We start from the raw sequence: 57,671 nt of genomic DNA, 5'->3' as shown, positions 1-57,671 counted from the left end.
TTTCTGCTGTGATTGACTGGTGATCTGCAGTTTCTGAGGAAGGCAATGATTGATTATCTTGATTTTTTGCCCACTGGATCATCAATGCCACAGGAAATGGAGCCATCAACACTAAACCTAAACCAATACAGCTGGCCACAATTAACATGCCTTGCGCTCGCTGACTGGTATCGGTAAAAAGATGCAAATAACAACCCAACATTAATAGCATAGAACCGAGATAATGAAGTAATTTTAACGCTTTGATCATACTGGTTTCTCACACATAGAAGGACGACGGGTTATCACTTTGCCACAGTATCAAGTAGAATAGCGTCAATTTGAATATTCTAGGCAATAAATAAGCAAACATGATAAAGCATTTTTTAGGCGCAGCTGCAGTTATTTTCTCTTTAAGTGCATGTCAAAGTCATTCGGTCATCGATAATTCAACCTCATTAATTGGCACGTGGCACATTGAATCAGTATTGTCTGCACCAACCATAGATTACAGTCCGGCAAAACTCATCTTTACTGAAAATGGCCAACTCAGTGGCAACACCAGTTGCAATCCATTTATGGGGCATTACACATTCGAAGATAATATCCTCACACTCTCACCTGCGGGGTCGACACGTAAAGCCTGTATTGAAGCGCTAATGACTCAGGAGCAAAAGGTCATGAAAGCCATGCCATTAATCAAATCTGCGTCCATTAACCAAGGAAAGTTGCGCTTAGTAGATCAAAATAATCAAACCATTATGGTATTGAGCAAGTTAACCAAGTAAACCATTTTTGATATCATCAAAACGATTTAAATTGAATTTTTATTCATAAAAAGTGGGTTTTTCTTGACAAAAAAACCACTAGTATTCAAAATAAAGCGTTTTTCTGAATAACAACTATAAGATGAAAATACTATATGCCAACCACTAAAAATCAGGATGATCTGGTCAAAACCTTCAAAGCTATCTTAAAAGAAGAGCGTTTTGGCAGTCAAAGTGAAATTGTTAATGCACTTCAATCCGAAGGATTCGGTAACATTAACCAATCAAAAGTGTCAAGAATGCTAAGTAAGTTTGGTGCGGTCCGAACCCGTAACGCCAAACAAGAAATGGTATACTGTTTACCCGCTGAATTAGGCGTGCCAACGGCAGGCAGCCCGCTTAAAAATCTCGTACTTGATGTTGACCATAACCAAGCAATGATTGTGGTCAGAACCAGTCCTGGTGCAGCGCAATTAATTGCACGTCTATTAGATTCAATAGGTAAACCTGAAGGTATTTTGGGTACAATTGCCGGTGATGATACAATTTTCATCTGCCCATCAAGCATCAAGACCATTGATGATACCCTTGAAACGGTCAAATCATTGTTTAATTTTAGCGAGTAATCGCTGCGGCAATGCTGGTAAAACTGACAATAAAAAAGCAATGCATAGGCATTGCTTTTTTATTTATGAACCACACTCTAACTACCATTAAACATTAATAATCATAAAGCTGATTCATCTATCTGAGTAAAACGCATAGTTACGCTTCATCCCACTGCAGTAAAAAATCTAATGAAGGAGCAAAAAATGATGACCCAGTTAGCGCCTTCGTAAACTGCATTAAATGATCATGATTACCATGCCCGTCACCATAAATCATACTGCGTAGCATTTGCTCAAAATTGTCTGGCGTCTTACAGCTAGAGATAAACATTAATCCCTGCTCTTTTACTGAGCCATAGGGCATACTCTGACGCAAAATTTCCATGGATGCGCCGTTAGCATCTTTTAAATTAACCCGCTTGATATGGCTGGTTAATGGCTTGTCTTCAGATTCATATTCAATATCATCTTGCTTAGTTCTGCCGATGATATCTTCTTGATTTTTAACTGGTAAACGGTGCCACTTACTTAAATTATGCGCATATTTTTGTACATGAACATAACTACCTGACTTAAACTCTGGGTCTTCATCTGCAACCAAAGCCACTTGTTGACGATGGCGCCCTTTAGGGTTTTCTGTGCCGTCAACAAAACCGGTTAAATCACGGTTATCCATAAAACGGAAGCCACGTTCTTCTTCAACGAGTTCAACCAAGTCTTCGAACATTTGATTAATTTCATTGGCCACTAAATGCAAAATATCAAAACGATCACAACGAATATGCACAAACAAATCGTACTCAATGGCTGGAGCATCACGATTGCCTTCACTCATTGAAGGAAAAGGTTTTAACAAGGCTGGACGGGCTTCGGGATAATAGGTATCCCAAAAGTTTGCGCCAATAGCAACAAAACCATTAAAAGCACTGTCAGCATACTGATCGGTGAGTTCATAGATATATTGCGCGACACTGGCAATTGAAGGGCGCAATTGATCTTCAACACCATCATTGGCATTAAACATCAAGTAAATACTGTGTAAATTACCTTCGGCACAAATCCCTAATTGCTCGCGCGGCATAACCTGATTATCCATATTGAAACAAACCACCTACATTGTTATCGGTTTAAAAAATGAAAACTAAACAAACAAGTCCAGTTACCGCTCAGTTGAATATTCTAAACCCATCATAATTTAACTTTTTGATCTGACACAATCAAAAAATAACCAAGGGGTGAGCAGGCGCAAATAAGTTGACCTTTTGACCCGGTGACAATTGTAATAGCTGACTTCTCACTTCTAAACAATGCTCTTCAACTTTTACCCAATAGTGGCATACCGTTCCTAAAAAGCGTCGTTCAACAATCACAGCAAGCCCTTGTTCATCAGCAACCAATTCAACTTGTTGAGGCCTGAGTAATAACTGCCCTTGATAATCAACAGGATAGTTTATAGACGCACTACTTTGCAACACGCCAATTGGCGATGACACCTCCATGCAACTATTGACAGTGACGGGTAAGTAATTTCCCGCACCCAAAAACTCAGCCACATATCTATCGGTGGGTTGAGCGTATAACTCTTCAGCTAAACCATGCTGAATAATGCAACCCTCTTTAAACAATGCCAATTTATCAGCAAAGACAAAAGCCTCATCTTTACTGTGGGTCACAAACACCGCGCTGACATTGCGTTGTTTGAGAATACTGCGGATCTCAAGCATCATTTCATTACGTACTTGTGCATCGATATTTGAAAATGGCTCATCAAGTAACAGTAATTGCGGCTGATAAGCTAACGCACGGGCTATCGACACTCGTTGCTGCTGCCCGCCTGACAACTCATGGGGGTAACGTTGACTTAATCCCGTTAATTTAACCAATTCAAGCATTTCATCTAAACGAGATTGTCGCTCAGCTTTATTTAACCCTTTGACACCAAAAAGGATATTATCTGCGACAGTCAGGTGTGGAAATAAGGCATAATCTTGAAAGATCATCCCAACACCACGTTGCTCACTGGGAATAAACACGTTATCACTGCTTAATACATCGCCATTAATTTTAATCGAACCCTGACTAATAGGCTGTAAACCTGCTATGGCACGTAATAAAGTGGTTTTTCCGCAGCCACTAGGACCAAGTAAGGCAACAATCTCACCTTGCTGTAACGTTAAATCGAGTCCGTTTAAAATCACCTGTCCTTGGTAATCACTGAAAACATTTTCAATCGTAAGAGTCGACATATTAGCTAGTGTGCTCCAATGAACGGTTGAGATAAATTAACGGGATTAGTCCAACAAAAACAATCACAATTGCCGCTAACGCGCCATGTTCTAGTTTCTCATCTGAGACAAACTGAAACACATAAGTGGCTAAGTTTTCAAAACCTATTGGACGCAATAATAATGCTGCAGGTAGCTCTTTCATACTTTCGATGAAAACAAGTAACGCGCCTGCTAATAATCCTTTGCGCAGTAAAGGTAAATGCACACGCATTAGTAATTGTTTAGGGGTTTGCCCCATAGTGATACTTGCCATATCTAATGAAGGTGAAATCCGTTTGTAACTGTTTTCAAGGCTGCCAATGGCAATGGCTAAAAATCTCACAGTGAATGCAAACACGATGGCGATTGCACTTCCGGTAAACACTAAACCCGGACCTCTCGCGCCAAACCAATCATAAACATCGTTAATCGCAAAATCTAGATAGGTAAGCGGAACTAATACGCCAATGGCTAACACTGTACCAGGTAACGCATAACCTGTACTGCTTAAGCGTGATGGCAGTGAATCTGTTGTACGTGGGCTAACACGGCGAACAAACATTAAAATCAGTGCCAATAGTAAACAAATCCCACTGACCACTACCGCAATATACAGACTATTCCAACTGTATTGCCAAAAGCGCTCATCCCAGCTTTGCTCGAAATATTCAATGGCATAACCCGTCAGCACAATAAATGGCAATAAAAAGGCGAGAAATAATAAGGTAGAACAATAAAACCAGGCTCCCAAGGCTTTAAAGCCAATAAGACAATATCGATCAGAGTCATTAAGTGCACTTTGTTTTTGAAATAATTCCTGTTTACGTCGAGCAAATCGCTCGAAACCCACTAAGGTAAAAATCACTAACAACATGATTGCCGATAACTTAGCCGCGGCCGTTAAACTGCCATAACCTAGCCAGGTATCGTACACGGCTGTGGTTAAGGTGGGTACAGCAAAATAACTCACCGTAGCATAGTCGGCAGCGGTTTCCATCGCAACCAACGCCACGCCGACAGCCAATGCTGGACGGGACATAGGTAACGCTAAACGCCAAAAACTGCGCCAAGGGCTGCATCCCATAATACGTGAGGCATGAAGTAAACTAGAAGATTGCTCCATAAATGCTGTACGAGCAAGTAGATAGATATACGGAAATAACACCAATGACAGCATAATTGCTGCACCACCCAAGCTACGTATTGCGGGGAAGTAATAATCATGCGGAGAGCTCCATTGAAACGCAGCCCTTAATGCTCGTTGAACTGGGCCGGCATAATCGAGCATGTCAGTATAAACATAAGCGACAATGTAAGCTGGCATTGCAAGTGGCAATAACAGGAGCCATTGAAAATAGCGCCGACCGGGAAATTCACATCTTGCGACAAACCACGCAGCGGGCACAGCAATGAGCAATGAACCCATTGCGACCAACAGCATCAATAATAGGCTGTTGGCAATATATGTGGGGAGTACCGTATCAAACAGGTGACTAAAAACTGCTTCATCGGGAAATGCGGCTTGCACAATTAATGCAATAAGCGGCAGTATGATGACTGCCGCAATTGAGTAACCAGCAAGCGACCAGCTTCTGGTTAGACCTAAAATCATAACTACAATCCAGTTAAATCAATACGGCATTATCCTGAACACCGTATTGAATGACAATGCAAAACTGGCTTTATATCAATAATGATATTAAAGATCGAACTTAACTTCATCTAACAGCTTCACTGCCGCTTGGTGATTTTCAGCCAATTTATAAATAGGGAGTGAATCAGCTTTGAATTCGCCCCATGATGCCACAAGTTTTGATGGCTTAACATCCGCTTTTACCGGATATTCCATATTAACATCCGCATAAGCTTGTTGAGCAACATTTGAAGTTAAAAACTCCATAAGCTTGATTGCATTATCTTTATTAGGTGAGAATTTAGCCAGTGCCATTCCTGATACGTTGATATGTGCACCGCGGTTATCCTGGTTAGGGAAGTTGATGTAAACTGCTTCAGCCCAACTTTTTTGGTTCTCATCCATCATCATATTGCCGTAATAATAGCTATTACCGATGGCAAAATCACACATTCCCTCTTTTACCGCTAATACTTGATCACGGTCATTACCTTGAGGTTTACGTGCTAAGTTAGCCTTTACGCCTTCTAACCACGTTTTAGTGTCTGCTTCACCATGGTGAGCAATCATAGATGCCACTAAAGCCACATTGTAAGGATGCTTACCGCTGCGAGTACAAATTTTACCTTTGTATTCTGGCTTAGCCAAATCCTCATAATTGATATCTACTTTACCGGTACGGTCTTTTGACGAATACACATTACGCACACGCATGGTAAGTGCGTACCATTCATTTTTAGGTGAACGATAGACTTCAGGAATATTGCTATTGATGACTTCGTTATTAACTGGAGAGACCAAGTCTTTTTCAACGAGTTCGATTAAACGAGAAAAATCAGAAGTTAATACAACATCGGCAGGAGATAAACGGCCTTCACGGGCAATACGTTCAGCAATACCATCTTTAGCAAAGACAACATTTACCTTGATCCCCGTATCTTGAGTAAATTGCTCTAAGATAGGTTCAACTAAAAATGCTTGTCGATATGAATACACAGTTAACGCATCATCCGCCATTGCTGAGTTGGCTAAACATGCTAAACCTAAAACTGCAGCGCTTTTTACCATTTTCATTTCCACATTCTCCCTTGTTGTTAAGAACTGTTGAAAGCAATTAACATTAGCAATGATAATAATTATCAATCGCGCAAAGAGTAAATGATCAGCACTAAAGGAGCAAGTGCCTTTTCGGAAATTTGTATTGATATTGATTTAGATCACGCGATTTATAAAATCTTAATCATGAGTGGACGGTTTACCAATATTTTTCAACGGTAATTTGCCCTGGAGCTCGCCTTAAATTTTTAATCAGCCCCAATTCTAACAACACATTTTGTGCATCACTGATCATCCCAGGATTGCCACAAATCATCACTTGCGAGTTTTCAGGATTAATTTCTAATGCCGCTTTTTGTTGTAACATACCGCTCTGAATGGCTTCGGGGATCCGACAGGTTAATGCATCGTCAAATGGCTCTCGGGTAACCATAGGGACAAATACAAACTGTTGCGGATATTTGGCTTGTAGCTGTTTTATTAAGTCTAAATAAGCCAGATCTTTAACTAGGCGAACGCCATAAACAAGGACCACTTTTTCAAACCTTTGCCAAGGTTCTTCTGTTAACAGCATTGATAAAAATGGGCCGACTGCGGTGCCTGTTGACAGCAACCAAAGATGTTTGCCTTGCAACACCCCTTGCGGGATTTCATCAAGGGTCATAAAACCAGTGGCTTTGGGAGTCACTTCAATGTTATCTCCTGGGTTAAGAGATTGTAGGTCCGGTGACAATAATCCATCTTCAACGGCAACCGCTAATATTTCAACATAGTCACTGCCTGGTGGGTTAACCACAGAATAAGCTCTTGCTATCCGCTTATCATCACGGAGCTGGCTCAATTTGATAAATTGACCTGCTACATAAGGTTCTATTGCGGCTTTAATTTTTAATGAAAACAATTTTTCATTCCAATCAATTCGTTCCAGCACCTCACCTGTTACCCACATAGTCAATCCTTATTCTTTTAGGTCATTGCTTGAAGGTAGCATGTCTGACTTAAATTTGGCTAATCCAGTTTGAATCAATTCATAAGTGCTCTCAACACCGGCGGCAATATCTCCTTGCAACACCTTTAAACCTGACAAGATCTCTTTGGCTTGACCAAAACCGTCATCTATCGCTTTGGTAATTTTGTCCATAAAGCTATTTAACTGCTGCTCATAATCACTTTGTGGATTTTGTTGTTGATGTAATGCAAAGAAGCCTGTCGCAAATTGTAAAATTCGATCTGCTGTTGCAGCAGGCGAATAATCAATCTCAGCTCCGGCCATCGGCTTAGCTGGGGTATTTTCACCCAATACCAAATCTAACTCGGCATCAATGGCATCAATCGCACTGCGATATAATAACGCCATTGATTGATCGCCAGAGGCTAATGTAACTTTTTCCTGCGCGGCTAATATTTGACCATTCATTAACCGCTTAGTAATTTGGTTTACAGACATATTGTTTTTTTTATCAACTTCCTGTGAAGCCTGTGTTTGTTCAGGCTCAGAAGCTTTGTGTTTATTTTTTTCAGCCTGGCTGGACACGGATGCATATTGCGCGATATTTCGGGTTGATTTGATTTCCATGACGTCCACCTTTTGCTAAGTTAATATATCTTTATCGACGTATAAAAATTAACCTATAGTGCTAATTGCAAAAATACAGCAGATATAGCCAACAATTTCAATGAATCAAAAAAGTTAACGGCAAATTTTGCTGTAAAAGTAAATGACCTCAACTCGGGTTAAAGATCAATAAAGGTGATTGAAAATATTTATTTAATCACTTTAAACAACAATTAAACTTTGCGCTGAAAACAAGGCGAATTTACGTGTAAATAGCGGGTCTGAGTTTGGCTTACAACCTCGCTCTGCCCCGCCATCTTTGGTGCATTTTGCAAAGCAATACAACACCGGTGTCAGTACAACGTTAAGCTTGATATTCAGTCAAATAAACCTAAGCCATTTCGCCTTACCAGCCACTACATTAAGGATAATACATGCAGCTTCAACCGTGGATTTTATGGGGTATTGATCTTTTTTCTGGACTGTTTCTTATTCTATTTTGGGTAATATTAATCAGCGTTGTCTATATGTACATTGCTGATAAATTACAAACAAAACAGGCCATTAGACATAATTACCCCGTTATTGGACGCTTTCGCTATTTGTTCGAAAAACAAGGAGAATTTTTTAGACAATATTTTTTCTCCCATGACCGTGAAGAACTGCCATTTAATCGAGCGGAACGAAGTTGGGTGTATCGCGCAGCCAAAAATGTCGATCGAACTATCGCATTTGGTTCTACACAGCCGCTTGACAAGCAAGGCAGTATTTTGTTTCTTAACTCTGCATTTCCAATTAGTGATCATGTACAGCAACCCCCTATCGCGGTAACCGTAGGGGAGTTTTGCCCTTCACCTTATACCACTGACAAAATTTGCCATATTTCAGCCATGAGTTTTGGTGCTTTATCACGACCGGCGGTTACAGCCCTGTCCCACGGTGCGGCTCAGGCTGGTTGTTGGTTAAATACCGGAGAAGGCGGTTTAAGCCCGCATCATCTAAAAGGCAACTGCGATTTAGTCTTTCAAATTGGTACCGCCAAATATGGTGTACGCAATCAGCAAGGACAGCTTGATAATGACAAACTCGCGCAAATTGCTGCCCATCCACAAGTAAAAATGTTTGAATTAAAACTCAGTCAAGGCGCCAAACCCGGTAAAGGCGGCATTCTACCCGGATTAAAAGTCACAGAGGAAATTGCCCATATTCGTGGTATCCCTATTGGCGAAGACTCAATTAGCCCCAATGGTCATCCAGAAATCACTTGTGTGGCAGATATTTTAGATATGGTTGCCCAAATTAGGCATGCAACGGGAAAACCAACTGGTATTAAGGCTGTTATTGGCGATATCAGCTGGATTGAAGAGATGTGTGACGAGATCTTGCGCCGAGGAATTGAACACGCGCCCGATTTCTTCACCCTTGACAGTTCGGATGGCGGCACTGGCGCGGCACCGCAAGCCTTAATGGATAATGTAGGATTACCGCTGCGAGAAAGTTTACCTAGGTTAGTTGACCTGTTAATTCAAAAAGGATTACGTCAACGCATCAAAATTATTGCGACAGGAAAACTAGTAATGCCTTCCTATGTTGCATGGGCGCTGGCGACCGGTGCCGACTTTATTGCTTCAGCTAGAGGAAATATGTTTGCGTTAGGGTGCATTCAATCTCTGCAATGCAACAAAGATACCTGTCCAACAGGGATCACCACTCACAATAAACGCTTGCAACAGGGATTAGATCCAAAAGACAAATCCACACGTGTGGCTAGCTATAATCATTACTTACATTATGATTTGGCCATGATAGCGCACTCTTGTGGGGTGCATGATCCTCGATTACTTACCCGAAAACATGCTCATATTGTGATATCCAGTGGGGTGTCCATTTCTTTAGATCAGCATTATAGGCATATGGCAACATAAGTGAGTGTTAATATACTCCCAAAGTATTACTTTTAAGCTAGCGTGTTATCGGCTAAACTACAGTATGGTACTTCTGTCACACTACACAGGTAAAGTGATGGGTATGTCACTCAATTGCTATAGATCGGTAACACGCTTTAAAGGATACAAACTTGGATAGGAAGACCCCAAAAACGATGCCTGATAACAAAACTGCCAGCTATAGCTGTCAAAATTGTGGTCGTCTCACTGAAATTGAAGGCGAAATGGTATGTTTTGATCAAGGAAAAATAACGCGTCTCATTCCACTAGAAAAACCTGACACACTAATCAAATTAGTCTGTATTGGTTGGCAAAAAAAATAAGCACAATTACCACTATATTTTGACAGTACCCCTCCATGCTAACATCTGATTCATCATTAAATGATCATTACTGGTTTTGCCACGTAGTTATATCAGTATGTCCTTATTTTCAGATTGCTTAATGATCTTATCGTTTAAATCATCTGCTGATAGCTTAGATAAAGTCAGCCCACGAGTTGTCACTCTTAAACCCGCGCAAAGTTCATTATAAACATTGTTAATGTCATCTTCTGACAACTCACGTGTTTTTAACATAGCCATAATAGCGAACCAGTCGGTACTCACTTTATGCTGAGTGCCTTCTAATGCGGCTATTAAAGGAATATTTTGCATCTGCCTTCTCCATATGCCATTGGCACTTAACAATATTTTACTTTAACTGAAAATTGTTCATTGCTGGATAAGTCAATTGAAAGGCTTGAGAAATTTTGCTTTAGCCTTAAAAAATTGATTTATCAATCACAATTAACCACCGTTTTGGGTGGGTAAAAATTGCCTCCCAAAATCAACCACTATCTAGGGCGTGTTTGGCAATTAATTATACTCACACCCGATAAACAAACACAATTTTTAACAATTCATCAGATGCATTTTTATAGAGCCTAAGATGCTTGCTCATTTTGAATACGCCATAAATGGGCATACAAGCCCTGCGCATTGATTAAATCAGTATGATTACCTACTTCAACCACCCGTCCTTTGCTCAGCACCACAATAATATCTGCATCAATAATGGTCGATAATCGATGAGCAACAACCAAACTGGTATGCCCTTTGGCGGCATCGCGCAGCGCAGTTAGAATGGCTTTTTCTGAGCGACTGTCTAAGGACGATGTGGCCTCATCAAATACCAGGAATGGCGCCGACTTTAATATGGCCCGGGCAATGGAAACCCTTTGTTTTTCGCCACCCGATAATTTCAGTCCTCTTTCACCTACCTTGGTTTGCCATTGCTTAGGTAATGAGGCAATAAAATCACTCAAATGGGCCATTTGCGCGGCTTGTTCAATCTCAGCTTGTGTGGCACTTGGTCTGCCATATCGAATATTTTCATATAGGCTATCGTTAAACAGCACTGTGTCTTGTGGAACTATGGCTATGGCTTGACGTAATGCTTGCTGAGAAAAGTGACGAATATCTGTGCCATTAATAGATATGCTGCCTTTATCTACATCATAAAATCGAAACAATAACTTGATTAAAGTTGACTTGCCTGCGCCACTATCTCCAACCACAGCAACCTTCTTACCCAGAGGCACTTCAAAACTCACATCATGTAAAATTTGTCTTTCATCGTATTGAAAACTGACATTGTCGAATTTAATTGTCCCTAAGGCAGGTGATTGTTGAATGGCATCATCCATATCAACGACTTTAGGTTGCTTGTCTAAAATATCAAACATACGTTCAATGTTAGCTAGGGCACCTCTAATTTCACGATAAACAAACCCTAAAAAATTCAGCGGAATAAATAACTGCATCATAAAAGCATTAATTAGCACAAAGTCACCAATAGTCATGGTGTTTTGTGAAACTTCATAGGCGGCTAGACCCATCATAGACGTCATCGCGATAGCAATAATAAGCGCTTGTCCTGCGTTCAAAGCAAATAGTGATAAACGGTTTTTTCTTTTAGCCACTTCCCACTGACTTAATGCTGAGTCATAACGGTCAGACTCATGGGATTCGTTATTAAAATATTTAACGGTTTCATAATTTAACAAACTGTCAATTGCACGTGTATTTGATAATGAATCAGCCTTTGCTGCCTCGCGAACATACTCTGTACGCCACTCTGTCGCCATCACAGAATAACCAACATAAGCCATCACTGATGCCAGAGTGATCAGCGCAAAGCTGATACCATACTGAAACAAAAAAATGCCAATAACTAAGGTGATTTCAAGTAAAGTAGGCACAATATTAAACACCATAAAGCGCATTAAAAAACTCACGCCACTTGTGCCACGTTCAATATCTCTAGATAAGCCGCCTGTGCGACGGTCAAGATGAAAATCTAAATCAAGGCGATGTAAATGATTGAATACCCCAAGACCTAAACGCCGAATAGCACGTTCAGTGACACGGCCAAAAAGAGTATCTCGCACCTCTCCAATGACCACATTAAGGAACCTAATTGCACCGTAAGCAAGCACTAACCCGATCGGTGCAGCAACAATCGCTGAAGCCAATGAAGCATTTTGGCTTAAGGTATCGACCATCTCCTTTAGAATAAATGGCAAACCAACACTGGCCAATTTAGCCACAACCAAGCACGCCATCGCGAGAATAATTCGACCTTTAAACTCAATAAGGTAAGGCCATAACATGCTTAATACTTGCCAGTTTAATTTACCTACTGGTCCTTCAAAATAGGCGGATGGCCGCATATTTAACTCCAAATAATGTGTAAAAAATCAAATTCACTGCGGGGCGGTATTGATGAAGCCTGATCATACCATTTTCTAAATAAATAACTTTGTTAACACGTTCGAAAATTCGTCATCGAAAAAGGTGGCAATTATCGTTTTAATACACAAAATGTAGCACTTTAGACTTACATATATTTTAAAAATATATCCATATGTACTATTATTTAATAAAAAGAAGTCGAATTTATGTCTTTTTAGCCGAATTAGAGTTATTTCTATATTCAGAATTTGTTACCCTTTAGCTTGAATCGGTCACTTAGTCAGGTTGTTTGTTACCGTTTATCGAGCACCAACGATTTTTAGGAAGCGTTATCTTGGAAAGTAAGAATGTAAAATATCCCCCATTACAGTTAATTCAAACATGGGTGTGGATGATGATTGAATCCGGTAATCCAGAGTTACAGGATAAAGGTCGTAATAATCTTATTTCAGCATTTGGTACACTAGCAAAAGCTAATCAATATTTAACTGAAAACGCGAAGTAATTTTATTTTACCATTTTACTTCACTTAGCAAGATTCAGCCTTCTTCATTAAAGGGGGCAAAATATTTTTTGCACCCATTTTTAAGCTATGTTGAATAAGTAGCTCAATCCCCGTATTTTTACTCATTTAGCCTGAAGTTAATCAATCTTTAATCGGACAAGCAAAAAGGTCTATATTATTGCCCTCTTCGCCCTACCTTATCTAGCCTCTAGCGTCTAAAAACCAAAGCACAAGCCCGCTATTGACGCGTAAATTCGCCTTGTAACAGCACAAAGTTCAAATTTGATGGTAACGATTTGAATATCAATATTTTAAATCTGTTTATTCACCTCTTAACCAAAGTTGAGGTTACCGGTAAAAACTATCGTGTGCTTTACGTATTTATATAGTAAGGTAAAGGATAAACTCTTTATTTAACCTCTTGTTATGCTATCAACACGGAGCTTGGTAATTAATGAATTCGGTTCCCCTTCTAGTGATTGAAGTCAGTTTAGATGCCAAAATCACCTCGGCTTCTGTTGCACAGTGGTGGCAACGTATTAACTCATTACTTCTAGACAACCCGAATGCTGCCATTCGAGTCGACGCTAAAGACCTGACCTATATTGATACGACGGGCATCGCATTCCTGTACGATTTACAAAATCGTCAACGCCCAACTCATGCTGAAATCATTATCGAAAATCTTGCTCCAAACCTGGCCGCATTAATTCCCACATCAAAACAACAAACTGTGGTTGAAAATGAGCAGAAAAGTGAAAGCAAGTCACTGATAACAACGATAGGCAAAGCAACCCAATCACAAATCGCTTATGTCAGTACTATGTACCTTTTTTTAAAAGAGTGTGCGATGGCGATGAAAGAGACGTTATTGGGTAAACAAAAAGTGCGTTGGGCTGAAGTATTTACCATTGCAACGCAAGCAGGCGCAAATGCAGTCCCTATCGTCTTGCTCATTGGCTTTTTAATGGGGGTCATTATGGCCTTTGAAATCGGCCTCGTTGCGCAAAAATTTGGCGCGGTGCTATTTGTCGCTGATGGCATTGGTATATCGATGTTCCGAGAACTCGGTCCATTAATGACCGCTATTATCTTTGCTGGCCGAACAGGTGCTGCATTTGCAGCTGAAATTGGCACTCAAAAAGTGAATGAAGAAATCAACGCATTAAACACCTTCGGTATAAGCCCTATCTCTTATTTAGTATTACCTCGCATATTAGCCTCTATTATGGTGTTACCTCTATTGACCATTTTGGCTGATTTAGTCGGCATTTTTGGGGGTGCCTTGGTGTTACTCAAATTTAATATCGGCTTTTTACAGTTTTATAATGAACTGCTTCACTCCATTTCATCGTGGGATTTTATTGTTGGCTTATTGAAGGCAACCACATTTGGAATAACCATTGCAGCCATAGGTTGTGAGCGAGGGTTAACTACAGGCTCAGGCGCCACATCAGTTGGTCTTTCGGCCACCAGCGCGGTTGTCACCAGCATAGTTTGGATTGTGGTGATTGATGGCTTCTTCACTGTGCTGACAAGTTAAGGGGAAATCATGGCAAACGTTCACATCCCCCCTAGGGAGCAAACGGCACCCGCAGAAAATGCACTGAGTGTCGAACATCTAAAAATGGGCTACGGTGACAGAATACTGCTTGAAGATGCGAGTTTTAGCGTTAAAAAAGGTGAAATTCTAGTCATTCTTGGTGGTTCAGGTTGTGGGAAATCAAGCCTAATGAAGCATATTATTGGCTTGTATCAACCTATGGCTGGCGATATTAAGATTAAAAATCAGAGTATTGTTAATGCGAATAAAGCAGACAAAGCTAAACTGCAACGTCAACTCGGGGTAATGTATCAAAGCGGCGCCTTGTTCGGTTCATTGAATGTCTTGGAGAATGTCCGTTTCCCACTGGATCAGTTTACCGATATTGGCCTAAAAGAAAAAAACCTCACCGCCAGTATTTTATTAGATTTACTTGAAATGGGTTACGCTGGCTCACTTATGCCTGGCGAGTTATCCGGCGGTATGCTGAAGCGCGCTGGCATAGCAAGAGCAATGGCACTGGGCGCTGATATTTTAATGCTAGATGAACCATCAGCGGGTTTAGACCCCATTACTGCCGCAAATTTAGATCAAACAATTTTACGATTGCGTGACAGTTTAGGTGTGACCTTTGTAATAGTAACCCATGAATTACAAAGCATTTTCAACATTGCAGATAGAGCTATCATGCTAGACCCCCACACAAAATCTATTATTGCTGAAGGAAGGCCTCAATCATTGCGAGATCACAGTGAGGACCCTCACGTTCGGCAATTTTTTAATCGTCTTTCAGATAAAGAACAACATAAAGGAGAATAAACAGTATGGATGAATCTCAGAAACACTTTCGACTTGGACTGTTTGTTGTCATTACCTTAATTTTATTGTTTGGCATTTTATTTATTTTAGGTGGCCAATCGCTCTTCAAACCTAAATTAACCTTCGAAACCTACTTTGATAATTCAGTATCGGGATTGGAAGTCGGCTCGCCAGTGTTATATAGAGGTATACCTACTGGCGTGGTCACGTCTATTGAGCTAACCAACTCCATTTATGAATCCGATGTTCCCAGAGAAAATCGTAAATCCTATGTGGTTGTTCGCAGTGAAATTACCGGTTCAAAAGGAGCGGTAAAAGACTGGGAAAAGAACCTTCAAGTTGCGATAGATAGAGGACTGAGAGCTCAAACTCAGCTAGCGGGCATTACTGGGCAGCAATATTTATCATTAGACTACATGGATTTAGATCCTAACAATAATGAAGATCTCGTCTTTGATTGGCAACCTGATTTCAAGTATGTGCCATCGGCTAAAAGCTCAACAGGTAAGATTATTGCTGGTATTCAAAAACTACTAGCTAGCCTCGATGAAGCCGATATAGCTGATTTAGGTAAAAATATCAATGGCTTGTTAGTGACACTCAACGACAAAATTGAAACCATTAACACCTCTGAAATGTCTAGTGCTGCAGTGCAACTGTTGCATTCGGCAAACCAAGCCATTGAACGTATTGACACATTAATTGCACAAAGTAAATTAGATCAAACATTTAGCAATGTTAATTCAGCCAGTGGGCATTTAGAGCAACTCCTTGCGGGACCTGAATTACAACAAACTCTGACGTCACTTGCCGCTGCAACAAGTGCTTTGAATGCCAGCCTTGCAACTGATGGCGATATCACTAAAGCGATTGTCAATTTAGATCAGGTTCTACAGCGCGCCGATATAATCATGGCAGACAATCAATATGATATTAATAGCCTGATCCGTGATCTAAAAATCACCGCAGAAAATTTAAAACAATTATCTAACGATGCGAAACTCAATCCATCAGGGATACTTTTTGGTAGTCCCCCAGAAAAACTAAACCTTGAGGAGAAAAAATAACATGGCTCAATTAAAGTTAATTCCCTTTATTGCAAGCATCATATTGCTCGCTGGCTGCGGTTTGAGTCAATCAGCGGTTAAGTTGAACAACTATGTTATTGCAACCAGTTTAGATGGACAAACATATCCGAAAGTCGGTGACAGCTTACGTATAGATCAAGTCACCAGCACCGCCCCCTTTAATGAAAAAGAAATGGTCTATCGGGTCAGCGATGTGAAATTTGAGAGTGATTATTACAATCGTTTTATCAGCGGGCCTGAAGAGATAGTCGGTAATCAAATTGCATTATGGTTAGAAAAATCAGGGTTATATGGCGCCGTGTCACAGCCCAATATGCGTGCCCCATCAAAGCAAATACTGCAAGTATCCATTACCAAGTTATTTGGTGATTTTAGAGACAACCAACAACCCGCTGCTGTTATGGAAATGCAATTTGTATTGGTTGAAAGTCAAGGTCTCCGCCCAGAAGTTATCATGAAAAAGACGCTTGCTAGCCGAGTCAATATTGATGCCAAAGATCCCGCATTATTAGCTCAAGGCTATGGCACTGCGTTAAATGATATTCTAAAGCAACTCGCCACACTACTTTCTGAAAAGTAATTAGCGCCTATTGTGATTTGCTAGTTGAATGTTATTAGGACGTATTTATTAAGGCCGTCGATTGCAGGCTAGTCATCACACCTACTGAAGTAGGTGGTTTAGGGCTGAAAATCAAAAGGCGCAAGTAGCGCCTTTTGAGTTTACGCTATAAGCCTCTGCGTCTTATCACACTGTCACTTAATGTAGCCAGTAATGACTCTGTGTCAGACCAACCGATACACGCATCCGTTACACTCTGGCCATAGCAGGCAACTTTACCATCTACAATGTCTTGGCGGCCTTCTACCAGATTGCTTTCAACCATCACACCAAAGATACCTTTGTTCCCTGCAGAGATTTGTGATGCGACATCTTCTGCCACTAGCATTTGACGTCGATAATCTTTAGCGCTGTTAGCATGGCTAAAATCAATCATCACATTATCGGCAAGGTTTGAGGACGTTAACTGAGCCTGAATAACGCTCACATCTTCAGCGCTGAAGTTAGGCACTTTCCCTCCCCGAAGAATAATATGACAGTCTGGATTACCTTTAGTTGACACAATTGCTGAGTGGCCAAACTTAGTCACAGACAAAAAGTGATGAGGAGCATTTGCCGCACCAATGGCATCTATCGCCACTTTAATCGTACCATCTGTACCATTTTTAAATCCGACAGGACATGATAGCCCAGATGCTAATTCACGATGCACCTGAGACTCAGTTGTACGGGCACCAATCGCTCCCCAACACATCATATCAGCCACATATTGCGGGGTGATCATATCTAAGTACTCACCCGCAGTCGGAATGCCGAGATCGTTTAAGTCCACTAACAATTTTCTGGCGGTGCGAAGGCCATCATTAAGTTGAAAACTGTTATCCATATAAGGATCATTGATAAGTCCTTTCCACCCAACTGTTGTGCGCGGTTTTTCAAAGTAGACCCGCATGACGACTTCTAGCTGATCTGCATATTTCTCGCGCATAAGCGCTAATCGTTGGCCGTATTCAAGCGCCGCTTTAGGATCATGAATTGAACAAGGACCAATCACCACTAATAGGCGGTCATCTTTTCTGGTTAAGATGTTATGAATGTTATTTCGTGCCGTAAATACCGTTTCTGATGCATTTTCGGATGCTGGAAATCGTTCAAGAATCGCAATAGGAGGTAGTAACTCTTTGACTTCATTGATGCGAACATCATCATTTTGATAATACATATAATACAACTCCGGCGTTACAGGCTAAATTTCAACCACTTTACAATTATGTGTCCCAACAATCGGGCTCTAATGGTACATGACATTAAAATTTACCCATTATCCACTAACAAATCAATAAACTATTCATATTTTAATATTTATTACATAAAACATTGTTTTTAAACACAATTAATGTTTAATTTCAAACTTTTATGGCCATTAAAATCCCCTTGCAAGATAATTTCAACATCCTCAGCAAAATACCCTTTGAGTTGTTATGCTTTAAGTAAGAGAATGAGTAACAAAAGTAAGATTTAATCAGCAAAACATTACCACTTAAAAAGGAGGTCGTGATTTGAAACATACTCAATATAAACTAAGCGTTAACATCAAACCGATACTTCTCGGTATTTTGGCATTCTTTAGTTTTGCTATAGCCAATGAGACGGCTTTTGCGGCTGAGGAAAAAACAATTAACTTTGCGACAAGTAATAGTATTGCACCTTACTTTTTTGTTGATAAAAAGGGGGGACTTCAATATGAACTATTAAATGCGGCCTTAAAGATGCATCATTTGCAGCTAGGTGACATTACGTTTGCAACCAATCGACGGGCTTTACGATTAGTTAAAACAAAAAAAGTCGACTGCCTTATTAATGCCCCATCAAATAGTGATGGATTATTCTTAACCCAAAGCTTAATTGAGTATCAAAATAGTGTATTTTTTCTGACGAAGAACAAACTAAAAATTGATACAATACAGGATCTTAAGAATTACTCTTTGATCGGATTTCAAAATGCGGATCACTTTTTAGGTGAAGAGTTTTTAGCCTTATCGAAAACCCATAAAAATTATAACGAAATTGCTAGCCAACAAAATCAAGTCTTAATGTTATTCAGTGAGCGTATTCAAGCTATTATTCTTGAACAGAGAATTTTCGACTATTACCGCAACCAAATAAACAACCGCATAAAATTACCCTATCAAGTGACTCAGGTTATTTTATTCGATCAAGCCCCGCGTTTTATTGCCTGTCATGATCCCGATACCACAGCCTTAGTTGATGAAGCCATTTCACAATTAAAACAAACCAACCATTATCAACAAATTTTACTCAATGCTGAACAGGGCATCTACGAAATAACAGGCCCCATTAACGAGTGATAATTTTTTTGATTTAATGTTATTCGAGTTAAAATGTGTAGCCGCCCCCTTAGATGAAGTAACGTTGCAGACCGTTTTTACTGCGTTATCGACTATTTATGAAGCATAACTGCTTCACTAAATATTTGTGTGTTCAAAATGCTCAACAACTCACAATAAAAGCCGCCAGAACAATATCCCGAGTATATTTTTACCAACGTTTCATTGCTTGAAGTTTACTTTGATATCGACGCTTACTGTCTTCATCGCCAGTCAGTGATAATGCTTTTTGCATATTCTTTTTGGCTAACCTGTGCTCACCTGTTGCCCAGTATGTTCTGGATAATCCAAAATAAAACTCATGGCGATAATCAGCCTTTGCCAAGGCACGTTTGTACCATACTAATGCTTCTTGATAATGTTGTTCGAAATAAGCCTGCTGGGCCATATCATAATAATAGAAAGGATTATTTATGCGGCTTAACTCTAGAGTTTTATGCACTTCAGCCCATTCTTCCAACCTGTCTTGCTCACCTAGGATTACAGCAAGATTAAATAGGGTGGTCATGTCTTCTTTGTCCATTGACAGAGCTGCCCGATAGGCCTGCTCCGCCTTTGGGTTATCACCTTTATGGCGATATATCACTGCAAGGGTATTGATACTTGACACAAAACTCGGATCACTTTTGATGCTTTGTTTGATTAACGCATACGCTAAATCATATTGTTGTTCGACTAAAGCCTCTGCTGCAACATTGTTGTAGTACATCGCTGTGAGCGTTTTTTTATTCACGATTTTTTTGCTGTAGCCACGCACTGCTCGCTCAGGTAAAAAATCGACCAATATTTTGTGATCACTAAATGCCACCACATTGGCATCAATTGCGGGTGATAAGAATAAATTCACATGACCATTGACTAAGTAAAAACCACCGCGTTTATCCCAAATGGGTTCGACATCAATATCTTGAAACTCAACAGGAATATTAAATGCATCTGCCAAGGCGGCAGATAATACCACTAATGACATGCAGTTTCCCTCTCTCACGGTAGAGGTAACACTGGCAGGACGGGTAAAATGATCTCGATATTCAAAGCCGCCATTCTGCGCGCCAATATATTCAGCTAACCAATCATGAGAAGAGATATTTTTATGACGAATATTTTTATCTCTATAAAATTCTTGTTTAACTTGAGCGATATATTCTTGGGGTAAGGCATAGATTTGCTCAGGGGTGATGACATCAACTGGCGTGAAGAGCTCATCATGAAACAAAGGTTCAATGGCAATAATGTGGCTAGATTTAGGCGTAGATTGGCAACCAGACATCAAAGCCCAAAACGCGATAATCAGCAGAATATTGCTCAATACTCTAGAGCGTTGTTGGCCAGAATAAAAACGCATTACGTACTGCGTAAAGGTAATGTTTAACATAACCAAACCCTCTTAAACGAGATACGAATAAGATAAGTTTAGCCAAGCATTGCTTTTTCAGCCAAAAAATCACTTAACAGGCTATTGAGTAAGCGCATTTATTCTCTATCGCGATGGATTTTGCTCATTCGGTTGATCGATTTGAATAAATACCTCTTTGTTTTGGTATTGATAAGGACGATAAGCTAAGCCATTACAGGTGAAGTAACGATAAGGTAAAGTCACAGGTAAACACCCTAATGGTAATGATTGCAAAATTTGGATTTGTTGTTGCATCCTTAATGCTTCTTGCCACTCATAATCTTGAAGCACTTGATCTCTTACGGCAAAAGCATCAAATGACTCTGATGATTTTCTAACAACAATCTGACCTGCACTAGATAACCCAGTGAACAATAGTCCAATTAAAGCAATGGCGACACCTAGCCACTTGATCAATTGCTTCATAACCCCTCCTGCTGTTTAATCCGGTTTAATCTAACACATAAAAAAACAGAGCCCCAAGGACTCTGTTTAATCATAGCGCGTCTATTACTAGCCTGCTGTTTTAACACTCACAAACTCTGGATAAGCATCAATACCACAATCTGAAGCATCCATACCGTTGTACTCTTCTTCTTCTGATACACGAATACCCATAGTCACTTTTAACGCAAACCACACCACTAATGACGCACAGAATACCCAGGTAAAGATAACTCCAGCACCAAATAGCTGTGAGCCAAAACTTGCATCAGCATTAGATAAAGGTACTAACATCAAACCTAAAAAGCCTGCTACTCCGTGAACCGAGATTGCGCCCACTGGATCATCTATTTTAATGCGGTCAAAGCCAATGATAGAGAAAATAACCACACCACCCGCAACAAGACCAATGACACCAGCCATGATTAATGAAGGCGATAATGGATCTGCGGTAATGGCCACTAATCCCGCTAGTGCACCATTAAGTATCATGGTTAAATCCGCTTTACCCCAAATCACTTTGCACACAATCAAGGCAGCTACAGCACCAAACGCAGCAGCGGAGTTGGTATTTACAAAAATTTTCGCTACGGCTGATGCATTTTCAGCATCTGATACTAATAATTGTGAACCACCGTTAAAACCAAACCAGCCCATCCATAAAATGAACATCCCTAACGTTGCCATAGGCAAATTTGACCCAGGAATTGGATGAACCTGACCATTTGCACCGTATTTGCCTTTACGAGCCCCTAACAATAGTACGCCAGAAATCGCAGCTGCGGCACCAGCCATGTGCACAATACCGCTTCCGGCAAAGTCAACAAAACCAGCTTCAGAAATAAATCCACCACCCCATGTCCAGTAGCCTTCAACAGGGTATATTACTGCCGTCATTACCACAGAAAAAGCAAGGAAAGCCCACAGTTTCATGCGCTCAGCAACGGCGCCAGAAACAATCGACATCGCGGTAGCAACAAACACCACTTGGAAGAAGAAATCAGATTCAAGCGCGTGATCAGCATCGGCAGCTTGTGAACCAATTAACGTAGCAAAGGATGGAATAATGCCACCTTCGGCATTATCAACATACATGATGTTATAACCCACTAGCAGGTACATCACACAAGCAATAGAATACAAACAGACGTTTTTAGTTAAAATCTCAGTAGTATTTTTTGAGCGAACCAAACCCGCTTCTAGCATCGCAAAGCCAGCCGCCATCCACATGACTAATGCACCAGAGATTAAAAAGTAGAAGGTATCTAACGCGAAACGTAACTCGCTCACTGTCAGTCCTAATTTAGCTAATTCTTCCATTATGATCGCCCCTTATAATGCTTCGTTATCAACTTCACCCGTACGAATACGAATGGCTTGTTCTAACTCAGTAACAAAAATTTTGCCGTCACCAATTTTTCCGGTATGAGCTGCCGTGGTGATCGCTTCAATTAACATGTCTAAGTTTTCTTCTTTAGTGGCAATCTCTAATTTTACTTTTGGTAAAAAATCCACTTGATATTCGGCACCACGATAAAGCTCTGTATGCCCTTTTTGACGACCAAAACCTTTCACCTCAGTAACTGTCATACCCTCAATGCCCATTCCAGCAATGGCTTCACGGACATCATCCAGTTTAAATGGTTTGATGATTGCGCTGACGAGTTTCATCTCGACCTCCAAAAATTAATAAAAAGACAACTTGTTATATATTTGTTGGAATATCAGATTCAATCATCAGGCCAACTATTTAACCTTCTGCTTTTAAAGATAAAAATAATTATTATCACTAAAGTGCAGGGTTAATAAGCACCATGATGGTGCGCGTAAAAACTCGCTTGCTTGATCTTGGTGCGCAATGTTAATGATGAAAAGACAATTTGAAGAGACACATATTGATGCGAAAGTCAGCAAATTTAACCCAAAAAAAAGCCCTCACTGAGGGCTTTTGATGCGAAGTATTAATTCAGATTCTTTTTTGATTAACCTGAATTACGCTTAACGTATTACTTGTAAGTTGCTTCGCGTTTTTTAGCTTCTTCTTGCCATTTAGGCACGACGTTCTTCTTGAATGCGTCTTTTTCTGCATTCATGGTTTTCATGTCCATACCTAATGCAGCTTGTGCTTTAGCTTTAGTCGATGTATCTGGGTAAGCAATAGGTTGCTTAACACCTTTAGCCGCTAATAATTGAGCAAGCTTGATACGGGCGTTAGCCGCCTTGTCTACAGCAGTACCTAAAATACGGAGCGCTTCATCAGCTGCGTGAGCTGCAACACCATGAGATGCTGTTGCATAATCCCAACGCCATTGTGAATGACGGATATCCATAAGGATAGGCTTCATTTCAGCTTCAGTTGCACCCGCATCCCAAGCTGCTTTCGCTTCAAAGTGAGCTTTAACAAGTTGAGTTTCAGCGCTCGTTTTAAGCTCAGTCACTTTCTTCTTACGTTCATTAGTTAAATCAACCATGAACTCTTTGCTTTGGTTATGACACGTCGCACAGGTTTCTTCGAAACGATCAAATGGGTTACCCACTTTATGGTCGGTGAATTTACCTTTACCGTTTGCTTTAGCCACTTTAGGCATATGACAATCAGTACAAGTTACGTTGTTTTTGCCATGTACGCCTAGCTTCCAAGTTTCATAACCTGGGTGCTGTGCTTTTAGCATTGGTGTTTTAGAGACTGCATGAGTCCAGTCAGAGAACTCCATGTTGTCATAGTAAACTTCCATCTGCTCAACCGTGGTACCCATATCCCATGGGAACTTCACAAAGCCAGGACGGTCTGCTGTTTTCTCGAAGTAGTATTCTACGTGACATTGGCCACACACCATTGACTGCTTGTCTTTACGAGAAGCTTTATCAAATGGAGTACCAATAGTTTCCATTGCGCGTGCCGCGAATGGACGAGATAAACGTAATTTTGCAGAGCCTTTTTCATGGCAATCAGCACAGCCTATGGTATTGGCAATCTCTGCTCCACCTTTAGCCCACTTGCCCGCAAAATAGCCGTTTTCACCCTGCTCTTCGATTACACGAGGTACGTCAGGGCTTTTACAGCTCCAACATGCCATTGGCATTGGGCCGTCTTCTGCATTTTTAGGTGCACCGGTACGTAATGTATTGGTTACGTCAGTTAGCGCGTACATATGACCACGAGGCGCATTATAATCTTTCGCGAAACCGTAACCCGCCCATAGCACAACTAGGCTAGGTACTTCTTCAAGCATATCAACAATTTCTTTGCTTTCTGCTGTGTCATGCCAAGATTCATATTGCGCTGCATATTTATCTTTGTATACTTCATTGCGAGGTTCAGTTTTATCGCTTGCCATTGCTCCAGCAACCATAAAGCTGGCCGCAATAACAGCACTTAGTGCAGTTGTTTTTACGTTCATCTTCATCACCTTTAACTCCGTGTTACTTTATATTTAATTAATAACCACGATATCTCCAAGGTCAAAATTAGCTAGTTTACAACCAATAAAAAATACCCCTTTAGAGGTATAGTAGTAGAAGTATGCGCCAGATCAATATGTGAACGTGTTGTATCTCACATTTTTTCAAATTTGTTAATGTAATAAAGTGACCGCTAATGTAGAACTCTCTGTTTGCAAGACTTACAGCCTGTTTTAAACAAAAATATATGACACACTAATAACGCAACAAACATCAAAAAAATGGATCAAAAATGTTAAAGCGCGGTAGCCTTACTTCTACAATTTTCGGACTAATGTTAGTCCTTATTTTTCTTTCTTCCAGTTTAGCCTTGTACGCAATTGTGAACTTATCATTCAGCTTAGGTGACTCGCGCGCCATCAATGCCTCGGGCTCACTGCGGATGCAAAGCTATCGCTTACTACTCCTGAGTAATTCGGGGAGCAATATTGTCACAGATAAAATTAAAGAATTTGAAAACACCCTAAACTCGAATGTTTTGCAAAATTCACTGAAGTGGTACACCCCAAAAACCTTGTCAGATCAATACCTATTGGTCATCGATAAATGGCAGGTAATGAAAGCTTATGCACAGGCTGGCAATACACAGCGATATAGCGATTCGTTACGAGATTTTGTCGATACCATTGATATTTTAGTGATGGAAATCGAGCTTTTTGCGGCGTATAAACTCAAACTTTTGGTATTAAGCCAAGTCATAGGTTTGACCTTAATGCTTATCGTTGCAGGTGTGGCGGTTATTTTTACACGCAGGCGAGTGGTAAAACCGCTACAACTTTTGATGGATAGCGCAATTACTATTTCACAGGGCAATTTCAAGGTTGATATGCCTAAAACAGATTATATCGAGTTGACCGCATTGAGTAATGCCTTGAAAAAAACAGCTTCTGAATTATCAAATTTGTATGAAGATCTTGAAAACCAAGTCGCCGAAAAAACCCTAGCACTCACTCGCGCCAATAATGAACTGAATTTTCTGCACGACAATCTCATCATGTTGCATTCAGACCGATTAGATTACAAAGCCCTCAAGTCAGCTTTAAACCAAATGCAAAATTATGAAAATTTGAACTTTTTAAGATTAGTCATTGAACATGAAGATCAATCCCAAGACATTATTGAAGCGAGTCACGGCTGGCCTGAAAACAGTCAAAACAGTGTTTGCTTCCCGTTACAGTTAGATAAAGTTCGTCAAGGATATTTAGAGGTAATCTCCTCAGAACAACTCAATAATCCATTATTTAAGAATTTCGCAGTAATGCTAGCGCGGTCGATTACCATCCATAATGCCACTGAACAAAGGCAACAATTGGCCTTAATGGAAGAACGCGCGGTCATAGCCAGAGAGCTGCATGATTCATTAGGGCAATTGCTGTCATTTTTAAAAATTCAGGTCAGTTTATTACGTAAGAAATTGCCCGATAATTGCCGCAATGAGGACGTCGAGAACCAAATTGTTGAAATTAACGACGGGGTCAGTTTTGCCTACGCTCAGCTGCGGGAATTATTATCAACATTCCGCTTAACCATTAAAGAGCCGAACTTGAATCACGCCTTAGAAGTCATGCTAGATCAATTACGCGCCCAAACTGACATCAAACTAAGCTTAAACTACAAATTATCCGCACATTTACTTGAAGCCAAACAACATATTCATATTTTACAATTAACCCGCGAAGCCACTTTAAATGCAATAAAACACGCAAATGCTAAACATATCGTGATAGATTGTCAGCTAACAACTTCCGGAATAATCAACATCGCAATTTCAGATGACGGTGTTGGGGTATCGCACTTAAAAGAACGAGATCAACATTTTGGGATCGGGATCATGCATGAGCGAGCCAGTAAATTAAATGGGCAATTGTCCTTTAGTGCCAACGCACAAGGCGGCACAACAGTTACCCTTAGTTTTCCACCACAGCAGGAGCCTTTAAATGGGTAAGCCATATTCAGTACTCGTTGTCGACGATCATCCTTTACTTCGTCGTGGTATTTGCCAACTTATTACATCTGATGGAGATTTCACTTTATTTGGGGAAGCTGGCACGGGTTTAGATGCCCTCACGGCATTAAGTGAGAACGAACCCGATATTATCTTATTAGATTTAAATATGAAGGGCATGTCAGGTTTGGATACGCTAAATGCTATGCGCCAAGAAGGCGTAACTGCAAGAATCGTTATTTTAACCGTATCTGATGCTAAACAAGATGTTATCCGTTTATTGCGCGCTGGGGCTGATGGCTACTTACTCAAAGATACTGAGCCGGAGTTATTGCTTGAGCAGCTTAAAAAAGCCATGTTAGGCCATCGCGTGATCAGCGAAGAAGTCGAAGCCTATATGTATGAATTAAAAAATGCGACTGATGACAATGAGTGGATTGAAAGTCTCACACCACGTGAACTGCAAATTCTGCAAGAACTTGCTGAAGGTAAAAGCAATCGACTGATTTCGGAAGATTTGCATATTAGCGAGGGCACTGTAAAAGTGCATGTTAAAAACTTACTGCGTAAAGCCAATGCAAAATCACGCACAGAAATGGCAGTTCGTTATTTAAATCAATAAGCTAAGCAAATTATTACAACTCAAGTGTCACCTGACTAGAGATAATCACGATGTGTGTAAGGACATCGTGATTTCGTTTCTGTGACACGTCATGTTGTGATAAGTACTTTGCGCATTTCAATGAATCGCATGATAAGCGCGATTTATCACGCAACAATGTTGTAAGTACTGTTGTAAGCACTGTTCTTAGCACTGATACAAATAATGTTAGCGTTGCTGCATTATTCTTGAATAAATACTAACCAACTTTTCAACGCTTTATCAAAATCTTCCAGCCCACAATATCCTTCTGATTCGGCATCATATAGCCCCATGCCCTCTTCAAAATCATGTTCTTCATCAAAATCTATCGCATTGACAAAAATGCGCACCTGCTCCGAATCGGCATCTATGGTCAAATCGGTGCCGATATCACGCCAATGATTAGCTGATCCAGATAACAATTGCGATAGGCTGGCGACGATTTGCTGAGTGCGGGAAACATCTGCGCCTAACTCTTCAGCAAACCAGCGGCCAAAAACCTCATGTTCCATTGTGAAATTGGCAAACACAGTGCCATCAAGACGATTACGTCGAAATTCGTATTCCATTTTTTACTCTTATTCAATTGATAAACGCGCTCAAGCCGCTTTATCCTATTTTAAACCATAAATACCAATTTGCCGCGAATGAAAACACGATAACTATTGGGGAATGACACTGAAATATCGTAAAGTAAGGCTATCCATAAGGATTAATTGATAAAATCCGCTAGTTAAGGAATCACCATGCATAATGGATTTATTTATTGCTTACTCATGACAGGTCCTAATGCAGGACAATCTTTATCAAAAGAGCAATTAGCCGATTGGAAGCCTGAAGATGGCTTACTTTGGGTACATTTGAAATATAAATCGACCGATTCTCGTCATTGGTTATCCACACAGGGGCTTGAAAAAGCTGAATTAGATACTCTGCTCGCCGCCGATACTCGCCCAAGGGTAGTGCATTCAAATAATGGCATGTTGTTAACCTTACGCGGCGTAAACCTTAACCCTAATTCTGATCCCGAAGATATGGTATCTATCCGTATTTATACCGAAGAGCATAGGATCATATCGACCTGCGAGCGACAACTGCATTCTGTGATTACGGTTGCCGAAAAAATCATGGCTGGAACTGGCCCTATTGATAGTGCAGGCTTTATTTTGTCGGTAACCGAACAACTCACCCTTCGCCAAGGGGATTTTATCCATAAAATAGAAGACGTGCTTGATGAACTCGAAGAGCGTGTGGTTACCACGGCAAATAAATCACTGAGAACCGACATCGCTGAACTGCGAAGACAAACAGTGGTCATTCGACGTTATCTTGCTCCGCAACGTGAAGCATTGGCCAAAATACTCCATGAAAATAGTTTACTGCTAGATGACCAAGACAAAATTCGCTTAAGAGAAATTCAGGAAAATCTTATCCGAGTCATTGAGGATCTCGATGTAGTCAGAGATAGAGCCGGGGTGACACAAGAAGAGCTATTATCAAAACAGTCTGAACAAGTGAACCAACGCTTATACTTTTTATCGCTTATTTCAGCAGTGTTTTTACCATTGGGCTTTTTGACCGGCTTATTAGGCGTCAATATTGGTGGTATTCCAGGTGCTGAAACCGATTGGGCATTTGCCGCTTTTTGCACAGGGTTACTGACATTAATAGGTTTACAGATGTATGTATTCTATCGTTTGAAGTGGATTTAATTGGTCTATTTTAAATTATAAAAAAGGGCGCCATCTGCGCCCATTTTATACAGCAATGCTAATTATTGAGCAGGAGCTTCAGCAGCAGCCGCTTTTTCAATAGACAATAATTCAACTTCAAATACTAAGGTTGAGTTTGCTGGAATAGTACCTGTATCACGATCGCCGTATGCTAATTCAGCAGGGATGACAAACTTATACTTAGCGCCAACATTCATTAACTGTACGCCTTCGGTCCAGCCTGGAATCACACGATTCAGTGGAAACTTAGCCGGTTCGCCACGGGCATAAGAGCTATCAAACTCTGTACCATCAATTAACGTACCACGGTAATGCACTTCTACAGTATCTTCTGCTGCAGGCTTATCGCCCTCGGCTGCGGTTAATACTTCATACTGTAAGCCAGATTCTGTAGTCACAACGCCTTCTTTTGCTTTGTTGTCACTTAAGAACTTTTGACCTTCTTCAACAACTTTAGCTGCTAATGTTTCAGCTTGCTCTAAGCGCTTGTCGTTTAACTTTTTGTCTAAACCTTCAAGTACGGTTTGCATTTCTTCTTCAGTGAGATCAGTTGTGTCACCTAAACCATCACTGAATCCTTGAATAATCAATGAACGGTCAACAGCAAATCCTAATTCTTCTTGTTCTTTGATATGACCAGACATGTATTTACCGATAGACGCACCAACACTGTAAGCTTCTTTTTGAGCTTCAGTTGTTAGCTCAACTTTTTTTGCTACAGCTTCTTCTTGGTTACATGCAGAAAGACCAACAACGGCCAATGCAACTAACGATAATTTATAAATTGATTTCATTAAAGCTTCCTCAGCATCCTTAAGTGATTACAATAAGCACAAGACTGTCCGATATCAGACAATTAGGCTAATGTTAGTAAGCCACTTTATACTAACTATTTCTGATATACCATTGGGTTGAGTCCTTATGGACAACTTTTTAAGGAGCAAGTTCATGTATCGTGTTTTACTGATGTTTTTTTGCTCAATTTTATTAGTTGCCTGCCACCCTAATGCAGATCAAACAGTGATATTAACCACTGATGCGACTTACAGCGCCACATTATCTGCAGATGGCCACTATGCACTGATTAGCACCGCCAATAATGGTGTGCAGCTATGGTCATTACCTGACAACAGGATCAAATACCACTGGATACATGGTGCAACCAATAACAGTAATGTATTTGATACCGCGATTTCTAATAATAATGCCTATGCTGCAACACTTTCGAGTGATTCACTGGCACTGTGGGAGCTGTCAACTGGCCAGTCTATGGGGTGGTGGACTTTGCCTTCCTATGCGCAAAGTGTTGCCGTGGCTAATAATGGTCATACATTAGTGGGCTTAGCCGATGGTTCGGTCATGTCACTTAAACCCAATAACCAAGGCTTAATTCAATTTTTAGGGCATCAAGAAAAAGTCAATAGTGTGGCGATTTCTGATGATGGACTAGTTGCGCTAAGCGGCGGTAATGATGGTCAAATTAGATTGTGGCAAACCCAAACCGGACAACCATTACAGCAATGGCAACTGAATTCACGCATCACCAAAGTGGCCCTAAGTGGCGATGGTAAACTGAGTTTTGCTGGCGACATTACCGGTAATGCGGCTATTTGGCACTCATCTACCAGTGAATCAATCAGTAAGCTAACTATATATCGTCGCCAAATGAACTTCTCTACCGCCCGATTTGTAAATCAAAATACCCAAATTCTCACAGGTACTCCCTCTAAAGAAGTGTTTTTATGGCAAGTGAGCTCTGGCGAGCGAATAAAAAGATGGCAAGTACAAGTGACTAAAAACAGCCAAAATAGAGGTGCTGTAGTATACTCGGTTACCCAGCCAACACCCGCAACTGTCAGCAGTGTGAGCAGCCAAGGTTTATTGGAAACGTGGCAATTATAAATGTTATTTACGAGGTTTTAATGGAACAGCTGTTAGCCAAAATTGATGACTTAGAAACAAAAATGTCATTTCAAGAAATTACCTTAGAAGAGTTAAACCAAGAAGTAATCAAACTTAACGATCTGGTTGCACGTCAGCAGCATCAAATCATGTTAATGGTGAGCAGATTGCAAGCCATCGAGCCCAGCAATATGGCCAGCCAAGCCGATGAAACGCCACCACCGCATTATTAAAATCAACCAATCTATCGGGGTGTGATCCGCAAATGAGCATGTCGAATTCAGCAGTATTACCTATTGCTACCGTAGGCGAAAAAATATTAGCACAACATGCACAAGCTGTTATTGAATTTGATCATTCCATTCAATTATTGGCCGAGAATATGTTGACCACTATGATTGCGGCGAATGGGGTCGGTATTGCGGCGCCACAGGTATTTAGCTCTGTAGCCATGTTTATCATGGCATCAAGACCTAATCCGCGTTACCCCGACGCTCCAAACATGAGTCCTGTTGTAGTGATCAATCCACACATTATTGAACGCTCAACACTGATGGAACTCGCTGAAGAGGGCTGTTTATCGATTCCTGGGCAACGAATAAAAATATGGCGACATGCGCAGATAAAGGTGCAATACCATGATCTAAATGGTAATTTAATCTCTAACACGCTCGTTGGGTTTATTGCGCGTATTTTTCAACATGAATTTGACCATATTCAAGGAATAACCTTACTTGAGCGCAGCAAGATGCCAGAACAACAACGACCTGATACGGTTAATTAATTTCGGTATTTATAGCCTGCCACAGGCAAGTGACCAAAGGTGATAATGAATGAAACTGCATACTGACTTGCTCCCTCGCTCAACCATTATCAGCATATTGATGTGTTTGACCTTATCAGGCTGCGCATTTAACAGTATCTTCATTAATTATCCATCACAAATCGCCCCCTACAAACAACAATTGAACAGCCCCACAGCCGCCATTAACCTAGACAGTATCGCCAAAGAAATCGCCTCAAATGACGGCCTACTTTACGCGCAAGAGTCTGGGCGAATAGCGCAAATAAATGGCCAGTTTGATAAAAGTAAAACCTACTACGAACAAGCCATTACAGCGTATAAAGCCTTTGACGATCAGGCTAAGATTAGCGTGTCAGATATGGGAGCAAAAGCCAGTAGCCTATTGCTTAATGATAATGCAATCCCCTATCGTGGCCCTGGCTATGAGCGGATCATGTTGCACCAATATCAGGCACTTAACTATTTATTTGCCGCAGATATGCAAGGTGCAATGGTTGAAGTCAGGCGCAGTAATGAATTACAAGCCAGTGAACAAGCCCGTTATCAAAAATCACAAAAATCAGTCCAGTCTATGGCCAATGGCACCATTGATGCTGAAGTTAATAGACTGGGAAAAGCTGCCGGTACGGTCACGAGTTCATTTTTAAATGCTTACAGTTATTACACTACAGGCTTACTTTATGAATTACTTGGCCAACCCAATGACGCTTTCATTGATTATCGAAAAGCCGCCCAAATATCGCCTGACAATACGTATTTACAACAAGATTTAGTCCGACTCGCAAAACAATTATCCATGCCGCAATATGATGAATTTAAACGTCGCTGGGGTGATGCGACGTTGGCCAATGCGGGACAAGGACAAGTCGTCATGTTAATTGAACGTGGTTTTGTACCTGAAAAACAAAGCCTCACGGTCCCGTTTACCATAGATGGCAACTGGCAAACCATTTCGTTGGCAACCTATCCGTCATCAGGGCAACAAATGACGCCAGCAACATTGCAAGGGCTGGGTACGGTATTAAAAGCACAGCCTATTGCCAATATAGATGCACTGGCCATAACAGCCTTAAAAGAAGATTTACCAGCGGCCTTGGTAAGACAAGCATTACGGGTTTATGCTAAAGCAGAGATGGCACAAAGTGTTCGAAGTGACAGTAAGCGCCGAAACGATCAAATTGATGCCGGCGCTATCGCGATGCAAATTTTTAACGTCGTCACCGAACAGGCTGATCGCAGAAGCTGGTTAACCTTACCTAAACAGGCACAAATTGCGAGACAATACGTTGACCAAGGGTTATATGACATTAGCTTAGGCAACGCACAAAACACCAAAATTGAAGTAAAAGCTGACAAAACCACCTTAATTTGGATTATAGACACTGGTAATCGTACCCGTTTTTATTCAATAATCCTGTAATTGCACTATTAACTAATGGAATTGATTATGAAACCAATGAAACTAATATTTGTTCTTGCTGCCGTGCTAGGTCTAGCAGCATGTCAATCAAAAGTAGAATACGGCGATGCCACTGAAGTTGAAACCGTGAATGAAAACTTTGGTTCAACTGATTTACAAGCCATTTCAGCTAAAATGGTAGACAGTATGTTGACCTTCCCACCCGTGGTTGCCATAACACAAAATAATCGCCCGATCATTTTTGTCGATAAAATTAAGAATAAAACCTCTGAACATATCGATACTGAATCGGTAACCGATTCCATCAGTAACAAACTATTACGTTCAGGTAAGTTCCGCTTTATTGATATGACCAAAGTCGATGCGGTGCGTAAGCAATTAGATTATCAAAATAATGCCGGTATGGTTGACCCAACCACCGCCATTAAATTTGGCCGCCAAATTGGCGCGCAGTACATGCTTTACGGCAATTTATCTAGCATCGTCAAGCAAGATGGCAGTACAAAAGATGTGTACTACAAAATGACCATGCGCTTAATGGATTTAGAAACCGGTTTAATTGAGTGGTCTGACGAAAAAGAAATTCGTAAAACCCGATCTAAGTCCTTTTTAGGCATGTAACACACCAAGCATTATTTTTAAGCCGGCATTCGTGTCGGCTTTTTATGTTTTAACGACTTTCATTACTGCAGTAAGGGAACACTTACGTGAAATCGCTACACTCTTCGATATTAACACTGGCCGCTACCGGCTTATTGGCTTCTACCCTATCAGGCTGTATGGGCACTTCATCTACCACAGCAAGCCAAAGAGATAACTCTCCTTATATTAGCCAATTTCAGGCAAGTGAACGCGCTAGAGTGATCAGCAATGTTGATTATCAACTGACTTTTTTTCTCAGTGAACAAAGTCAATTTCGAGCAAAATCAATCGTCAACTTTGACCTCACAGGCACAGCCAAAAACCTCACTTTAGATTTAAACAAAGCCAATATTTTATCCATGCAAGTTAACGGTACTAAAATTTACCCTAACTACAACGGCAGTTACATTACCTTAAGTCCCTCCTTGTTACAGTCAGGCCAAAACAGTATTGAGATTGAATTTACCCGTGAACACAGCACGAATGGTGAAGGGCTACATAGATTTGTCGATCCCCTTGATGGCAAAGTCTATCTTTATTCGCATTTTGAACCCGCTGCCGCCCAGCAAATGTTTGCGGTGTTCGACCAGCCAGATTTAAAAGCCACGTTTAATTTAACGGTTCATGCCCCTAAAGACTGGCATGTCATTAGCGCAATGCGCGAATCCACAATTACTCCAGATGGCAATAATAATATTTGGGCATTTCCTGCATCACCTAAATTAAGCCCATATAACTTCTCACTGCATGCGGGGCCCTACCATGTTTGGCAAGATAACAGTGGCCCATATCCAATGCGCCTGTTTGCTCGTCAATCCGTGACATCCCAAGTGACGCCAGAAGATTGGTTTAACTATACCAAACAAGGTCTTTATTTCTTTGACCGCTACTTTGGTATTCCTTACCCTTTTAAAAAATACGATCAGGTTTTAGTTCCTGACTTTTTATATGGTGCAATGGAAAATGCTGCGGCCATTACCTTTGCTGAAGATAGATTTCTGTTTAATGCCAAGATGACCGCCTCACAAAAAGAGCACTTAGCGGGCGTGATCATGCATGAAATGGCACACCAATGGTTTGGCGATTTAGTTACCATGAAATGGTGGAATGGCTTATGGCTAAATGAGAGCTTTGCCGCGTTTATGGGCACGCTTGCCACAGCCGAAGCCACTGAGTTCAGCCACGCATGGCGGACTTTTTATGCTTCAGGCAAACAGCGCGCCTACGAGTTAGACTCACTGGTTACGACCCACCCAATAGAGGTCCCGGTAGCGACCACCCAAAATGCATTTGATAACATAGATGCTATTACCTATCAAAAAGGTGCATCAACCTTAAAGCAATTACGTCACTTACTCGGTGAAGAAACATTCCGACAAGGTGTAAGGCAATATCTAACCCAATTTAGTTACCAAAATGCCGAACTAGACGACTTTATTAACAGCTTAGCCAAAGCCAGTAATGTAGACCTCAGCCAATGGACCCAGGAGTGGTTATACAAGGCTGGCGTGAACAGTATTCAAGCTGAATATATGTGTGCCAGTGGGGTAATCAGTGAATTTCAGCTGGTGCAACGTCCGGTCAGTGATGAGTTTCCGACATTGCGCCAACAAAAAGTGAAAATAGGCTTACTTTATCAGCGCCGCCATGGTTTGGATAATCACCAAACAGCAATAGTGACCTATAAAGGCGAGCGTACTGAAGTACCAGAATTAGTCGGAGAGGCTTGCCCAGATTTGGTGTACCCAAACTTAGATGATTGGGGATTTGTGAAGGTAAATCTTGATAAACGCTCAATGAACACCGCGAAGCAGTCACTGAGTAAAGTGAATGATCCATTACTGCGTTCAATGCTGTGGCAAAGTATGTGGGACAGCGTGGTTGAAGGTCAGGCGCCCTTAAACGACTTTATCAATGTGGCATTAATTAATGCGCCGCTTGAGCAAGATTACACCATTTTAGGTCAGGTTATTTCAAACCTTTATCGCGCAAAAACAATGCTTGATTTGATGCAGCCAGCTCACAAGCAATACAATGATAAAATCAGCCGAGCGTTAAGCCAAATGAGCCTGCGCATGGCAATGGAACATCATCAAAACAGCGATTTTCAACGTCGTTGGTTTGCCGCGTACATACACTTTTCATCACAATCGGCGTCCTTGTCTCATCTTGAACAATTATTGACAGGAAAAGCAAAAATAAAAGGCCTAAGCTTAGATCAAGATTTGCGTTGGGATATTATCCGACAACTTAACCGTTTTGATTATGGCAACGCCAGTAACCTATTGATGCAGGAAAAAGCCAAAGACAAATCAGACTCCGGTGAAAAAGCCGCATTGGCTGCTGAAGTTATTCGACCACAAACGCAATTAAAACGCCACTGGTTGAATACGATTGCGCATAACGAAGCAATGCCATTTTCAAAGTTAAGGGTTGCGATGTTTAATTTGTACCCTTCTGAACAAAACTTGCTTAGCGCTGCGACTGCCGAGCAACGTTTAGCAGAGATCATCGAGCTTGATAAAAAAGGCCCGGTATTCATGCGCAGCTATACTCAGGCATTGATCCCACAAGCGTGTTCAACAGATAATATTTCCATGATAGATCAGGTACTCAATCGCCAAACGGGATTGTCTAAATTAACCCGTCGCGCATTATTAGAAACCCGACAAAACGAGTATCGCTGCATCAATATCAAGCAACAGATAATCCGTTAACATCTCAATATCAATACAAGATGACCAGCAAGCGCTGGCCATCTTGTATTTATCTGATCTTGCCCTCATTTCAATCATGTAAAACTCAAGCTGACTAGAAAAACATTGGTATACAGTATACAATGTGGCGTCGTATTTTTTAGGTTGAAATTATGAACGCAAAAGGTTTTACACTCATCGAATTGGTTACCATTATCATCATTCTTGGCATTATGTCGGTATTAGCATTACCCAGATTTATTAATTTATCTCAAGATGCACATGATAGTGTGGCGCGATCAACCTTTGCTTCTTTTTCCAGTGCCGTTGATTTATACCACAATTGCTGGTCAGTCAATGGCGGACAAGGTTATGTAAAAAACTTAGCTTGTTTCGGCGAGGGAGATATTGATTCCACTGTAACCGGCTTCCCTTTGGGTAAAGATACCGAAGCAAATAGCAATGGGGGCAAACAACTCAATGGAAGCTATTGTGCTGATCTTTGGTATGGTTTACTGGATAATGATTTTACATTAGCGATGCATACAGACGCTTCATTTACTGCCGGCAATGACATTATTTATTGGTATGCAGGTGCTGAGGTAGCCAACCCAGGTACTTATTGTTATTACAATTATATCTCTGATAATACCGCAAAAGGTCAAGAGAACTGGCAATTACGTTATTTCCCTGGTACGGGTAAAACTGAGATACGTAAAGCAACATTAGGTTAATCTTATTTCGATAACCTGAGTGACCTACGTTAGCCGATAACACATGACTAACGTAAGCTGAATGTCATCATAATCGGAGCGTGATCGGTACTGTCGCTGTCACGCTCAAAATCTGGTCGAACTAAATGGCGATCAAAGGTTTGATAATTTTCTATGTGGGCTAAGTTTTTCAATTGCTTTGGATCAAACTCACTAGAAACCAAAATATAATCTAACACCGACCCTTGGCTGCCATAATAATGGGTTGCTGGTCTTGAGCTAACTTGGGGACTATCAGAAAAACTGGTTGACTCATCCTCATCAGAAGCCAAACTTGCATTACATTTGGTTGATGCTTTATGTAACTCATAACTATCATAAAGACGACATTGATTTAATTCAGCAAATAATTGCTGCTCACTTAACCCCGCCAACTGTTTATCTTCAATATCATTACGATAAACCCGTAAATTTTGATGAAATGCTGCCAGCAAATCACCATGTAATTTATCATTAAAATCGCCCATCAAAATAAATGGATAACCTTTCACATGGCGTCTAACCAACATTTGATGACACAACAATGTTGCCTCACTTCCCCGTTGTAAACTAGAGGCCCAGCGGCCTAACACTTGCCTTGTGATAAAGTCAGCCGCACCTGACGAGCCTGAGTGGGCTAAATCCTCTTTATCAAAACCACTGCGTTTTGATTTTAAATGAATAACATAGCAATCACAGGGGCCAAATTGGGGCAATTCAATGGTGGCGCGCAAAGGTTGGCGGCTAAATGCGAACTGGGCGAACCCTAACGCTTCACAAACGGCTTGATCCACATCCACATTGGCCATTTCAATAATCGGATAACGTGATGCTAATGCGACAACGGGATGACGATAAACATAATCACTTTCTACCTGTGGTTCATCTAATACCGCAAAATGCACATAACCTAGTGGTCGCAATAATGCCTGTAATTCATCGGGACTGAATACCTCTTGAAAACCTATGATGTCTGGTTGGTTTTCCTGCACAAAATCGCTTATCCAGGCACACTTTTTTTGCCATTGTTGCGCACTGTAAATGTTTTCAAAATCGTAATAGGCATTGGGTGGCGCAATAAAATTAAATAAATTGATTGAGGCGACACGATATTGAATTGCGACAGCAGGAGAATATGACAAATTAATTAAGTTCTGTTGTTCCATAATGGCAAACATCATAGGCGCAAACCTGAAATGTCTCAATCACCTTAAAAAACAAAAAATTAAAACCATTAAAATTATGTATTTATGATATTCAATAAATAAAAATAACTTATTTGTTAGTTTTTTGTGAACCACCAAAAAAATCCTTCCGTATACAAATCGGTCACCTTACTCTACGAGGAATTACTGAAATGAAACGGATTTATCCCTTTGCGTTATGCGTATCAATGATTGGTTTAACCGCTTGTTCTGACGATGATGATGTAGTTCAACAAGTCACTCCCACACCTGCGCCAGTAGAGCTTTCACACGTGCGTGTCATCCACGCCGGAAGTGATGCCCCCATGGTTAACGTTATGGCTAATGGTGCAGAGTTACTTGCCGATGTTGACTACGCCGTGTCCAGTGGTCTGCTTGAAGTCAACTCAGCCACCTTTGATATCGATGTTGATGCCATTTTAGCCGATGGCTCAACTGCTACTGTACTAGAAGCACAGTTAGTCGCTGAAGATAAAATGGAATATACCGCTGTCGCATTAGGCAGTGTTGCTGACAATAGCTTAATGTTGAAGTTGATAGAGAATCCAATGGCGGATATCGCCAGTGGATATGCAAGAGTGCAAGTACTGCATGCTACTCCATCGGTTGGCTTAGTTGATGTATATGTTACCGCCCCTGGCGATGATATCAGCTCAATGTCTGCAACACTTTCTGCCGATTATATGGATGCCAGCCCACAACTTGAAGTCGCTGCAGGTGATTACCAAATCCGTATCACCGCGGCTGGAGCAAAAGACGTTGTGTACGATTCTGGTACAGTGTCTTTAACTGACATGCAAGACTACTTCATCAGCGCGATCCCAAACACCTGGTCAGGAGCATCACCTGTTGCCCTTCATATTGCATTGCCTGAGGGACAGGTGATATTAAATGACGCCAACAGCGGTGCTGATTTACGTGTGGTTCATGCGGTAGCAGATGCACCTGCTGTAGATGTTTTCCTTGATGGAAGTACAACAGCGGCCGTAGATATGTTGGCATTTGGAGAAATTGCTGGATATGTCAATGTGCCAGAAGGCCCACACACAGTCACTGTTGCAGCGGATGCCGACAATAGCGTGGTTGTGATTGATGAGGCTGCTGTCGATTTAACCTTAGGGATGAGCTACAGCGCACTAGCGGTAGGTTCACTGTCAAATAACATGATTGAGCCACTGGTATTAATGGACAACACTCGACGTGTTGCAACTGAAGCCAAACTGACCGTAACTCATGCTGCTTACTCTGCACCTGAAGTGGATATTTACCTCACTGCAACCGCAGATATTAGCGAAGCAACGCCTGCCCTTGAAGATGTACCATTTAAAGCATCATCAGGCAGCATCAGCGTGACACCAGGTACTTATACAATTAACGTTACAGTTGCAAATACTAAGGATGTAGCCATAGGCCCACTAGAAGTCACCTTAGATGCTTCAGGTGTATATGGTGTAGCGGCGGTTGACAATGTTGGCGGCGGCGCACCATTTAGTGTGATCCTTTTAGATGACTTCACCGTAATGTAATTTGTTGAACCACTATTTTTCTCTGTGAAACCCTTTAGGCTTATCTCTGACCCGGATAAGCCTTTTTTTTAATGGGGACAACCATGATAAAGTTTATCAGTGCCTGTATTTTTTGCCTCTCCTGCCACACAGTATTAGCGGCAAACTTATCGAATGAGGAAACCATGAAATTGAATTTTGCTAGAGACTTCGATTTACGTCAGATCCAAATTAATAACGATACTGTGATGGGCGGCCTATCTTCAAGCCGAGTCAGTATCAATAATGACGCGATTACATTTACCGGTTTAGTGTCACTTGATAATAACGGTGGCTTCGCTTCAACTCAGTTTAGTGTAATAAATCAAATCCATGCAGCCAACCGCTGCACATTGCGGGTTAAAGGAGATGGTAAACGCTATCAACTCAGATTAAAAACCGCAGCATTACAATTTGGTGAAGCATTTATCGCGGAATTTACTACACTGGAAGGTGAAATAAGCGAACATATTTTCACGGTTGATGATTTCCATATTGGCTTTCGTGGACGCACCATTCAAAATGGTCCTGCACTGGATTTTGCCAAAGTAGAAAAAGTGGGCATTTTGATAGCAGACAAACAACAGGGCAGTTTTAGTATTGATTTACATACTATCGCATTTGAAAAATAAGGTTAATTGACGCTATGATCCACGGTATCATTTTTGATCTAGACGGCACATTAGTCGAGTCCAGCTTAGACTTTGCCCTTATCAAGCAACAAATAGGCTGCCCTGCCGATCAAGATTTATTAACCTTTATAGACCAACTCACTTGCTCGGTCGCTCAGCAGCAAGCGAATGACATTGTGCTTGAGCATGAAAATCGAGATGCCAACACAGCAAAAGCACTTAATGGTATGGGTGAGTTATTAAACTACATCCATCGTCAAAATTTACCCTGTGCAATTGTCACCCGCAACAGTAAAACCGCCAGTGAAATGAAATTAAAGCAAAACAATATCAATATTGATATTGTACTCACACGCGAATGCTACCCCGCAAAACCGGCGCCAGATGCATTAAACGCCATTGCAGAAATGTGGCAAATCCCCCCCAAAAACCTCCTCTATGTTGGTGATTATTTATATGATATTCAAGCGGCAAATAACGCTGGCATGATTGCCTGCTTCATTAATCATGGCCATGATACTCACTACCAACACTTAGCGGATGTTATTGTTAAAAGCCTTGCAGAGCTATTAACCCTCTTGAAAAAACACAGCATAAAAAAAGCGCTATAACAGCGCGCTTCTCTATAGGCCGATCATTTCAAAATAGGTTATGTGAAGATTGTTTATTCATCTTCTAACCCAAGTTGAAGTTAAATAAACTCACAAATCTCATTCAGTGGTTTTTTATCCAAGGCATGTAAAGGCACTGTCGCATCATCAGCGGGATACCCTGCAATAATCAACATATATGGCCGCTCATTATCATTATCTCGACCACAGATTTTGGATAAAAAACTCATAGGTTTTGGGGTATGGGTTAAGGTAGCAAGACCAGCATGGTGTAACGCTTGAATTAAAAAACCCGTGGCGATCCCCACGGATTCATGTACATAATAATTGGTTTTTTGCTCACCCTGTTCTTCTTTACGTTTTTGGCTAAAAATAGCAATTAACCAAGGCGCATGTTCTAGATAGGGCTTACTGGCATTGGTGCCTAACGGTTTTAGCGCATTTAGCCACTCTTCACCCGCTCGCCCTGCATAAAAAGCCTGCTCGAGTGCTTCTGCCTGCTCACGAATTTGCGCTTTTATCTCAGGGCTTTTAATGGCAACAAAATGCCATGGCTGATGATTAGCCCCATTAGGCGCAGTACCCGCGGCCAAAATGCATTGTTCAATAATCGCTTGGGGAACGGGGCGATCTGAAAACTTACGGATCGAATGGCGGCGCTTGACTTGTTGGTAATTATTCTGCGCCCTCGCTAACATTTCATCTTGGGAATATTCAATAAAATCGTTTAGCGGAATGTGTTCATCTGACATTGTCGGTCCTTGAAAAAGGCAAAGGTTTTATCTAAGAAATACTATGCCATAGATCAGCAATAAAAAGAAAATCCACTTCTTTCAATCCATTGATTGCAACTAATTCATTAGCTATATAGAGTTAAGTAAGTGTGTTTTATAAGGATTTAACAGAATGATAGCTGCGATCATTGGCGCAACAGGGTTAGTAGGAAAATCATTACTCGAGTTATTATTGGACAGCGACCTTTATCAAAAAGTCTACGTGCTGGGACGATCTAAACCCCAGTTAGCCGCACATCATTGGGGCGAGGAAAAACTTCGTTATATTGCATGCCAGTTAGATGAACTGCATGAAATTACACTGCCAGAAACCGTCGACCATGCCTTTTGTTGCCTAGGCACCACCATTAAGCAAGCGGGAAGCCAACAAGCTTTTATTGAAGTCGATAAGTTGGGCGTGCTGGCCTTTGCCAGGTTACTTCATAAACAACATCACCCCAAGCTGGTTTTTCAAGTGATCAGCGCCTTAGATGCCAACCCTCGATCCAGTGTATTTTATAATCGAGTTAAAGGTGAAATGGAGCAACAATTAACACAATTACAATTGCCCCATCTACAGATTTTTCAGCCGAGTTTATTGATAGGTAAACGAGAAGATAGCCGTCCTGCAGAACAAATTGGCCAATGGCTATTTGCGTTTACTTCTTTATTTTTTATCGGCCCGTTACTGAAGTTTAAACCCATTCATGCCACTGACGTGGCTAAAGCGATGTATGATTATGCGCAAAAAGAAAAGCCTCCCTTAACCATTATTGATAATAAAACCTTACATCAATAAGGCATTTTTTAACGCTCTTTTGCAGATTGTCTATACTAATAAAAAACCAACACCGAGTAATATTGACTGTCGGAGAACACAATGAGCGATAAATTACTGACCCTTGAAGAAGTGTGTCAAATTCTAGATAAAAGCCCAACCACCATTAAGCGTTACGCCAGAGAAAACCTATTGTCCAGCTACCAAAATGGCGACGAATTAACCTTCCCCGAAGGTGAAGTGATGCGTTACTTAGATTTCTCTAAACGCCTAGGTTAACACTCAGAAGCTATTGCCTCGGCCACTTTAACACCGCATCAAATCAAACCACATATAAAAAGGGAAAGCTTTGCTTTCCCTTTTTATACGATTTAATTTATACGATGTAATAGGTCCTAGTCACCAAAGTCATCAAGCAGAATATTTTCTGACTCAACACCTAGGCTTTCTAATAACCCAATCACCGATGAGTTCATGATTGGAGGGCCACACATATAAAACTCACAGTCTTCTGGTGACTTATGGTTTTTAAGGTAGTTCTCATACAACACATTATGAATAAAGCCCGTATAGCCAGTCCAATTATCTTCAGGTAAGGGATCAGACAAGGCAACATGCCACTCAAAATTATCATTTTCAGCCGCAAGTGCATCAAAATCGTCTTGATAGAAAATTTCACGCTTTGAACGAGCACCATACCAGAAGGTCATTTTACGCTTGGTTTTAACCCGTTTTAGCTGATTAAAAATGTGTGAACGCATGGGAGCCATCCCCGCACCACCACCGACAAACACCATTTCGGCATCGGTTTCTTTGACAAAAAACTCACCGAATGGGCCTGAAATAATCACCTTGTCGCCAGCTTTTAAATTAAAGATATACGATGACATTTTGCCTGGGGGTAAATCATCCGATGGCGGCGTCGCAATACGCACGTTAAGCATAATCCGACCTTTTTCATCCGGATAGTTTGCCATTGAATAAGCACGTAATACGTCTTCATCAACCTTTGATACCAGTTTGAATAAATCGTATTTTTCCCAGTCGTCGCGGTACTCAGCAGGAATATCAAAATCAGCGTAGCGAACTTCATGCGCTGGTGCTTCAATTTGAATATACCCTCCCGCCTTAAACAGCACCTCTTCACCTTCTGGCACTTTCAGCAGTAGCTCTTTAATGAAAGTGGCTTGGTTATTGTTTGATATAACCTCACACTCCCACTTTTTCACGCCAAAGATTTCTTCATCAATTTCCAGCTCCATGTCGCTACGCACTGCAACCTGACAAGCAAGACGACAACCTTCTTTGGCTTCTTTCTTAGTAATATGTTCAAGCTCTGTGGCAAGAATATCGCCCCCACCCGATTTCACGGTCACACGACACTGTCCACAAGTACCACCGCCGCCACAGGCTGAAGGAATAAAGATATTATTACCCGCTAAGGCGCCCAGCAGTTTATCACCCGCGGGGGTGCGAACCGCCTTTGACGCATCATCGTTAATCCCTATGGTCACCGCACCTGTGTTCACTAATTTACTTTTGGCGAGTAAAATCACCATCACTAGCAGGCTTACTACTATGGTAAACATGCCAATACCAATTGCCATTTCCATTAAATGCACCTTCTCATTAATCTGTCATTTTGCTGTAAGGAATTCATATGCTGTTTCCCAATGCTTTACAGCGTAATGCCAGCGAAAGACATAAAACCTAATGCCATCAAACCTGTAGTAATAAAGGTAATACCAATACCTTGCAGGCCTTCTGGAATTGCGTTGAACTTCATGCGTTCACGCAGCCCCGCTAATAACACAATTGCCACTGCCCAACCCACTGCACTGCCCGCGGCAAACACGGTTGATTCTGCTAAGTTGTAATCTCGGTTAGCCATAAAGATCACCCCAGCGAAAATGGCACAGTTAACCGTTAATAAAGGTAAGAAAATACCTAGGCTCTGGTACAAACTTGGGATGTATCTTTCTAAAAACATCTCTAAAATTTGCACTAATGCCGCGATAACGCCGATGAAGGTAATTAACTGTAAGTAGCTAATATTAAGATCAGCCATTCCAGCCCACGCCAGCGCACCAGGCGCTAGCACATTAACATAAATGAGCTGGTTAATTGGCACCGCTAACATCATGACCACGATCACCGCGATACCAAGACCAAAAGAGGTGGAAACCTTTTTTGATACCGCTAAAAACGTACACATACCCAAGAAAAATGACAGCGCCATGTTGTCTATAAAAGCGGCTTGGATAAAGAGATTAATATAGTGTTCCATGCTTATCCTCGCTTACGCTGAACAACATTAATGGCCCAAATCATCACACCAATCAAAAAGAAAGCGCTCGGTGGTAAAGTGAACATTTCATTCGGTAAATACCAACCATCATTCGCTACGGTGGTAAATATCTCATGGCCAAAGAGTGAGCCTCTGCCTAATAGCTCACGTACAAAGGCAACCCCAAGTAGAATAACGCCATAGCCCATGGCATTACCCACGGCATCAACCAATGCAAGATGCGGCGGGTATTTCATTGCAAAGGCTTCTGCGCGCCCCATAATGATACAGTTTGTGATAATCAAGCTGACAAAAACAGATAGCTGTTTTGACAGCTCATACGCCACATCTTGTAACACCATATCGACGATAATCACCAAAGAGGCTATCACCGTCATTTGCGCGATAATACGCACACTGTTTGGAATGAAGTTGCGGATGGTTGAAATAATCAAATTAGAAAATACCAACACAAATGTTACCGCAAGGGTCATCACTAATGCGGTTTGCATTGAGTTACTGACCGCAAGTGCTGAACACACCCCCAACACCTGCATAGCAACAGGGTTATTCGCAAAAATTGGCGAAGTTAGTATGTCTTTTGTAGAAGTTGACCGACTCATTTACTTCACCTCCGTTTTGGCAAATGTGTGTAAAAAGTTTTGATAACCTTCAACACCAAACCAGAACTCAACCGCTTTTTGAATACCGACACCCGTTCGAGTGGCGCCAGAAACGCCATCAACCCCGTGTATATCACCTGCTTTGGCACCGCCTTTAACCACTTTGATGGCAATTTTGCCTTTTTCATCAAAGAGTTTTTTACCTTGCCACAATGCATTCCACTGCGGATCGGTCACAAAATCTGCGATACCTGGGGTTTCACCGTGTTCATAAAACACAATATTCTTAATGGTGTTTAAATCAGGCTCGACCGCTAAGTAGCCATAAATCATTGACCACAAACCTTTACCATAAATAGGCATCACAATACTGCTTAGCTGACCTTGGTCATCAAACACTTCAAAAATACGTACCTGATCAGCACGGCTCTTAATTTTGGCAATGTCCTTTTTCGGTTTGCGTGAGGTTTCAGGATTAATTGCCGCCATGCGACCATCAAAGTCTAAAATGTTCTCTTGCTCAATGAACTGGCCGCTTTCTAAATCAACAAGTTTAGGTTGAACTCGGCTGGCAAATAATTCACGAAAATCACCTGAATTGCTTTCTATACCGGCCGCTTTTAGCACAAACTGTTGCACTTCATCGCGCTTTTTAACCAGTTTTCTTTCTTTCAAAATTTCGGCGGTGCCAGTGATCATGAAAGAACACACTAAACTCAGGCTGATAATGAAAACCATGGTTCCCACTACTGAATCTTTTTTAAAGGCCATGGCGTTTTAGTCTCCGCTTGATGTTGGCTCTCGCCACCAGATAATCGAATAACGGTGCCCATAAATTGGCAAATAAAATGGCTAACATAATGCCTTCTGGCAGCTTGACGTTAAGCACTCGAATCAATACCGTCATAAAGCCAATCAATGCCCCATAAGCATATTTAGCATTGCGGGTATAAGAGGCGGTGACAGGGTCTGTTGCCATAAACATCATCCCCATCGCAAAGCCACCCGTGACCAAATGCCAGGTCCAGGGCATGGTTGCCATCGCATTTTTAGCTGGGCCAAATAGATTGAACAAAATAGCCGTGGCTATCATGCCTAACATCACACCCGCTACCACACGCCAATCGGCCACGCGGGTCATCAGTAAAATGCCACCACCGATTAAAATCGCTAACGTGCTGGTTTCACCGATTGAACCAACGGTAAATCCAAAGAAGTTATCCCACCATAATGGATCACTTAATGCGCTAATCCAGCTCACATCAGCAAAACTGATTTTATTTGCCGCGGCCAAGCCTAAGGTGGTTGCACCTGAATACCCGTCGACCGCAACAAACTGGCTGATCGCCGCCACTTCTGTTGGGTAGGCAAAATAGATAAATGCATATCCGGCTAAAGCGGGGTTTAGGAAGTTGTATCCCATACCGCCGAACATTTCTTTGGCCACAATCACGCCAAAACTAATGCCTAACGCCATGATCCACAACGGTGTCGATACCGGTAAAATCAGCGAAAATAATAACGCTGTAATAAAGAAGCCTTCATGCAACTCCTGACCACGCATTCTGGAAAATATTACTTCCCAAAATAAATTAACCAGTAAGGCAGTTAGGTAAAAAGGCACGTAAAAGCTGGCACCGTATGCAAATAAGCTTAAAACACCAGACTCAGACGTTAAGCCTGAAAACAGCATATTAAAAATCGCTAAATGCCATGATGCAGGAGCCGTTGCCCCTTCGATAATAGCCTGTTGGGCCTGCAAACCAATGTTGTACATACCAAAGAAAACCGCAGGTAATAAACACATACCCACAATATGCATAGTACGTTTTACATCAATCGCATCCCTGACATGAACTTGTCCCTTGGTGCTGCGACCATGGGCAATCCATAATGAACGCAAGTATTTGCGCATCGAATCGCCGTGCTCATAATACTTGTCTTGGGTAGACGGTTTTTTAATAGGCTTACTCATTAACCTTCCCTCTCGATAATATCTAGGCAAGCACGTAATTCTTTACCAAAATCATACTTTCCGGGACAAACAAAGGTGCATAGCGCAAGATCTTCCTCATCTAATTCCAGTGCACCAAGTAGCTGAGCTTCATCGGTATCACGAACCACAAGGTCACGAATAAGTAAGGTAGGTAAAATATCCAGCGGCATAACCCGTGCTAATTGACCAAATGCCATCATTGCGCGCGGAGAGCCACCAGCATGGGTGGTGAAATCGAATAATTTTTTAGTGCGGCTAAAGCCCGACATCATAATGCCTGTTAGGCTGAACTTATTTTTATCCTTGCGCACCCAAGGTAACAACTCGTGTTTGTCATCTTCAGACAGCACACAAATTTGATTATGGAAACGTCCTAAATAATCATAAACACCCGCTGCGGTATGACCGTTTAGCACACTGCCAGAGACGACTCTAGAGTGGATGTCTTTGATTTTACCTGTCACGATAGGCGTTAACTGCGCGCCTAATTGCGTCCGTACTAAACGCGGCTCAAGCACATTAGGACCTGAAAAAGCCACCACGCGATCGGTATATAATTCGCCAGTCAAAAATAATTTGCCGTAGGCAATAACATCTTGGTAGCCCAAATGCCACACCGGACGTTCAACACTTGCGGGTAATAAGAAATGAATATGGGTGCCCACTAATCCCGCTGGGTGAACGCCATTAAAGCGCTGAACAGAAACCTGTTTTAACTTGGTGGCAGCTTCTGCACTGAGCAAAGATGCCTGATCGTCCTGACACAGAAAAACCTGACCTTCCGTTAAATAACTCAGCACTTGCAACCCTGCTTCAAATGCCTGAGTTTGCTCAGCAATAATCACCCGAGGATTTGCCGCAAGTGGATTGGTGTCAATTGCGGTGACAAATATGCCCGCTGGCTGACTGTCTAACTGAGGAACACGAGAAAATGGACGAGTACGTAATGCGGTCCATAGGCCACTGTCGACTAAATTATCAACCACTTGCTGACGAGAAAGTTGGCCTAAGTCATCATAGCGACTAAAGCTTTTAGCTTGCTGTACTTGGTCGCATTCAATCACTACAGCTTGCAACACACGCTTTTCACCGCGTTGAATTGCGCTGACTTTGCCACTAGCTGGCGCGGTAAATTTGATCCCAGGGGTTTTCTTATCTTCAAAAAGCGCTTGGCCTTTGATGACATGATCACCTTCCTCAACCAACATGGTAGGTTTTAGGCCTACATATTCTTCACCTAATAACGCTACGGTCGTGGCTTTTTCACCGTCAAACACTTGCTGGATAGGTTCACCAGCAATCGGCACATCTAAGCCGCGTTTAATGGTTATTATTTGGTTTGAAACACCTGCCATTAGTATCACCATCAAGAAAAATTCGATGAGTAATTTTAAATCTTTGCTAATGCTAATGTACGAACCCAGATCACACTAACGAGGTATTGTGTAATTTTAAAACATGATAATTGGCGACTATTGTGAAACAGATCACTTGTGGGACTTAAGAATACAAAAAAATGTCATTTTTACTACAAAAACAATATTCACCTTAGACGGTAAAATAGCCTCGCCTAATCCCGTAAATTAAGGAATTAGGCGGTTGATGTTAACAAGGCACAATTAAAGCGTTGTAACTTACCATCAATAAGTTGATAACAGCCATCCATTTGATTGAGCGCTGTGGTGCGGTGGCTTATCATCAACACGGTTTTATGCTCAGCAAATGCAAATAACGTGGCGAGGATCTCGCGTTCAGTATGCTTATCTAGGCCTTCAGTGGGTTCATCCAGTAAGAGTAATGGCGCATCACGAAGCAATGCTCTGGCCACCCCAATACGCCGTTGCTCGCCGCCGGATAACTGCCTGCCGCCCTCACCCATCCACATGTTTAATGGCTTTTCGCCGACTAACAAATGACCTAAACCAACTTGGTGCAGCACCTGTTGTAGTTTGTCATCGTGTGCAGTACGTTTTTCATTGGCGATATAAGGCAATGCCAACACTAAATTGTCGCGTAACGTACCACTAAATAGGTGCACTCGCTGGCTGACAACCGACATTGCCGCGCGCAGATTCGCTTCACTGTAATCGGCAATAGGCTGACCATCTAACAGTATGGACCCTGATTCTGATTGCCACTCTCGAGTGATCATATTCAACAAGCTAGATTTACCGCAGCCTGTTTTGCCTAAAATAGCCACTTTTTCTCCCGCGGCTAATGTAAGATTGACCCCTTGTAATATTGGCTGATTTTGTTGGTAGCTAAAATGTAAATTACTGATATCTAATGCGCCTGTTTGGGCAATCAAATTCCCATTGCTAACAAACTGCACCGCTGGAGCCTGCTCAGTCAACGCACTCACACGCTGGGCGGCTAACACTGTGCTCGATAAATGCTGAAACGCGCCTGCAACGGGCATCATCATTTCTAAGCAAGCCATAGTCGCAAACACGACCATCGCAAATAAGGGGCCTGGTGGTACGGCGTCACCGACTCCTTTAGCGGCAACATATAACATCAACAATACCGCAAAACCATTGGTTAGAATTAAGATGGCCTGACTTAATCCAGTAATTTTCGCCATGGTCAATTGGCTGCTAAAAAAACGCTGTTGCTGTTGATATATTCTGGCTAAGTAGTCTTGATTGGCTGCAAATAAACTTAACTCAGCCTGGCCTTGGATCACATCAAGTAAATGCACCCTCAGCTTTTGCTTTGTTTCAATCAGTGCCTGACCCGGCGCTTTACCTAATCGATAAAAGACAGTCGGTAATACCAATAAAACCACCAGCAAAAAACCACACAGGGTTAACGCTAAACCAGGGTCAAACCAGGCAATAAATGCGTATAGCGCAACTATCATTAATAATGAGGCGCTGATTGGGATCAGCAAGCGTAGATACAAATGGTCTAAGGTATCGATATCGGCAACTAAGCGATTCAATAAATCCCCTTTTCTTAGGCCCTGCAAATTAGCGGCACTAAGCGGCAATAACTTTTGCCACGCCCATACGCGTAATTCCGTTAATAGCTTAAAGGTTGCCTCATGGGTAGCCAAACGCTCACCGTATCGGCTTGCCGTGCGTGCTATTGATAGAAATCGCACGCCACCTGCTGGGGTAAAAAAATTAAATGCTTGTGCTGTTAGTACCGTTAACCCCGCCACCGCTGTGGCTGATAAAAACCAACCCGATAAGGATAACAATCCAACCCCAGCCAACAGGGTAATAAAACTGAGCAGCAAGCCCGTTAGCATCATTAACCATTGACGACGAAATAGTTTTAGAAATGGGAGCAAGACTTTCATACCTTAGCCTCCTGCTGTAGCAACTGATAAAACTTGCCCTTTGCAGCCATTAAAGTGGTGTAATTCCCCTGTTCAATGACGCTCCCTTTATCAAGCACAATAATGCTATCAAAACAGGTCAATTCTTCGAGTTTATGAGTTACCATAATCGCGGTGTTATCGGTAATGGCTTGCGATAACGCCTCCATTACTGCCTTGGCACTTTGCTCATCTAAACTGGCGGTCGGTTCATCCAGCACAAAGACACTGGCTTGTTGACTTAACGCTCTGGCCAGCGCAATCCGTTGGGCTTGCCCTACTGACACCCCAGATGACTGATCGCTAATCATCGAGTGTAACCCTTGGGGATGTTGCTGCACAAAATCGGCAACTTGCGCTTTTTCAAGTAAATCCATGATAGCGGACTCACTCAAGTTAGGCCTGCCTAAAGCGACATTTTCAGCAATCGTGCCATGAAATAGCTGTGGGTCTTGACCAAGCCAAGCAAGATGCTTACGCCAATGCGCCATGCTGATAGCGTTAAAGGGTTTGCCATTAATTAACAATTCTCCCTTGTAAGGTAAAAAACCTAACAATGCCTGCAACAGGCTGGTTTTACCTGCGCCGCTTGCACCAACAACCGCAACATGCTGTCCAGCCTTAATGCTAAATGACACTGGACCAAGCAAACACTGCCCATCGACACTCATTACCTGTAAATGATTGGCTACAATATCAACCTGACTAAGATCAATCATCTCATTTCCAGATTGTGCAGCACTATGGGTTAACGGAAAATCAAGTAATTCAACTAATGACTCAGCCGCACCAATGGCTTGTGCTTTAGCATGGTAATGGGTGCCTAAATCTCTTAGGGGTTGGTAAAATTCAGGCGCTAAAATCAACACGAACATGCCGGTAAATAAACTGATCCCTAAGTCATAATGACCAAAATCCAGATGGTCTAGATAACTAAAGCCGAAATAAACTGCCAGTACCGCAATGGATAACGCGGCAAAAAACTCTAATACGGCTGAACTTAAAAAAGCTAAGCGTAAAACCGACATAGTGCGGCTTCTAAAGTCTTCTGATGCCTGATGAATTTGACTCACTTCCGCTTCGCCACGGTGAAATAACTTTATGGTACTTAACCCCTGCAAGCGATCCATAAAGTGACCACTTAAGCGGCTTAAGGCGGTAAAGTTTTTACGGTTAGCATCGGCAGCCCCCATTCCCACTAAAATCATAAACATTGGAATTAACGGTGCCGTGCCTAATAACACTAAACCCGCAGCCCAATTTAACGGGAATACCACCACTAAAATACACAGCGGAATAAATGCCGCTAACATCATTTGTGGCACATACTTACTGTAAAAGTCATGTAAGTCTTCAACTTGTTCAAGCACGATACTGGCCCAGGCACCGGCTGGCTTGCCCTTAATGAAAGCAGGGCCTAATGCGACTAACTTATTTAACACAGCTTGCCTAATATCTTGTCTTAAGCGCTTGCTGGCCTCAAAGCTACATTGTTCTCGTCCATACGCTAAAGCCGCCCGAATGATGAGTAAGGCGCCTAAACCGATAAAATAGGAGGTTAGTTGATCAACAGGAAGCTTGGCCATAATCACGCCCTGTAAAATTTGGGCAATGCAGTAGGCTTGGCCAATGATGGCAGCACCGTTAAGTAAACCACATACAATGGCGAGTTTTAGGTAAATACCACATGCAGATTGTTGCGACTTAAGCCACTTTGCTAATGACTTTTCTAACGACTTATCCATGAAACTCCAACAACATTTCTTGATGCCAAACCTTAAAAGGGCAAATGAATGACAGCAATGAAAATAGATTATTAACAAGAGAAGGTAGCGTGTTAACAGGCAGTATCGCAGTAGTGGCCTATCTAATACAGTTGATCAATTAATAATGTTAACTGCCGCACAGTTTATGATAAGTAACCTTAATCAATCTAAGGGGATAGCGCCGTATTTTACCAGTACGTGCCAGAGCAATTTTAAATCTTGAATTTTTTTAGCATGGCTGGAGCGTTCGCTCCAACTGGTAGGTTGTTTGCACAAGGCATATGCTGCCTCGCCAATAATGGCGGCATTGATCAGCTGTTCTTGAGCAACGGCACGCGCCACATTGGGCATATTTGCGCCGCGAAAATCACTCGGCACGTCATCAAGAGCAAGTTGATAGCCCCCGTGCCAAGCTAATTGGATATCATACTCATCGCATAAAGCTTGTAACGATTCACCTACCTGAGTTTGTTTAAAGCTGGGGTCGGCCACCAGCATATCGATGTCATCATCTAACGACACTTCACCATGAATTTGAGCTTCAATATAATGGTCTAGGTTACAGCTAGGCTGTCGCTTGAATCGCCCTTCCAGCGAATCGGTTAAGTCTGCCACTAAATGATCGATCAATAAGGTCGGTTTAAGCCCTGTGATCCCCAAGGCGTAATGGCGCTCAAAACTTTCACTTAATAAGGCCGCCAAAACACCATCAAAACAGTTGATGGTGCCTTTCTCTTTCGGTAAACGGTAAGAGTCCATGTAACTAAAAGTGCAACGAGACAATATTTGAGGACGGGTTACAAAGTAACAACTGCCAAAACGAGGTGCAGGGCCCAAAGCACATAGTCCTAAATCTAAAGCGCCATACTTAGGACGATGCTTAATACCTGAATAACATTGGCCAAATAACTGGTTTTCCCAATGGTCTCGTGGGCCGCCTAACTCAGGCGACAGTTGGCCGTTGGAAATATGGGTCTCAAACTGACTTTTGTAGTGACCATCTTTGATCAAGCCATCAACCACTTTTAAGCCGCGACTGTCTAATCTATCGGGGTGAAAATGCAATGCTACCCGCCCATGCTGGGTTAATTGGCGCATGGCCACTTGTAAGGTGTGGGTAGAAATATTTGACATTAACAGCACATTTTTAATTAACGCATGGGCAGGATCGCGAAGCCCTAAGGCGATCTTTTCAATATGGGTGAGTGCCGCTAATTTTGAAGTCATTGATGCCTTAATAGAAAATAGGATTAAAATAAACGCGAAATAAACCAAAGTGAATGCGCAATAATTAAAAATCACCTCACAACATCTAGGTTGTAAAATGCACCAAGTAATTCATTGTATGCAATATTGCACCATTTCGCACTGATGATTAACACTTTTTCACCCTTTGTTACAATGTGTTTTGATAGCACTGCTAGGGCTTTTCAGGTAAGATGCACGCCCGCCGATATTGGCCACCTTTAATATATTTAACAACTTAGGTTGTTAATTGAGATGTAATCTATGAGTTTTGAAAACCTAGGACTAAGTGCTGCAATTTTAAAAGCAGTTGCCAAACAAGGTTACGACACCCCATCCCCTATTCAAGCCCAAGCCATTCCTGCAGTGTTAAAGCGTCAAGACGTGATGGCTGCCGCGCAAACAGGCACAGGTAAAACAGCGGGATTTACCCTACCAATCCTCGAATTATTATCTCAAGGTGCTCCAGCTAAACGCGGTTATGTACGTACTTTGGTATTAACGCCCACCCGTGAACTTGCAGCACAAGTACAAGAAAGCGTGGCCACTTACGGTAAACATTTACCGCTTAAGTCTGCCGTGGTATTCGGTGGCGTGTCTATTCAGCCTCAACTTGCTGCATTAAAAAATGGTGTGGATATTCTGGTTGCCACGCCCGGGCGCTTATTGGATTTATATCAGCAGCGTGCCATTAACTTTGATCACCTTGAGATCTTAGTACTCGATGAAGCCGATCGCATGTTGGATATGGGCTTTATTCGCGACATTCGTAAAATTCTGTCTTTTTTACCCACAAAAAGACAAAACTTGATGTTTTCGGCGACCTTTTCAGATGAAATCCGTGAATTAGCCAAGGGGCTGGTCAACAACCCTGTCGAGATATCGGTCACACCAAGAAACAGTACAGCCAATAGTGTTGAACAAAGCATCTATGCATTAGATAAAACCCGTAAATCAGCGGCATTGATTGAGCTGATAAAAATCAATGACTGGCATCAGGTATTGGTTTTTTCTCGTACCAAACATGGCGCGAATCGTTTAGCCAAAAGTTTAGAAGCCGCTGGCATTTCAGCCGTGGCTATTCACGGTAATAAAAGTCAAACCGCGCGCACCAAAGCGTTAGCCGACTTTAAACGTGGCGCAGCACAAGTGATGGTTGCCACCGATATTGCCGCACGCGGTATTGATATCGACCAACTGCCGTTTGTGGTTAACTTTGATCTTCCTCAAGTGCCTGAAGACTATGTGCACCGCATTGGCCGTACCGGTCGTGCTGGAGCATCGGGTCAGGCCGTTTCGTTAGTCAGCGAAGAAGAAGGCAAATTATTGCGTGAAATTGAAAAGCTGATTAAACGTCAGATCACCCGCAATGTATTGCCAGGGTTTGAGGCCAACTTTAATCTGGCTGACACCCTACTGAGTGCTGGCGCACCCAAAAAATCGGCAGGCCGTTCAACCCATTCTCGCACCAAAAGCTCAACCTCTGGACAGGATAATAAAATCCACCAAAGAAGAAGCAATCATGGTGAGCAAAAAAGCCAAAATGGCCATACCGCCACTGAAGGTGCTGCCACAAAAAGCCGCCCACCAAGACGTAAAAAGCCATTAGTTGATTTAGGCCCTAAGTTTGCTAATCGAGCACAAACGCCAAAATCGACTGAGACTAAAGCCTCTGACAATAAAGTGAACAAAGCCAACGCTAAGCCGCAGAAAGCGCAAACTGGCGACACGGCGGCAAAGCCAAAGGTTGACCCTTATGCCAATGCAAGGCTAAAGCTTAAGTTGAAAGAGTAAGCAAAGTTGATTCACGCATTGAATCGCAATAGATAAATAAAATTGGAGGCACTAGGCCTCCATTTTTATGCAACACTGTAAGCTTAACGGCCTTGAAACTGACCGATATAATTCCTATTTATCGCTATGGGATGAGATAGTGACCCGCTCTTGATTTGATAAACGTATTTCAATGCCGTCCACTGTGGTTATTTTTCTTGCGTGGATATCTTTTTTACGAACTTGGTATTGGGTTGACATCGCCTCAATGGGCGAACTTATTTGCACCGTAACAATACGATTATCATCAAACCAACTCCATCCCCAAAATGCTGCAGTAGACAGCATAGAGAACGCAATGACACCATAAATAATCACTTTATTAAATAAAGGGTTTTGTGTCTGTAAAGCAATGGTTTGCTGTGTTTTACTGGGCTTTTTTCTACCGTGACGTAAATAAAATAACGCCGCAATAATGACCAATAGGGTGACTAAAATTTTAGTTAGCACAAACAGCTCCTTTTTATAAGAAGTCCTATTGTACATAAAATTCAGCACAATACTGTGACCATTACTGACATAAAAGCGGATGGCTCACCTCGATATAGCCAATGATATTTTCGATAAGAAAGTTGGTTTGGAATATGGCCTGCGGCCACAAAGGTCGTGGCGCTTCGCCCACACCAGACCAAAGGGGCAAAACGCACGCTTTTTTTACAAAAGAAGCCCTTTGGAAACCCTCAGCGCCCCAGACGAAAAATGCTGAAAAGGGCATATTTTCGATGGGGTTCGATCCAGCTTTAAACTTCATTTGTAGTCCGCTTCGGTCATTGTCAGCTAATACAAAATCTCCCTAACGCTTCCGATAGGTATCTGAAGTAAATGGATTTACAAATGTCACGGTGGAAGGGATGCCAAAGAGTGACCATGGCCTAACGAAAGCTAACTTGGCATACATGCCAAGCTCACCGACTTTTCTCGATGACCTCAATTCAAATTGAGTCTTTTTGCTTTTTATAATTGCCACAAATACAGTCACAACGAAGATGCGAAAATTTCAGGTGTAAACGCGGTTGTGACTTACCCAATACAGCTTTAATTAAAACATTGAATTAAGACTATAAATTAGATTAAAGTATCAAAAATTAAGGACAAAATAGGGTAGCCTCGAACAAATTCATCGAGTGTGCCATTCAGGGAAGAAAAAGCCATTCGTTAACAGTGCCTATCAGCTCCCTTGTTAAAGTTTACTGTGACCCACTAATTTATTGAAGCAAACGGTCGGGGCACTGGTGTTAATAATCAAACAGACCTTTCATACATAGTGTTTTCTCTTTTAGAATCGACACATTGGTTAACTGTATCAATAGACCGAATGATTGAGTTATTTCCAGATGCTGCCAATGCGAGGAAAGGAAAAAAATCGAAATTTAATATAGGACCTAAAGAAAACACCAGAAACAGAAAGTAAAAATATAACAAAGCAGATATTTCAGTGGTACGCTGTAAAATGTCCACATCTGCCTATATATTATTGACTTTGTTGAGTATTTATGATTAAACTCTACGCATACCTATAGAGGTGAGCGGACACCCTTACTACTTGGTTATCCCTCTTGACTAATGGATGACTAAGCTGGGACGTTAGTGGATAAAACATCGGTCTAATGTATGTAGTGACTATCTTTTACGTAGGTTGTGTCCGTGGAATAAACCCAGCGAAAGCTGTAATGCCGATCAGATAAGCACTTTTTAGATCGGTTGACCGATCTACTGGTTGATGTATAAAGGCCTGCAACAGAGAT

Annotated in this window: 55 protein-coding genes (1 of these 55 running past the window's edge); 25 read left to right on the top strand and 30 right to left on the bottom strand. The window is 41.7% G+C overall.

Annotation, left to right across the window (positions count from 1 at the left end; all coding sequences use genetic code 11):
- Window positions 1–250 carry the 5' portion of a hypothetical protein gene (locus OHT75_RS11960; protein WP_319803636.1) on the bottom strand. 44 nt of this gene lie to the left of the window's left edge, so the window shows 250 of its 294 coding nt (coding positions 1–250); it begins with the start codon at window positions 248–250; the stop codon falls past the left edge of the window.
- 100 nt (window positions 251–350) lie between these two features.
- On the opposite strand from OHT75_RS11960, the gene OHT75_RS11955 reads away from it, so the two are divergent.
- Both OHT75_RS11955 and argR read left to right on the top strand, forming a co-directional pair.
- Window positions 351–767 (top strand): META domain-containing protein, encoded by a 417-nt coding sequence (locus tag OHT75_RS11955; RefSeq protein ID WP_264726930.1) that lies wholly within the window; start codon window positions 351–353, stop codon window positions 765–767.
- A gap of 134 nt (window positions 768–901) precedes the next feature.
- Window positions 902–1,372 carry a transcriptional regulator ArgR gene (gene argR, locus OHT75_RS11950; protein WP_264726928.1) on the top strand — a complete coding sequence of 157 codons (471 nt, stop codon included), beginning with the start codon at window positions 902–904 and terminating at the stop codon, window positions 1,370–1,372.
- Window positions 1,373–1,511: 139 nt separating this feature from the next.
- Here argR and OHT75_RS11945 read toward each other — a convergent pair whose 3' ends face one another.
- The 6 genes from OHT75_RS11945 to OHT75_RS11920 form a co-directional block, all read right to left on the bottom strand.
- Window positions 1,512–2,450, bottom strand: a complete 939-nt coding sequence (locus OHT75_RS11945; RefSeq protein WP_264726926.1) for a Dyp-type peroxidase — start codon at window positions 2,448–2,450, stop codon at window positions 1,512–1,514.
- A 121-nt stretch (window positions 2,451–2,571) separates the two neighbouring features.
- Window positions 2,572–3,600, bottom strand: a complete 1,029-nt coding sequence (locus OHT75_RS11940) for an ABC transporter ATP-binding protein (protein ID WP_264726924.1) — start codon at window positions 3,598–3,600, stop codon at window positions 2,572–2,574.
- Window position 3,601: 1 nt separating this feature from the next.
- Window positions 3,602–5,233, bottom strand: a complete 1,632-nt coding sequence (locus OHT75_RS11935) for an ABC transporter permease (protein WP_264726922.1) — start codon at window positions 5,231–5,233, stop codon at window positions 3,602–3,604.
- An 87-nt stretch (window positions 5,234–5,320) separates the two neighbouring features.
- Window positions 5,321–6,328 carry a Fe(3+) ABC transporter substrate-binding protein gene (locus OHT75_RS11930; protein ID WP_264726920.1) on the bottom strand — a complete coding sequence of 336 codons (1,008 nt, stop codon included), beginning with the start codon at window positions 6,326–6,328 and terminating at the stop codon, window positions 5,321–5,323.
- 181 nt (window positions 6,329–6,509) lie between these two features.
- On the bottom strand, window positions 6,510–7,259 hold the full coding sequence (locus tag OHT75_RS11925; RefSeq protein ID WP_264726918.1) for a ferredoxin--NADP reductase: 750 nt from the start codon (window positions 7,257–7,259) through the stop codon (window positions 6,510–6,512).
- A gap of 9 nt (window positions 7,260–7,268) precedes the next feature.
- Window positions 7,269–7,886, bottom strand: coding sequence for a DUF5610 domain-containing protein (locus OHT75_RS11920; protein ID WP_264726917.1), 618 nt, complete (start codon window positions 7,884–7,886; stop codon window positions 7,269–7,271).
- A 413-nt stretch (window positions 7,887–8,299) separates the two neighbouring features.
- On the opposite strand from OHT75_RS11920, the gene OHT75_RS11915 reads away from it, so the two are divergent.
- Window positions 8,300–9,790: an FMN-binding glutamate synthase family protein gene (locus OHT75_RS11915; protein WP_264726915.1), complete on the top strand. Its 1,491-nt coding sequence runs from the start codon at window positions 8,300–8,302 to the stop codon at window positions 9,788–9,790.
- Between the two features lie 431 nt (window positions 9,791–10,221).
- On the opposite strand, the gene OHT75_RS11910 is transcribed toward OHT75_RS11915, so the two are convergent.
- Entirely contained in the window at window positions 10,222–10,467 is a 246-nt protein-coding gene (locus tag OHT75_RS11910) for a hypothetical protein (RefSeq protein WP_264726913.1), read from the bottom strand.
- A gap of 269 nt (window positions 10,468–10,736) precedes the next feature.
- Window positions 10,737–12,524 carry an ABCB family ABC transporter ATP-binding protein/permease gene (locus OHT75_RS11905; protein WP_264726911.1) on the bottom strand — a complete coding sequence of 596 codons (1,788 nt, stop codon included), beginning with the start codon at window positions 12,522–12,524 and terminating at the stop codon, window positions 10,737–10,739.
- 356 nt (window positions 12,525–12,880) lie between these two features.
- Between OHT75_RS11905 and OHT75_RS11900 the strand changes: the two genes are divergently transcribed.
- The 5 genes from OHT75_RS11900 to OHT75_RS11880 all read left to right on the top strand — a co-directional run bounded on the left by OHT75_RS11900 (window position 12,881) and on the right by OHT75_RS11880 (window position 17,081).
- Window positions 12,881–13,051, top strand: a complete 171-nt coding sequence (locus tag OHT75_RS11900) for a hypothetical protein (protein ID WP_264727792.1) — start codon at window positions 12,881–12,883, stop codon at window positions 13,049–13,051.
- Between the two features lie 454 nt (window positions 13,052–13,505).
- Window positions 13,506–14,594, top strand: coding sequence for an ABC transporter permease (locus tag OHT75_RS11895; RefSeq protein ID WP_264726909.1), 1,089 nt, complete (start codon window positions 13,506–13,508; stop codon window positions 14,592–14,594).
- Between the two features lie 9 nt (window positions 14,595–14,603).
- Window positions 14,604–15,413 carry an ABC transporter ATP-binding protein gene (locus OHT75_RS11890; RefSeq protein WP_264726907.1) on the top strand — a complete coding sequence of 270 codons (810 nt, stop codon included), beginning with the start codon at window positions 14,604–14,606 and terminating at the stop codon, window positions 15,411–15,413.
- 5 nt (window positions 15,414–15,418) lie between these two features.
- Window positions 15,419–16,480 carry an MlaD family protein gene (locus tag OHT75_RS11885; protein ID WP_264726904.1) on the top strand — a complete coding sequence of 354 codons (1,062 nt, stop codon included), beginning with the start codon at window positions 15,419–15,421 and terminating at the stop codon, window positions 16,478–16,480.
- 1 nt (window position 16,481) lies between these two features.
- Window positions 16,482–17,081, top strand: a complete 600-nt coding sequence (locus tag OHT75_RS11880) for an ABC-type transport auxiliary lipoprotein family protein (RefSeq protein WP_264726903.1) — start codon at window positions 16,482–16,484, stop codon at window positions 17,079–17,081.
- A 145-nt stretch (window positions 17,082–17,226) separates the two neighbouring features.
- Here OHT75_RS11880 and aroG read toward each other — a convergent pair whose 3' ends face one another.
- Window positions 17,227–18,282 (bottom strand): 3-deoxy-7-phosphoheptulonate synthase AroG, encoded by a 1,056-nt coding sequence (aroG, locus tag OHT75_RS11875; RefSeq protein ID WP_264726901.1) that lies wholly within the window; start codon window positions 18,280–18,282, stop codon window positions 17,227–17,229.
- Window positions 18,283–18,619: 337 nt separating this feature from the next.
- Between aroG and OHT75_RS11870 the strand changes: the two genes are divergently transcribed.
- Window positions 18,620–19,429, top strand: a complete 810-nt coding sequence (locus OHT75_RS11870; RefSeq protein WP_264726899.1) for a substrate-binding periplasmic protein — start codon at window positions 18,620–18,622, stop codon at window positions 19,427–19,429.
- 190 nt (window positions 19,430–19,619) lie between these two features.
- Here OHT75_RS11870 and OHT75_RS11865 read toward each other — a convergent pair whose 3' ends face one another.
- The 5 genes from OHT75_RS11865 to nrfA all read right to left on the bottom strand — a co-directional run bounded on the left by OHT75_RS11865 (window position 19,620) and on the right by nrfA (window position 24,715).
- Window positions 19,620–20,738, bottom strand: coding sequence for a tetratricopeptide repeat protein (locus OHT75_RS11865; RefSeq protein ID WP_406682027.1), 1,119 nt, complete (start codon window positions 20,736–20,738; stop codon window positions 19,620–19,622).
- A gap of 210 nt (window positions 20,739–20,948) precedes the next feature.
- On the bottom strand, window positions 20,949–21,290 hold the full coding sequence (locus tag OHT75_RS11860) for a hypothetical protein (RefSeq protein ID WP_264726895.1): 342 nt from the start codon (window positions 21,288–21,290) through the stop codon (window positions 20,949–20,951).
- A gap of 87 nt (window positions 21,291–21,377) precedes the next feature.
- A complete protein-coding gene (locus OHT75_RS11855; protein WP_264726893.1) occupies window positions 21,378–22,628 on the bottom strand; it encodes an ammonium transporter in 1,251 nt (416 codons plus the stop codon).
- 12 nt (window positions 22,629–22,640) lie between these two features.
- Entirely contained in the window at window positions 22,641–22,979 is a 339-nt protein-coding gene (gene glnK, locus OHT75_RS11850; RefSeq protein WP_188840778.1) for a P-II family nitrogen regulator, read from the bottom strand.
- Between the two features lie 335 nt (window positions 22,980–23,314).
- Window positions 23,315–24,715 carry an ammonia-forming nitrite reductase cytochrome c552 subunit gene (gene nrfA / locus OHT75_RS11845; RefSeq protein WP_406682026.1) on the bottom strand — a complete coding sequence of 467 codons (1,401 nt, stop codon included), beginning with the start codon at window positions 24,713–24,715 and terminating at the stop codon, window positions 23,315–23,317.
- A 287-nt stretch (window positions 24,716–25,002) separates the two neighbouring features.
- Between nrfA and narQ the strand changes: the two genes are divergently transcribed.
- Both narQ and OHT75_RS11835 read left to right on the top strand, forming a co-directional pair.
- A complete protein-coding gene (narQ, locus tag OHT75_RS11840) occupies window positions 25,003–26,715 on the top strand; it encodes a nitrate/nitrite two-component system sensor histidine kinase NarQ (RefSeq protein WP_264726890.1) in 1,713 nt (570 codons plus the stop codon).
- Complete coding sequence (locus OHT75_RS11835; protein WP_264726888.1) at window positions 26,708–27,337, top strand: response regulator; 630 nt, start codon at window positions 26,708–26,710, stop codon at window positions 27,335–27,337. The genes narQ and OHT75_RS11835 overlap by 8 nt, the downstream gene beginning before the upstream one ends.
- A 221-nt stretch (window positions 27,338–27,558) precedes the next feature.
- Here OHT75_RS11835 and OHT75_RS11830 read toward each other — a convergent pair whose 3' ends face one another.
- Window positions 27,559–27,927 carry a YacL family protein gene (locus OHT75_RS11830; RefSeq protein WP_264726886.1) on the bottom strand — a complete coding sequence of 123 codons (369 nt, stop codon included), beginning with the start codon at window positions 27,925–27,927 and terminating at the stop codon, window positions 27,559–27,561.
- A gap of 177 nt (window positions 27,928–28,104) precedes the next feature.
- On the opposite strand from OHT75_RS11830, the gene OHT75_RS11825 reads away from it, so the two are divergent.
- Window positions 28,105–29,070: a zinc transporter ZntB gene (locus tag OHT75_RS11825; protein WP_264726884.1), complete on the top strand. Its 966-nt coding sequence runs from the start codon at window positions 28,105–28,107 to the stop codon at window positions 29,068–29,070.
- Between the two features lie 62 nt (window positions 29,071–29,132).
- Here the strand turns inward: OHT75_RS11825 and fkpA are convergent, their stop codons facing one another.
- A complete protein-coding gene (fkpA, locus tag OHT75_RS11820; RefSeq protein ID WP_264726882.1) occupies window positions 29,133–29,885 on the bottom strand; it encodes an FKBP-type peptidyl-prolyl cis-trans isomerase in 753 nt (250 codons plus the stop codon).
- A 154-nt stretch (window positions 29,886–30,039) separates the two neighbouring features.
- Here fkpA and OHT75_RS11815 point away from each other — a divergent pair, with 154 nt between their 5' ends.
- The 7 genes from OHT75_RS11815 to OHT75_RS11785 all read left to right on the top strand — a co-directional run bounded on the left by OHT75_RS11815 (window position 30,040) and on the right by OHT75_RS11785 (window position 37,290).
- Window positions 30,040–30,993, top strand: a complete 954-nt coding sequence (locus tag OHT75_RS11815) for a WD40 repeat domain-containing protein (RefSeq protein WP_264726880.1) — start codon at window positions 30,040–30,042, stop codon at window positions 30,991–30,993.
- Between the two features lie 20 nt (window positions 30,994–31,013).
- Complete coding sequence (locus OHT75_RS11810; protein ID WP_188840786.1) at window positions 31,014–31,226, top strand: SlyX family protein; 213 nt, start codon at window positions 31,014–31,016, stop codon at window positions 31,224–31,226.
- 32 nt (window positions 31,227–31,258) lie between these two features.
- Window positions 31,259–31,777 (top strand): peptide deformylase, encoded by a 519-nt coding sequence (def, locus tag OHT75_RS11805; RefSeq protein ID WP_406682017.1) that lies wholly within the window; start codon window positions 31,259–31,261, stop codon window positions 31,775–31,777.
- Window positions 31,778–31,826: 49 nt separating this feature from the next.
- A complete protein-coding gene (locus tag OHT75_RS11800; RefSeq protein WP_264726878.1) occupies window positions 31,827–33,218 on the top strand; it encodes a COG3014 family protein in 1,392 nt (463 codons plus the stop codon).
- A gap of 27 nt (window positions 33,219–33,245) precedes the next feature.
- Window positions 33,246–33,839, top strand: coding sequence for a penicillin-binding protein activator LpoB (gene lpoB, locus OHT75_RS11795; RefSeq protein ID WP_264726876.1), 594 nt, complete (start codon window positions 33,246–33,248; stop codon window positions 33,837–33,839).
- Between the two features lie 158 nt (window positions 33,840–33,997).
- Entirely contained in the window at window positions 33,998–36,577 is a 2,580-nt protein-coding gene (gene pepN, locus OHT75_RS11790; protein WP_264727729.1) for an aminopeptidase N, read from the top strand.
- Between the two features lie 152 nt (window positions 36,578–36,729).
- Window positions 36,730–37,290: a type II secretion system protein gene (locus OHT75_RS11785; RefSeq protein WP_264726874.1), complete on the top strand. Its 561-nt coding sequence runs from the start codon at window positions 36,730–36,732 to the stop codon at window positions 37,288–37,290.
- 47 nt (window positions 37,291–37,337) lie between these two features.
- Here OHT75_RS11785 and OHT75_RS11780 read toward each other — a convergent pair whose 3' ends face one another.
- Window positions 37,338–38,489 (bottom strand): endonuclease/exonuclease/phosphatase family protein, encoded by a 1,152-nt coding sequence (locus OHT75_RS11780; protein ID WP_264726871.1) that lies wholly within the window; start codon window positions 38,487–38,489, stop codon window positions 37,338–37,340.
- A gap of 176 nt (window positions 38,490–38,665) precedes the next feature.
- Here OHT75_RS11780 and OHT75_RS11775 point away from each other — a divergent pair, with 176 nt between their 5' ends.
- From OHT75_RS11775 to OHT75_RS11765, 3 genes are all read left to right on the top strand, one after another.
- Window positions 38,666–40,039 (top strand): DUF4397 domain-containing protein, encoded by a 1,374-nt coding sequence (locus OHT75_RS11775; protein WP_264726870.1) that lies wholly within the window; start codon window positions 38,666–38,668, stop codon window positions 40,037–40,039.
- Between the two features lie 83 nt (window positions 40,040–40,122).
- Entirely contained in the window at window positions 40,123–40,689 is a 567-nt protein-coding gene (locus OHT75_RS11770) for a CIA30 family protein (protein WP_264726868.1), read from the top strand.
- 14 nt (window positions 40,690–40,703) lie between these two features.
- Complete coding sequence (locus OHT75_RS11765) at window positions 40,704–41,300, top strand: HAD family hydrolase (protein ID WP_264726866.1); 597 nt, start codon at window positions 40,704–40,706, stop codon at window positions 41,298–41,300.
- Window positions 41,301–41,380: 80 nt separating this feature from the next.
- Here the strand turns inward: OHT75_RS11765 and OHT75_RS11760 are convergent, their stop codons facing one another.
- The gene (locus OHT75_RS11760) at window positions 41,381–42,052 is read right to left on the bottom strand and encodes a nitroreductase family protein (protein WP_264726864.1); all 672 of its coding nucleotides are present in this window, start codon (window positions 42,050–42,052) and stop codon (window positions 41,381–41,383) included.
- Between the two features lie 154 nt (window positions 42,053–42,206).
- Between OHT75_RS11760 and OHT75_RS11755 the strand changes: the two genes are divergently transcribed.
- Entirely contained in the window at window positions 42,207–42,872 is a 666-nt protein-coding gene (locus tag OHT75_RS11755) for an NAD-dependent epimerase/dehydratase family protein (protein WP_264726862.1), read from the top strand.
- An 81-nt stretch (window positions 42,873–42,953) separates the two neighbouring features.
- On the top strand, window positions 42,954–43,130 hold the full coding sequence (locus tag OHT75_RS11750) for a helix-turn-helix domain-containing protein (protein ID WP_264726860.1): 177 nt from the start codon (window positions 42,954–42,956) through the stop codon (window positions 43,128–43,130).
- Between the two features lie 116 nt (window positions 43,131–43,246).
- Here OHT75_RS11750 and nqrF read toward each other — a convergent pair whose 3' ends face one another.
- The 9 genes from nqrF to OHT75_RS11705 all read right to left on the bottom strand — a co-directional run bounded on the left by nqrF (window position 43,247) and on the right by OHT75_RS11705 (window position 54,075).
- Window positions 43,247–44,464, bottom strand: a complete 1,218-nt coding sequence (gene nqrF / locus OHT75_RS11745; RefSeq protein ID WP_264726858.1) for an NADH:ubiquinone reductase (Na(+)-transporting) subunit F — start codon at window positions 44,462–44,464, stop codon at window positions 43,247–43,249.
- Between the two features lie 65 nt (window positions 44,465–44,529).
- Window positions 44,530–45,138: an NADH:ubiquinone reductase (Na(+)-transporting) subunit E gene (gene nqrE / locus OHT75_RS11740; RefSeq protein WP_264726856.1), complete on the bottom strand. Its 609-nt coding sequence runs from the start codon at window positions 45,136–45,138 to the stop codon at window positions 44,530–44,532.
- A gap of 2 nt (window positions 45,139–45,140) precedes the next feature.
- Window positions 45,141–45,761, bottom strand: a complete 621-nt coding sequence (locus tag OHT75_RS11735) for an NADH:ubiquinone reductase (Na(+)-transporting) subunit D (RefSeq protein WP_261299050.1) — start codon at window positions 45,759–45,761, stop codon at window positions 45,141–45,143.
- On the bottom strand, window positions 45,762–46,532 hold the full coding sequence (locus OHT75_RS11730) for a Na(+)-translocating NADH-quinone reductase subunit C (protein WP_264726853.1): 771 nt from the start codon (window positions 46,530–46,532) through the stop codon (window positions 45,762–45,764). It lies immediately after the preceding gene.
- Entirely contained in the window at window positions 46,522–47,736 is a 1,215-nt protein-coding gene (locus OHT75_RS11725; protein WP_264726851.1) for an NADH:ubiquinone reductase (Na(+)-transporting) subunit B, read from the bottom strand. Before OHT75_RS11725 ends, OHT75_RS11730 begins: the two co-directional genes overlap by 11 nt.
- Window positions 47,736–49,112, bottom strand: a complete 1,377-nt coding sequence (locus OHT75_RS11720) for a Na(+)-translocating NADH-quinone reductase subunit A (RefSeq protein WP_264726849.1) — start codon at window positions 49,110–49,112, stop codon at window positions 47,736–47,738. Before OHT75_RS11720 ends, OHT75_RS11725 begins: the two co-directional genes overlap by 1 nt.
- A gap of 236 nt (window positions 49,113–49,348) precedes the next feature.
- Entirely contained in the window at window positions 49,349–51,064 is a 1,716-nt protein-coding gene (cydC, locus tag OHT75_RS11715; protein ID WP_264726847.1) for a heme ABC transporter ATP-binding protein/permease CydC, read from the bottom strand.
- Window positions 51,061–52,827, bottom strand: a complete 1,767-nt coding sequence (gene cydD, locus OHT75_RS11710) for a heme ABC transporter permease/ATP-binding protein CydD (RefSeq protein ID WP_264726838.1) — start codon at window positions 52,825–52,827, stop codon at window positions 51,061–51,063. Before cydD ends, cydC begins: the two co-directional genes overlap by 4 nt.
- 183 nt (window positions 52,828–53,010) lie before the next feature.
- The gene (locus OHT75_RS11705) at window positions 53,011–54,075 is read right to left on the bottom strand and encodes a DUF3626 domain-containing protein (protein ID WP_264726836.1); all 1,065 of its coding nucleotides are present in this window, start codon (window positions 54,073–54,075) and stop codon (window positions 53,011–53,013) included.
- A 282-nt stretch (window positions 54,076–54,357) separates the two neighbouring features.
- Between OHT75_RS11705 and OHT75_RS11700 the strand changes: the two genes are divergently transcribed.
- The gene (locus tag OHT75_RS11700) at window positions 54,358–55,887 is read left to right on the top strand and encodes a DEAD/DEAH box helicase (RefSeq protein WP_264726834.1); all 1,530 of its coding nucleotides are present in this window, start codon (window positions 54,358–54,360) and stop codon (window positions 55,885–55,887) included.
- A 114-nt stretch (window positions 55,888–56,001) separates the two neighbouring features.
- Here the strand turns inward: OHT75_RS11700 and OHT75_RS11695 are convergent, their stop codons facing one another.
- Together OHT75_RS11695 and OHT75_RS11690 are read right to left on the bottom strand one after the other, a co-directional pair.
- Window positions 56,002–56,376 carry a hypothetical protein gene (locus OHT75_RS11695; protein ID WP_264726815.1) on the bottom strand — a complete coding sequence of 125 codons (375 nt, stop codon included), beginning with the start codon at window positions 56,374–56,376 and terminating at the stop codon, window positions 56,002–56,004.
- Between the two features lie 61 nt (window positions 56,377–56,437).
- Window positions 56,438–56,677: a hypothetical protein gene (locus OHT75_RS11690; protein WP_264726813.1), complete on the bottom strand. Its 240-nt coding sequence runs from the start codon at window positions 56,675–56,677 to the stop codon at window positions 56,438–56,440.
- Window positions 56,678–57,671: the final 994 nt, after the last annotated feature.

Origin of the sequence: Shewanella subflava, assembly GCF_025971955.1 — a bacterium.
Taxonomy (GTDB): Bacteria; Pseudomonadota; Gammaproteobacteria; order Enterobacterales; family Shewanellaceae; genus Shewanella; species Shewanella subflava.
The sequence above is the reverse complement of the archived record's forward strand: the minus strand, read 5'-3'. Positions and strand labels throughout refer to the sequence as shown.

What these genes read in the sequence shown, in the direction of transcription:
- OHT75_RS11955 (WP_264726930.1), top strand. Translation starts at nt 351, where the DNA reads ATGATAAAGCATTTTTTAGGCGCAGCTGCAGTTATTTTCTCTTTAAGT.
- argR (WP_264726928.1), top strand. Translation starts at nt 902, where the DNA reads ATGCCAACCACTAAAAATCAGGATGATCTGGTCAAAACCTTCAAAGCT.
- OHT75_RS11945 (WP_264726926.1), bottom strand. Translation starts at nt 2,450, where the DNA reads ATGGATAATCAGGTTATGCCGCGCGAGCAATTAGGGATTTGTGCCGAA.
- OHT75_RS11940 (WP_264726924.1), bottom strand. Translation starts at nt 3,600, where the DNA reads ATGTCGACTCTTACGATTGAAAATGTTTTCAGTGATTACCAAGGACAG.
- OHT75_RS11935 (WP_264726922.1), bottom strand. Translation starts at nt 5,233, where the DNA reads ATGATTTTAGGTCTAACCAGAAGCTGGTCGCTTGCTGGTTACTCAATT.
- OHT75_RS11930 (WP_264726920.1), bottom strand. Translation starts at nt 6,328, where the DNA reads ATGAAAATGGTAAAAAGCGCTGCAGTTTTAGGTTTAGCATGTTTAGCC.
- OHT75_RS11925 (WP_264726918.1), bottom strand. Translation starts at nt 7,259, where the DNA reads ATGTGGGTAACAGGTGAGGTGCTGGAACGAATTGATTGGAATGAAAAA.
- OHT75_RS11920 (WP_264726917.1), bottom strand. Translation starts at nt 7,886, where the DNA reads ATGGAAATCAAATCAACCCGAAATATCGCGCAATATGCATCCGTGTCC.
- OHT75_RS11915 (WP_264726915.1), top strand. Translation starts at nt 8,300, where the DNA reads ATGCAGCTTCAACCGTGGATTTTATGGGGTATTGATCTTTTTTCTGGA.
- OHT75_RS11910 (WP_264726913.1), bottom strand. Translation starts at nt 10,467, where the DNA reads ATGCAAAATATTCCTTTAATAGCCGCATTAGAAGGCACTCAGCATAAA.
- OHT75_RS11905 (WP_264726911.1), bottom strand. Translation starts at nt 12,524, where the DNA reads ATGCGGCCATCCGCCTATTTTGAAGGACCAGTAGGTAAATTAAACTGG.
- OHT75_RS11895 (WP_264726909.1), top strand. Translation starts at nt 13,506, where the DNA reads ATGAATTCGGTTCCCCTTCTAGTGATTGAAGTCAGTTTAGATGCCAAA.
- OHT75_RS11890 (WP_264726907.1), top strand. Translation starts at nt 14,604, where the DNA reads ATGGCAAACGTTCACATCCCCCCTAGGGAGCAAACGGCACCCGCAGAA.
- OHT75_RS11885 (WP_264726904.1), top strand. Translation starts at nt 15,419, where the DNA reads ATGGATGAATCTCAGAAACACTTTCGACTTGGACTGTTTGTTGTCATT.
- OHT75_RS11880 (WP_264726903.1), top strand. Translation starts at nt 16,482, where the DNA reads ATGGCTCAATTAAAGTTAATTCCCTTTATTGCAAGCATCATATTGCTC.
- aroG (WP_264726901.1), bottom strand. Translation starts at nt 18,282, where the DNA reads ATGTATTATCAAAATGATGATGTTCGCATCAATGAAGTCAAAGAGTTA.
- OHT75_RS11865 (WP_406682027.1), bottom strand. Translation starts at nt 20,738, where the DNA reads ATGTCTGGTTGCCAATCTACGCCTAAATCTAGCCACATTATTGCCATT.
- OHT75_RS11860 (WP_264726895.1), bottom strand. Translation starts at nt 21,290, where the DNA reads ATGAAGCAATTGATCAAGTGGCTAGGTGTCGCCATTGCTTTAATTGGA.
- OHT75_RS11855 (WP_264726893.1), bottom strand. Translation starts at nt 22,628, where the DNA reads ATGGAAGAATTAGCTAAATTAGGACTGACAGTGAGCGAGTTACGTTTC.
- glnK (WP_188840778.1), bottom strand. Translation starts at nt 22,979, where the DNA reads ATGAAACTCGTCAGCGCAATCATCAAACCATTTAAACTGGATGATGTC.
- nrfA (WP_406682026.1), bottom strand. Translation starts at nt 24,715, where the DNA reads ATGAAGATGAACGTAAAAACAACTGCACTAAGTGCTGTTATTGCGGCC.
- narQ (WP_264726890.1), top strand. Translation starts at nt 25,003, where the DNA reads ATGTTAAAGCGCGGTAGCCTTACTTCTACAATTTTCGGACTAATGTTA.
- OHT75_RS11835 (WP_264726888.1), top strand. Translation starts at nt 26,708, where the DNA reads ATGGGTAAGCCATATTCAGTACTCGTTGTCGACGATCATCCTTTACTT.
- OHT75_RS11830 (WP_264726886.1), bottom strand. Translation starts at nt 27,927, where the DNA reads ATGGAATACGAATTTCGACGTAATCGTCTTGATGGCACTGTGTTTGCC.
- OHT75_RS11825 (WP_264726884.1), top strand. Translation starts at nt 28,105, where the DNA reads ATGCATAATGGATTTATTTATTGCTTACTCATGACAGGTCCTAATGCA.
- fkpA (WP_264726882.1), bottom strand. Translation starts at nt 29,885, where the DNA reads ATGAAATCAATTTATAAATTATCGTTAGTTGCATTGGCCGTTGTTGGT.
- OHT75_RS11815 (WP_264726880.1), top strand. Translation starts at nt 30,040, where the DNA reads ATGTATCGTGTTTTACTGATGTTTTTTTGCTCAATTTTATTAGTTGCC.
- OHT75_RS11810 (WP_188840786.1), top strand. Translation starts at nt 31,014, where the DNA reads ATGGAACAGCTGTTAGCCAAAATTGATGACTTAGAAACAAAAATGTCA.
- def (WP_406682017.1), top strand. Translation starts at nt 31,259, where the DNA reads ATGAGCATGTCGAATTCAGCAGTATTACCTATTGCTACCGTAGGCGAA.
- OHT75_RS11800 (WP_264726878.1), top strand. Translation starts at nt 31,827, where the DNA reads ATGAAACTGCATACTGACTTGCTCCCTCGCTCAACCATTATCAGCATA.
- lpoB (WP_264726876.1), top strand. Translation starts at nt 33,246, where the DNA reads ATGAAACCAATGAAACTAATATTTGTTCTTGCTGCCGTGCTAGGTCTA.
- pepN (WP_264727729.1), top strand. Translation starts at nt 33,998, where the DNA reads ATGGGCACTTCATCTACCACAGCAAGCCAAAGAGATAACTCTCCTTAT.
- OHT75_RS11785 (WP_264726874.1), top strand. Translation starts at nt 36,730, where the DNA reads ATGAACGCAAAAGGTTTTACACTCATCGAATTGGTTACCATTATCATC.
- OHT75_RS11780 (WP_264726871.1), bottom strand. Translation starts at nt 38,489, where the DNA reads ATGATGTTTGCCATTATGGAACAACAGAACTTAATTAATTTGTCATAT.
- OHT75_RS11775 (WP_264726870.1), top strand. Translation starts at nt 38,666, where the DNA reads ATGAAACGGATTTATCCCTTTGCGTTATGCGTATCAATGATTGGTTTA.
- OHT75_RS11770 (WP_264726868.1), top strand. Translation starts at nt 40,123, where the DNA reads ATGATAAAGTTTATCAGTGCCTGTATTTTTTGCCTCTCCTGCCACACA.
- OHT75_RS11765 (WP_264726866.1), top strand. Translation starts at nt 40,704, where the DNA reads ATGATCCACGGTATCATTTTTGATCTAGACGGCACATTAGTCGAGTCC.
- OHT75_RS11760 (WP_264726864.1), bottom strand. Translation starts at nt 42,052, where the DNA reads ATGTCAGATGAACACATTCCGCTAAACGATTTTATTGAATATTCCCAA.
- OHT75_RS11755 (WP_264726862.1), top strand. Translation starts at nt 42,207, where the DNA reads ATGATAGCTGCGATCATTGGCGCAACAGGGTTAGTAGGAAAATCATTA.
- OHT75_RS11750 (WP_264726860.1), top strand. Translation starts at nt 42,954, where the DNA reads ATGAGCGATAAATTACTGACCCTTGAAGAAGTGTGTCAAATTCTAGAT.
- nqrF (WP_264726858.1), bottom strand. Translation starts at nt 44,464, where the DNA reads ATGGAAATGGCAATTGGTATTGGCATGTTTACCATAGTAGTAAGCCTG.
- nqrE (WP_264726856.1), bottom strand. Translation starts at nt 45,138, where the DNA reads ATGGAACACTATATTAATCTCTTTATCCAAGCCGCTTTTATAGACAAC.
- OHT75_RS11735 (WP_261299050.1), bottom strand. Translation starts at nt 45,761, where the DNA reads ATGAGTCGGTCAACTTCTACAAAAGACATACTAACTTCGCCAATTTTT.
- OHT75_RS11730 (WP_264726853.1), bottom strand. Translation starts at nt 46,532, where the DNA reads ATGGCCTTTAAAAAAGATTCAGTAGTGGGAACCATGGTTTTCATTATC.
- OHT75_RS11725 (WP_264726851.1), bottom strand. Translation starts at nt 47,736, where the DNA reads ATGAGTAAGCCTATTAAAAAACCGTCTACCCAAGACAAGTATTATGAG.
- OHT75_RS11720 (WP_264726849.1), bottom strand. Translation starts at nt 49,112, where the DNA reads ATGGCAGGTGTTTCAAACCAAATAATAACCATTAAACGCGGCTTAGAT.
- cydC (WP_264726847.1), bottom strand. Translation starts at nt 51,064, where the DNA reads ATGAAAGTCTTGCTCCCATTTCTAAAACTATTTCGTCGTCAATGGTTA.
- cydD (WP_264726838.1), bottom strand. Translation starts at nt 52,827, where the DNA reads ATGGATAAGTCGTTAGAAAAGTCATTAGCAAAGTGGCTTAAGTCGCAA.
- OHT75_RS11705 (WP_264726836.1), bottom strand. Translation starts at nt 54,075, where the DNA reads ATGACTTCAAAATTAGCGGCACTCACCCATATTGAAAAGATCGCCTTA.
- OHT75_RS11700 (WP_264726834.1), top strand. Translation starts at nt 54,358, where the DNA reads ATGAGTTTTGAAAACCTAGGACTAAGTGCTGCAATTTTAAAAGCAGTT.
- OHT75_RS11690 (WP_264726813.1), bottom strand. Translation starts at nt 56,677, where the DNA reads ATGAAGTTTAAAGCTGGATCGAACCCCATCGAAAATATGCCCTTTTCA.